The organism is Ornithinibacillus liuyingii, assembly GCF_055550225.1.
Genome location: NZ_JBPWOS010000017.1, coordinates 1 through 45,000, shown reverse-complemented (window position 1 = coordinate 45,000; position 45,000 = coordinate 1). Strand labels below are relative to the sequence as shown.

Here is a 45,000-nt window from a genome sequence, read left to right as displayed (position 1 = left end):
ATTAAAACTAATGCTATCAAAGGGGCTTAATGTACGTCCACCATATTTATCACCGCCCAAAAAAGCGGGTTACATAAAGAAACAACGCTTTTTGACTGGGTGGTTTGGTGAAAGAAGACCACTAAATGGGATGGAAATCTCGAACTTATTTTCAAATATTCTCCGTAATGCATTGGAGATTGCAACGTTAATTGGTTTTGCGCAAGTCGCTAATTCTAAGGAAGTAAGGCAGTATATGGAAAGAGGGAAGGAAATAACAGCAAAACATGCTGAAGTGTTAGGTTCTGTTATGCGTGAAAATGATCTTCCTGTTCCAATGACATTGGAAACAGAAGTTACAGATTGTACCACCTTTGTTTTCTCTGACAAATTAATTATGTATCATACAACAACATTAAATGCAGCTGTATTAGGATTTTACGGGTTTAGTTTAGCTGCGAGTCATCGACGTGATTTAGGGCACCAATATACCCGATTAAGTACAGAGATAACGGCGTATTGTGAGGATGGGGCAAATATTATGATAAATAATGGCTGGTTGGAGGAACCACCTATGGCGTCGGATCGACAACAATTAGCAGATGGGTAGTGTGTTTAAATGGCAAGGGATAAAAAAATGGAGGTTTTGTTTTGGAGTATTGCGTTACCTGGGTTTGGACATTACTTAAATGGAAAGCTTTTTAAAGGGACAGTTCTAATTATATTAGAATTCCTCGTTAACGTTCAATCCGGTTTGAATTATGCCATACTTCCAAGTTTTCATGGAGAGATTCATGAAGCTATTTCTGCTACCAATTTTCAGTGGCTGATGTTTTATCCATGTATCTATTTGTTTGCCATCTGGGATGCTTATCGAGATGCGGGGGGTGGAAATGAACCATACGCATTTATTCCATTTGTTTTTTCAGCTTATATAGGAACTATTGGGGTAGTCTATTCCCCGACATTTAATATTAATGGAGTATATTTCGGCGTGATTTGGTTGCCTATTATCTTTCTAATTCTTGGATTTCTTATAGGAAAGATTATTCGATTCATTATATTGAAACAGGTAAATAGGAAAGAGAAAGTAAGCTAATGTAATGTGGTTAAACAATTTTTGGTTGACTTCTATTGCCATTCCGTGCTATATTAATATTTGTCAGTCAAGACATTCGTCAATTATTAATATGCCGGTGTGGCGGAATTGGCAGACGCGCACGACTCAAAATCGTGTTCCTTCGGGAGTGTCGGTTCGACCCCGACCACCGGTATCTATAACAATTTGTAAAACAAAATCGAAAAGACCTTAAACACCCACGAGCATTACTATATCAATGTTCATGGGTGTTTTATTTCTAAATGTACTCTGCTTCGGCTGAAAAAAATAACTCTAGAATATTATCTCCATCATACACAAAAGTACCCTATAGATAGACTTTTTTTAAAAGGTCTACTCTATAAGGTACTTCCTAAAATAAACAAGCTCTCTCTTTACTCTAGCGATCCATCACAAATCCAGTTTTAGATGTTTGGTTTTTACTTAGCCAACCTTCCTCGCTCAATTTGTTAAACCAAACTGCTTCAATTTGGTCAGCCTCAGCTGGATCATCTGTTTTCGTTGAAATTTCCGCAATGGTTTCACCTTTATAAGACCATATTTCTACATCTGCATCAAAACCAAGAAAATGGCCTTCATAAGTATGTGCTAAAGCTGGACCATACGGTATCGTGTTAGCTAACGTTTCACGATACCAATTTTCATCATCCCATTTTCGATATTTTTTCGGTGCTTCTTCTTGGAACAAGTTAATAGCGTATGCTGGATCGATTAGATCAAAGCGTAATATGTCATCTTTTTTGAATTTTTTCTTACGGCTGATCGAAAAGGTATCTACACCTTCCTTACGATCATTTTCAAATTTGTAATTGGACATATCACCGTGGAATCCTTTTTCACTTGCTTCCTCAATTGCATCAGGTACAGCTATTCCTGGAAATACTTTCTTATAGGTAATATTTGTTTTCTTATCACTGGCATAGACACGAAGACGATGGATATAGCCTAGCTTACGAAATGTCTGATCAGGAGTATCAAAATAATAGACCTTTACATCTTCATCATGTTCCGCATCGAAAATATCGAGCATCTCATTAGTGCTTGGAAAAGAGTTCAAATCAAGATTGAATTTCACTTCGAAGCCAGGTTCAATATCACTTGCAGCATAGGCTGGTGTAGCAACTACACCTATCATCACAGTTAATAAAAAGCTAAACAAAATAATAATTTTCTTCATCGTACAAGCCCTCCAGTTACATCATTTTTTGGATGTATTACATGTAAAATCGTTTCTAAATCCTTTTGCTTGCTATGGAAAAAAATAAATCTCTTAGCATCAATAGTTCGGATTAATGTTTGCACATCTTTCTTATCAGGATGTGATTTGTAAAAAGGAGACTGCTCACTTTTATATAAAGATGTGTTGATTTCATGAAAGCCATTTGGTTTGCTTCTTAATAAGTAGATTCCAGGTTTTCTTGTTCCTGAACATATTTCAAGACGTTCGCTCTGCAGCAATGCCTTTAGTTCAGAGATTCTTTCTGTTTGTATGTTATCGATGTTTTCCAAGTAGTCATATAAATGTTGATATAGTGTACGATCAATCATAAATTGTCTGTCAGGAAGTGCTTGAAATAATAAAAATAGCAAGTCACAGGCTTTGCCAGAAATCGTAATAGGAATGAGATATTTCTCTTTTGGATTTTCCATTTCTGCCAAAATATTAGTAATACTTTTCTGGTAGGGCATTGTTTGTGCGCCGTTTCCACTATCGATGAGTGCAACATCATAATGGTGCCTATTTGGTGTGTCTGTCACTAATAATGGCGAAGCAAGCGCAATATCACCAGAATAAAAGATTGCATGCTCTCTTAGATAAATGATGTACCAGATGCTTCCGAGCATATGTCCGCTGTAGCCCCACGTAATCGCGAGATCCTTTGTTATATTGATTCGCTTTCCTCTTGTATTTTTGTCAAAGGAACGAAACTTTAACAGATCAATCGATTCAAAACCTGACTTATTTTGCCAATTTGCCATAATAGCTGGCATTTGTTTTAAACTTGCTTCTGTCATCCATACGTCACCTGTAAAGCCTTTTGCTGCCAACATAGGCAGTGCCCCGATGTGGTCATTATGAACGTGTGAAATAAATACTGCTTGAATGGATTGTGCAATCTCCTCCGTAATAGGCGGATATACCTCTGGATTTCCGTTTCGTACACCACAATCAAGCATAATGCGTGTGTTGGTTAGTTTATCTTCTAGTAAAAAGCAATTTCGCCCATATTCTCCTACCCCTCCAAGGGCCAATACATCAATCATTAGCTAGTGCGCAATGCCTTTCGTTGTAAGAGTTCAATCAAAAAGATACAAAGTATGGTTATCAGTACCGTGATGACAGCCATTGCCATTCCTTTTGATACATCACCTTGTTCAAATTGGCTAAAAATAAAGGTGGCACTAGTTTCAACTGATGGAGGGAGAATAAGTAAGGAACCAACTAGTTCACGCATTGATATAATAAAGGTCATCATCCAACCGGCTAAAATACCTTGTCCTAATAATGGTAGCCACACTTTCAAAAGAATCATCCAATTATTTTGAGCAAACACTGCATTTGATTGGTGAATCGATGGATGAAGTTGGGAAAGAGCAGATTTCGTATATTGAACAGAATAAGGTAAAAACAACACAATATATGTTAAGATTGGCATCCAATTTGTATTATAGATGGTTGTAGGAAGCCATGCTGCATTCCAAAACAGAATAAGTCCTACGACGAAGACAATTCCAGGAATGATATTTGATAACAAGCTAGTAAAATCGAGAAACTGTTGTGGTTTCCTTTTGCCATCTTTAATATATAATGCTGCACAGAATCCGATGCAAGCCGCAATAGTAGAAGCGACAAAGGCAAAATTAATACTGTTCATCAATGCTTGAAAACTAGATGAACCAACTGTAAAAAGATCTGTATAGTGACTAAATGTTACGTTACTCATGCTTAGGGCTTCCCCACGAACCTTTAATAAAGAAGTAGCGATAATTGAAAAATAGGGTATACCAATTGATAATCCTAGAATGATTAACACATATCCTGAAGAAACGATTCGGATGATGAGTGAATCCTTAACTTGGTTAGCGATTGTTGATTTGCCTGAAAGTGTACCATAAGAATGTTTACGGCTAATCACATTTTGAATATACCAAATAAGCATACAAACACTTAGTAAAATAAGTGATAGACTTGTAGCGGCAGAAATATTAATCGGCCAATGAGACAGATAACCATGAATTTCTGTTGTAAAGACATCATAGCCAATCCTCTTACCGAAAGTGGCAGGGGTTCCGAACTCTGCCAACGTCTTAATGAAAACAAGTAAAGCAGCCATCACATAACTTGAGATTAGTAGTGGCAAGATGGCACGAATCCAGTTCATAATGGGATTGCCACCATAAATTAATGTCGCATCCTGAAAAGAGCCATCAATTCGGAGTAAAGCGTTTTTTAACATTAAATAGAGAAATGGGTATAGATGCATACTCATGATAAATACCATTCCAGCTACACTGAAAAAGGTAAACGGTGCCTCTGATTGGAAAATCTGTTCATAATAACCATTATGTTGCATAAACAAAATCCAGCCCATTGAACCAATATAGGGTGGTGTCATAAATGGAATAGTGAAAACAATATCTAACCAGTCGTATTTAGCTAAAAATGTTTTTGTTCTAATAATGGCTAAAGGTAGTGCGATACAGGTCGTTAGTGCAATGACGTAAAGACCAAGCAATAATGAATTTTGCATCGTTTTGACAATACTATTGTTTTGTAAGACAGATAGCAATGAATCAAATGAGAGAGTGCCATCTTTAAAAAAAGTATAGCCGAGCACCGCAAGAAGTGGTGCTACAGCTAATATACTAAGTATAATAAACAAAGCCGTAAAAGGGGCATGTCTACGTACAATCATACGTATTCCTCCAGTGTGTTACATCATTGTCTAGAAGTTTTAATTCATTGATGAGAACTTATTTAATGTTTCTACTTGTTTTTCTTCCGCATTTTCCCAATCAACAGGTAGTGTTGGAATCTCATTTAATGCAGGACGGTCATTTAATTTAATCGCATTATTACCAGGTAGAATGTAAGCATTTGCTACCATTTCTTGTGCTTTATCAGATAATAAGAAATCCATAAATGCTTTTGCACCTTCAACATTTTGTGCATCTGTTAGTATACCGGCAGCACGTGGGCTGATAACTGTACCACTTTTAGGATAGTAAATATCAACTGGTTCACCATCATTTTTCGCTTTGTATGTCATATAATCGACAGCAGATACAACGACATCTTTATCACCTGTTATAACAGCATTCAATGATTCTTTATTTGCTCCAGCGATAAGTAAGTCATTGTCCATCCAGCTTTGAATCGTATCCCAACCATCATCATTGGCATTTGTTAAACCATAAAGAAAGTCAACAGCAGAACCAGAAGAAGTTGGGTCAGGCATTGTTACACGACCTTGCCATTCTGGTTTACTGAAATCACTCCAATCGGCATCGATAGAATCTACTTGGTTTGTGTTATAAGCAACACCAAGAGCAGCAGCGCTATAACCATAATAATAGTGTTCTGGATCACTCCAATCAGGATTGATGCTGTCACCGTTCTCTGCTTCATATGCTTGTAATTTACCCTCTGATTTTAAACCTTCCATAGATGGTACAGAAGCTAATACAACAACATCTGCCACAGGATTATTTGCTTCCGCCTCTAGACGAGATAAAATTTTTCCTGTTGTACTTTGGAACATTTCTACTTTAATTCCTGTTTCTTCTTCAAATGCTTCTTGAATATTTTCTGCTAGCCCACCTGGTCCTGCAGAGTATACGGTAATGGTGTTGTTATCTGTAGATGGATTGCTTTTTTCTGCGCCTGTAGATTCATCATCGTTAGCTCCGCAAGCACCTAATAGTATTGCCGTTGTAAAAATTCCTGCCACTAGCGCTAATTTTAATTTTTTCATTGTTATGCCTCCTGTTTTCTTAATGAATGAATGGTATTTTCCTCGATATAAAGCTTGATCTTTTCACCTTGTTCATGTGGATGATGATCATAGAACCTCCACAAATGACCGTTTGTTTCAACGAAAATGAGATAACGGTCACCTTCATACATGTTTTTTTTCACAATTCCTGATCTTAATGTGGTGTTTGGTTGTGGGTATAGATGTACATGTTCAGGACGAATCATTTTTTTCTTATCCTCAACCCAGTTAGTTTTTCCAATGAAATTAGCTACAAAAGGATTGGCCGGAGAATGATAGATCGCTTCAGGTGTACCTGTTTGAACAACTTCCCCACTGTCCATAACAATCATGCTGTCAGACATTGCCATTGCTTCTGTCTGATCGTGAGTAACAAAGATGGCTTTTGAATCAATTGATTGTACAATAGTCAAAATCTCTTCACGCATTTGCTCACGAAGAATCGCATCAAGTGCACTAAGTGCTTCATCAAACAAGATAAGCTTTGGGTTAACAGCAATTGCTCGAGCTAAGGCGACACGTTGCTGTTGCCCACCAGATAGTTCACCGGGCTTCATTTTTGCTTTTGCCTCAAGCTTTACTGTCTTTAATGCATCGTGAACGATTTCTGTACGTTGAGATTTTGATATTTTTCCTCTAAGACCAAAAGCAACATTGTCAAAAACAGTCATGTGTGGCCAAAGTCCAAAATCTTGAAACACCATCGCAATTTGTCGCTTATTTGGCTTTACATTTACTTTTTGCGACTTAGAAAAAATCGGCGTGTCATCGAAATAAATTTCACCAGCTGTTGGTTCTGTAAGTCCTGCTAACATTTTTAACAAGGTTGTTTTACCACAGCCTGATTGACCTAGAATCGTTACAAACGTATCTTCTATTGTTAGGTCAATCGGTTTTACTGCTTGGACATTACCATATTTTTTCTCGACCCCTTTTAAATGAATTTTCATCAAATCCTCTCCTCACTAATCAGTGTAGTAGAGAAATGTTTAGCTACTATTAACTAACTGTTAACACTAAATTAAAATAAATCTGATAAAATCATCATAACGTTAGAAAAAATCTAAAAAACTTTAGGGTGATAAAGTGAATATACAAAAATTAAATGTGTTTATTTCATTAGTAGAAACGAGAAAAATGACAGATACCGCTAAATCACTTGGTTTATCGACACCAACCGTATCATTTCATATTAAATCGTTAGAGAATGATTATGGGATTAAGCTTTTTCGTACTAACGCAGGTGGCTATCGACTGACAGACGCAGGGGAGATGCTTTATCACTATGCAAAGCAATTAAGCCAGACAAATCAAGCATTAGAAAAAAGTGTAGCAGATTATAAAAATGGAGAAAAAGGTTCTCTAAAGCTAGGTGCAAGTGGTGTTCCAGCACAGTTGTTTATGCCGGAATTAATCCATCAACTAGCTGAACGCTATCCAAAGGTCAAGGTTTCCTTAGATGTAAAAACAGCTCCAGATATTGAAAGAAGACTATTATTACAAGAACTAGATTGTGGCTTAATTATGGAAACAGGTAATAAGGAGCAAGATCTTTTATATGAACCTATTACTAGTGATAAGATTGTGCTAGCCTTTAGTAAGGACCATTCATTTAACGGGAAAATAAGTTTAGAAGAAAATGATTTATACAATCAGACACTACTAGTTCACAGACTATCTAGTTCAACAGGTCGCTTTTCCCAGTCGTGGCTACAAGAAAAGAAGTTAAGGATGGAAATGATTCAACTAGATTCTGTTTCAACAATTATTAAGATGTTGTCATATGGAAAGGCTGTCGCACTTATTTCTAAACGATTAATAGAAAAGGAAGCACATTTATCCTATATTGATATTGAATTTCAAAATCAAGATTTAGAAAGACAAATTCATTTTGTTTATCACCGTAATTTATGGATAAGTGGGCCATTTCAATATTTTCAAGAGCTTGTGAAAGCTTTAAAGAAAGAGTTAGCTCAAAGTGTGAATCGAATCGGCTAAATAGCAAAACATGTAATAAACTATATGTGGTCGCAAACAACTAGCTCTATTTTAGATTTGCTTTATTATTTGGTAATTTATCGAAATACAAAACAAGCCATTTAGTAATTTTAATTGTAGAGCTGATTGGAGACTAGACGGAAATAAATTTTAATATTAGGATTTTTCATAAAAGTCATTTATTTAATGTTTTTGAGTATCCCCTGTTATTCGAGGGGGCTAGCATCCGTTAGGACTTCTAGGCAATGGGCCAGTCAAAGGCAGTTTGGTATTGTCAATATACATATATGATATTTGTAAGAGAAGACCAAAATACACCCTGCTATGGAAGAACTTGGATGAATTATGATAGAAAGGTTCCAGCTAGCAATTCCACGCTTTACATGTAAAATCCTATATTTTATGTTAAACTATAATAGTTTCATATATTTTTTAACAAAAATAGCTGTTAATTCATTAGTTTAATGTATGTACATTCATATTTTTGTCCTTTGATTATTTTCCTTTTATGGATATGAATCAATTATATTCATATCCAGTAGAAGGGCAGTTTACTCCACTTTTCTAATGAACCGTATAGTATTAGGAATTTAACCCTAATTCCCCTTGATTATTTTTTCAAAAATTATTTTAGTTTAGCAGGAGAGAGTAGATTTCTCTGCAAACGGTAGTTGATGGCACAAAGAAATAGAGAGAGTATTACTTTTGTCTCAACGTACATAAAAGAAAGGAATAGTTTTATTTATGCGTAGAGTTTCAAATGTTTTTTGGATTTCACTTGCAATTGTATTGATATTAGTCGTATTTGGTGTAGTTTCACCAAGCACCTTTGAAAAAATCACTAATAATATCCAAGCTTTTATAACAACATCGTTTGGTTGGTATTACCTTATTTTAGTGACCATTATTGTATTGTTTTGTGTTTTTCTAATCTTTAGCCCTGTGGGTGCTATTAAACTAGGAAAGCCTGAGGATAAACCCGCATTTTCTAAACCTACTTGGTTTGCTATGTTATTTAGTGCAGGTATGGGAATTGGACTTGTGTTCTGGGGAGCAGCGGAGCCACTTTCTCACTTCATGGATCCCCCATTAGCTGAAGGTGGAACAAATGCAGCAAATAAAGAAGCCATAAGGTATGTTTTTTTTCACTGGGGAATTCATGCCTGGTCTATATATGCAATTGTAGCGTTGGCATTAGCTTATTTTAACTTCCGTAAAGGGGAGCCAGGCCTTATTTCTGCAACGTTAAAACCAGTACTAGGAAAAAGAGCGATGGAAGGGCCTTTCGGAACCGTTATTGATGTGCTGGCTGTTTTTGCCACAATTGTTGGGGTTGCTACCACTTTAGGGTTTGGAGCCGCACAGATTAATGGTGGATTATCATTTTTGTTTGGGATACCGAATAATTTTCTTGTACAGTTAATTATTATCGTTATCGTCACCATACTGTTCATGGTATCTGCCATGTCAGGTTTAGGTAAAGGGATTAAATATTTAAGTAATACAAACATGATTCTAGCAGTTGGATTATTTTTATTAATGTTTATTGTAGGACCTACGATTCTCACATTAGACATGTTTACAGATACAATCGGTGGATATATTCAAAATATAGTTCAAATGAGCTTTCGAATTGCACCACTCAATGAAGAACATCGTGAATGGATAAATGAATGGACGATATTTTATTGGGCATGGTGGATTGCTTGGTCACCATTTGTTGGTATCTTCATTGCGCGCGTTTCAAAGGGAAGAACAATTCGCGAATTTTTAGTTGGTGTTTTATTACTACCATCTATTGTGAGTTTTTTATGGTTTGCGATATTTGGTACTTCCGCAATTGAAGTACAAAATGCTGGAAATGTAGATTTAACGAACTTTGCTACAGAGGAAATTTTATTTGCGATATTTAATGAATTTCCATGGTCAATGATACTCTCGTTAGTAGCAATAACACTTATCTCTACTTTCTTCATTACGTCAGCAGACTCTGCAACATTTGTACTGGGAATGCAAACAACACGTGGATCACTAACACCTCCAAATTCAGTGAAATTTACTTGGGGAATTGCACAATCCGCTATAGCCATCATTCTGTTATATAGTGGTGGATTAAAAGCACTCCAAAACGCTTTAATTGGAGCAGCATTCCCATTTTCATTGATTATTGTGTTAATGTTGGTTTCGCTTTATCGTTCATTATCCAAAGAGAAGAAAGAGCTTGGACTAGTAGTCAAGCCAAAACCTCGTAGTACAAATACAGTTAGGGAAGCGGAAAAAAGGGAGTAGAACCTTTTTATCAGTGACTTAATCTATTTTAAATTATATGAAAAGAGTGTTATAATACAAATAGTTTCTTTTAGTTAAAGAAAGCTAAACTCTTGTAAGTTGATGAAAGTTATATTTTTATAGAAGGATAAAGAGAATAAAATGCTCATTGTCCATGTATTAATGTAATTTTTGTAGCTTATAAATGCTAGTCAATAAGTCTCAATTTAATAAAAGGTTATGATGGATTAGAATTTATGCTATATATCATCGAAGCCAAAATAAGAGGTAGTATGTTACTACCCTTATTTTGGCTTTTTTGTATTGGAAATAAATCCTAGAAAAAGTGGTTTGGATGTGGCTACGAATATAAGAGCCTAAGCATATGAACATGCTATCACTTGGCATAGGTTATTCATTGAAGTTGCACTCCTCACATTAAGGAATAACTTATACTATTGGAGGGGTAAAGGGATGACCAATAATAATAGGGAGTTGAATGGTCAACAAAAATCCCAACACTTGGAAGAATATATAAATGCACAAGTAAAGAATAAATTCACTATTGCCTCCACAGGAAAGGAACCTTTTATTATCATTAATTTGGATCACAAAATAAGATATGCGAGTAATTCCAACGAGTCCATATTAGGATATTCACCGGGAGAATTAATCGATATGAGTCTTTATGATATCGTCCCTAATGATGATTTGCCGATTACTCACTTTTTCAGGGAAAGTCTTCAATCAATAACAACAAAAGCTTTTACTAAAAACTATCGTGAATGGATAGATGTGAAACTCACTTTGATACCAATATATACAAATAATGAATTAGTTGGTAGATATATTTTACTTTCTGAAGCCTCAACTGACAATCAATCACTAGAAGACATAACCCGTAAAAATGGAGGTTCTTCTTATAAAAACTTAATTGACCATTCTCCTTTTGGCATCATTATTATAGATGACTATAAAGTAGAATATATAAATCTGTTGGCATTAAGAGCACTTGGAGCCAAAGGAAGAGATAGCGTAATTGGCAAAAGTATTTTCAACCTTGTTCCAGCAGAAGACATTGAGTTATTAAGAGAAAAAATAAAACAGACCAATAAAAGCATTATTGAGCGCCCCTTTAAACAGAAACTATTAAAACTAAATGGAAATCTAATAGAAGCAGAGATGCAAGCATTACCAGGTATTTATAAACAAAAGAAAATGACCCATTTCATTATTAGAGATCTTTTTGAAAGCAAAAAAAACTTTGATCTATCGATATTAATTGCTACAGGAGTTGCATATGAATTAAAAAAACCGCTAATTCGACTGAAAGGATTTATAGAATTAATAGAAAGTGGATTAGATAACAAAGCGTATTATAACGTAATTAAAAAGGATATTACGTATATGGAGAAAATACTAGACGAAATACTTGTCTTAGAAGGAGATAAATATGAAGATACTACGGGACGAGATATAAGTGACATACTAAGTCTAATTAGAAATGTAATGAAATAATAAGAAGTTAGTTTTGCAAATTTATCAGATTGATGATAGTCTAAAGAAGACTAATGTCTTAACGTCATTAGTAATTATTACCGAATTTATTTTTGTGATTGTTATTTTTTGACTATTTGTATACATGAAATGAGTCTAGAAACTTATTTCTAACCTAAATTGGTAAATGGTAGAAACTATTAAGAAATAGAAAGTCTATCCATGGCCTAACTTCTTATTAATGGAAGTTAGGCCTTTTTATATTTAAAGGCGGAGGATATAGATGGAAAGAGTACATATTGAGATGCAGGAACTGAATAGTTCAATAAGTAAACATTTAAAACATTGGTATGGGAAAGGACCACAAACCTGTTATACTACCTTGCATGAAAATAAGTTGGTCGTACATATTAACAAATTTATCACCCCTTCGGAGAAAGCACTATTAGATAATAATGATGAGTCACTAGCATATATCTTTAGGACTTCAGTAATGGACCAGATCTGTAAAAGTTTACAAGAGGAAATATATAATTCTTTAGGGATTTTGTTTAATAATTATTTTAGTGATTGGGATTTTGCCACAGATACAGGGATTATTTTGTTTCAAAATGAACATTCTGATTGGAAGAGTGAAAATATAGATGAACCATCTCAAGAGCATTTCATTAGTAGAATTAATGATGTTAGCTCTAATTTACACAGAGTACCTTCCCTTATAGAGGTGGTTAGGTTTAATAAAAAGCTATTTGCTATAAAATGTCACAAAGTGATGCTACCGGTTGAAAAGGCCTTATATCAAAAAGGTCATATCGATATTTTACACGAACGGGCGAGGGAAATTAAAAAAAGCTATTTAGATATAGGAGAAGTATTTGGAAGGCAAATTAAAGCAGTTTATATGATGTGGGATTATCAAAATGATCAAAGTTATTCTTTCTTTTACGTGTAATAATTCATAACAAAATTTGAATTGCTCTCCATTGTAGTAGTCCCATGAGGATATATTTTATAGATAATAGAGCAAAATAGAAGTAATAGATGGGAGCATTTTTATTTACCATTAGCTAAATCTAAAGAAAACCTTTTCGGTTGTCCTCCATTATTAAATTTAAACGTAAGTATGAATCATAAGGGAGGTATATGGTGGATCAAGCAGTATTAAATTCAATCAGCAGCTATACAAGTAAACTATTGAGGAAAAACTTTGGTAAAGGCCCAAAGTCATGTCAAACGACAATAAACCATCAATTTGTTGTAATGTATATACGAGGATTTATCTCCCCTATGGAAGAAGTACTCATGAGCCAGGGCCAGACTAGCCAAGTAGAAATAGCTAGGAATGTTATTATCAACCATGTTTTAGAGGAATTAACCGGAGTAATCCAAGTATCACTAGACAGAGAAGTGGAGCATTATTATCACGATTGGAATTTTCCTAATAATTCTGGTGTCATAATCTATGTATTAAATGAAGAAATAAAAAAGGAGAATATTAATCCGAAAATTGATAATTCTATGTTGGAAAGGGAGGTTGCACGCATTTCTGATTTGGTTCAGAAGGTACCTGATCATATTAGTGTTATTCCAGTAGCGCCAACCATTTACATAGTTGAACGTAGAGGGATATTGATACCGATTGAGAAGGCATTAATTGATCAAGGATTTAAAGACGAGCTATTAATTACGAAAGATACTCTAGAGAAAAGTTATTTTCATCGCTATGGAAAATTCAGGGAGATATTTAATAGTGATATAAAAGATATTTTTATCGATTGGAATACAAAGGAGGATAAGGCAGTAATGGTCTTTATATTGGGAAACTAAGAGTTAGTAAAAATACAGGGACAATCCCGGCGATTCATCATGATGTTAGAAATACCTATATAGTAAAGAGACAATTTATGATCTTATCATAGTTGGGAAATTAGTTAATGGTTGAGAAACTTATCTTTCAAACCTAAGTAACATCAGCAGTCCCGCTAGTTCAACTGTTAATTATATTTAAAGTGCTCTATCCAATATAGGCAAAAGAGTGGTACCTATCAATATATTTGATTAGTACCACTCTTTTCATTTATTAAACTGCTTTATAATTTTTTTCACTAAATAGCAAAATATCTTTAGCTAGTCTCTTAGGCTACATTCTGATTTGAAGGTACTTCCATATCAACAACCAAGTTCTCTTTTCTATTCTTATTCCCTTTCCAGAAGAATAAAGCAGTAATGAGCATGGTCATGATGATACCGCCTGTATGTGCTGCTGAATAAGATAAGCCGAAGCCTAGATTACTATCATATAAGATATAGGTTAATACCATATCAGTAATGAATAAGGCTGGGATTAGTGAAATGAAATAATTCTTCTTTTTAACAAACAAATACATCGTACCAATCCACAGAGCCAGTGCTGCAGTGCCTTGGTTGGCAAATGAGAAATAGCGCCATAATAGGTTGAAATCAATAGTGGTTAACCAGTAAGAAACCGCGAACATTGGAAGTGCAATCATTAAACGCTTCCCCATTTTTGTTTGACTCATCCTGATGTAATCGGCGATGATATTTCGTGCTGCACGGAAAGCTGTATCTCCAGATGTAATCGGTAACACAACGGCACCAAGAACAGCAATTGTACCACCAACAGCGCCAAGTAAAGTCATGGAAACTTCATTAACAACAAGGGAAGCGGTACCCTCATTAATTAATCCTTGTAGACTTTGACCATCGAATAAACTCATAGCAGCGGCTGCCCAAATCATGGCAATGACACCTTCTGCAACCATCATTCCATAGAAAATGTAGCGTCCTTGCTTCTCATTTTGTGTCGTTCTAGAAATAAGTGGTGATTGAGTCGCATGGAATCCAGATAATGCACCACAAGTAATAGTTAAGAATAATATTGGTAAAATCGGCAAATCAGCTGGATGCATATTCGTTAATGATAACTCAGGAATTGTGTAATCTGATAATAATAATGCAATACCTACTGCAATTGAACCAATTATTAATACTGCCCCGAAGAAAGGATAAACCCTTCCAATAATCTTATCAATCGGTAGAATAGTAGACAAGATGAAATAGGAAAAGATTAGTAAAATAATAGCAATCAGAGCAATTTTACCATCAATTAAATTATGCAATAAGGATGCTGGTGTCGTGACGAACACGGTACCTACCAGTAATAATAACAATAGTGCAAAAACATTAACTAAATGACGAGAAAGCTTCCCTAAGAATTTCCCAGCAAGTTCTGGTATATGAGCACCTCGATTTCGGATAGAGATCATCCCTGTTAAGTAATCATGAACTGCCCCTGCGAATATGGAGCCTAACACAATCCATAAGAATGCCACAGGTCCATATAGAGCACCCATGATTGGCCCGAAGATAGGGCCAGTTCCGGCAATATTCAATAATTGAATCAATGCGTTTTTTTGTTTGTTCATTGGTACATAGTCAACACCGTCTTGATTGGCGTATGCAGGTGTTGGCCTATTTGCATTTGGTCCAAATACCTTTTCCACATATTTTCCATAAGTGAAATAAGCGGTAATCAATAAAGCTATGGCAACAATAAAAGTAATCATGTGAAACCCTCTCCCTACGTTTGATAGCAAGCGCTTACAGTAATGTCACTAATCATTATAATACAAAATATTCAATTTGAACAAACTACTTTAATTTATGGAATGCCATCTAAAACATGGGGAAATCTTTTCGTTGGGATTATTTCATATATGTACAATCGTAACTTACACTTCGTTCTAGAATTCTCTAGTGATGACTAATGGTGAGTATATCATCTTAAACAAAGACATGGGTCTCTTGCTAAGGTTGAGCCTATGCTTGTCAAGACTAAATAGGTATCTACTTTTCTATGATAATGATTTACAAGATGTAAAATTACTATTGACGTATATACTGAGTAAGTATATACTCGGTATATAAATACTCAGTATGTAAAAAGGGTGGAGAAAGACATGGATTTTATATTGAGATACCAGTGGGAGATATTTATTTTAGCCGAAGTGTTATCACTAATTTTCATTCTGTTGTTTGGTGTTACTCGCTATGTAGCAAACAAACGAAAGTTAAGCTTGGGCTTCCTACTTCTGTTTATCGTGTTGTTGTTTCTGGAAGCTGCATTAGCACTGTTCGTCTATAAAGAAACTGGAGAAATTTCTACATTCCAAATTGTCATTACCATATTTGTTATATATGCTTGTACGTTTGGGATTAGTGATTTTAAGAAGCTTGATCGTTGGATGCGTTTAAAAATTGGCAGCTGGCGTGGCACAGAACTACTAACGGAAAAAGACAAATACGTGATGCAGAAACAAAAGGATCCAAAATATATTGCAAAGAAATATCGAATCAGTTCCATTATCCATTTACTTGTTTTTATCATCGTTCAATTGATTTTCTTGAATTACAGTCTAGACAATTGGAATCAAGTTTTGCCTTATTTACAAGATCTATCTTGGATAGGTACTGAAATTATAGGAGAAACACCATATGCCAATGAGACATTATATGGGATATCAATGGTTTGGGGATTAGTGTTTATTATTGATTTTATTTATTCATGGTCATATACCATATTTCCATCAAAACAGAGGGGTGAATAGTATGATTAACGTTACTGAGTTGAAGAAGGAATATAAAACAGGTAAAGAAACCGTACAAGTTCTAAAAGGAGTTGATTTTTCGGTAGAGGAAGGGGAGTTTGTGTGTATTATTGGTCCGAGTGGTTCAGGTAAAACAACGTTACTCCATTTACTCGGGGGTCTGGATACACCTACATCTGGTTCTATTAAACTTGACGGGGTGGATATTGCGCTTAAATCAGAAAAAGAACGTACATTAATACGGCGTAAGGACATTGGACTAATCTTTCAAAACTACCAATTATTACCGACATTAACTATCTATGAAAATATCGTATTTCCATTGCATGCTGACGGAAAAAAAGTACCACCTGGAAAAGTGGAGGAATTATTAGCGGCCGTTGATTTAGTAGGCTATGAGAAACGATTTCCTAATGAACTTAGTGGAGGGCAACAGCAACGTGTGGCTATTGCAAGAGCATTAATTCACGAGCCTTCAATCTTATTGGCGGATGAGCCAACTGGGAATCTAGATAGACAGCGTTCTAGTGATACACTTGATTTACTAGCGAAATTTCATCTGGAGAGAAAACAAACGATTGTTATGGTAACACATGATATGTTTGCCGCGGGTTATGCAGATCGGATTGTGTTATTTAAAGATGGTTTGATTGAAGCTGAAGTGACGAGGGAGGATGAGGATTATGCTAAATTCCTTTCGCGTTTCCTGGCGTAATATTACACGGCATAAAAAGCGCTTTTTATTTACACTGATTGCAATAGCCCTAGGTGTTTCCGTCATGACGAGTATGCTCATTGCAAAGGCAACCTTCTCCAATATTATGGATGAGCAAGAAAGATTAACCGCTGGCAATGCGGATTTTAAGATATATGGAACGGAGCGGTTTTTCTCTGCAAATGATTTAGGGGATTTGCCTGATCGGGATGAGGTGACAGAAGGGATAGCACTATTAACAAAGCAAGGCTTTGTTGATATGGAAACGGACTCTCCGGTGCAAGCAACGGTAAACTTCACAGGGCTATCGGACTTTCAAAATGACATTATGCCATTACCTGTAAAAAAGGGAGATGTGACGAAGGAAGGATTAATCCTAACAGAAAATACAGCTAAACTTTGGGGGAAAGACATTGGCGATACAGTATCTTTTCAGAATATGGGTAGCTTGGAAGTTACGGCTATTGTATATGAAGGTGGAGTCTTAAATAGCCCGAAAACAATGGAAGCAGCAAATTTCCGAGACTTTGAGGTAATCGTTCCACTAGCTATTCTACAAGAGTGGGTGGGAATGAGTAAGCAGATTACGGAGTATCGCTTTCAAGTTGATGGGATTCTGGACCCACAAGAACTGCAAGCGGAATACGAAAGGGATTTAGCAGGCTCTGATTTGTTTGTTCAACCAGTTGTCGTAGATACCCAGCAATATAATAATGTGGATGGGATGTATTTTGTATTTGACCTAATAGCAATATTATCGATCTTTATAAGTGCTTTTATTGCGTTCAATATGATTCGTACGAGTATTATAGAACGCAATAATGAGATTGCTATTATGAAGAGCTTAGGCTATACAAGTAGAAATGTGATTCAACTTATTTTTAAGGAAATTGGTTTTCTAGCAGGAATAGGTACTGTGCTTGGTTTAAGTTTTGGGGTTTGGCTAGGAATGGTTGTTCAAGAGATTTTAATTTCTTCCATTGTGACACAAAATATCACGTATGAAGTAGAAATCGTGTCACCTATGATTATATCAGCTATCATAGGGATCGTATTTCCTTTTATAGCAGCAGCAATCCCAATATACAAGGCTGGTAAAATCCCGATATTAGATGCAATGGCAGGTCAAAAAAGCGATAATGTAAATAAAATTAACATACCAAGAGTGATAATAGGTGTTCTTTGTACCGTTCTTGGATTGATTGATAATGTATGGGCGTTTTTACTTCTATTCATCGGGCTTGTTCTCCTGTTCCCGCTATGGATGAAGCTTACTCAATATGTCCTTAGACCAATCATTGTGATGTTGTTCGGTTTCTTAGGAAAACAGGCAGATCGTTCATTGAAGCAATTTGAGAAACGAAACGCAAATACTGCTGCGATGCTGGCTATTGGAGTTAGTTTAGCATTATTTATGAGTGCGGCATTAGAATCGTTGCCTGTAGGATTGGAGAAGGATATTCGTGCAACCTTTGGTGGGGATATTATAGTAGAGAAAGAAACCGCCTGGACGGAAAATGAGATAGAAGCCTTAGCAACTATAGAAGGTATTGAAAAGGTAGAGGATTATGCGGAAATACCGAATGTGACATGGTATTCTCCAGATGATGAACTTAGAGAATTTTCCATCTTTTCTTTTTCAGATAATAACGGTGCGAGTATGTTCGACTTAATAGAAACGATAGATGAAACAAGTGATATGCCATCTGTTTATATAGGCGATCGTGCATTAGCTGAAATGGGGGCAGTAGTCGGGGATATATTTACCTTTCACACGCCAGCTGGTGAGACAGAGCTTTTTATCAAAGGAACGGTTCATTCCGCTCATTATTCAGGCTATGTTGGGTTTGTAGAGGAACCATTAGTACAGGACTTCTTGAACTGGCCATGGAACTATCATATAGCGATTGATGTAGCGGATGAAGAGACTATTCCAATCGTATTAGCTAGTCTTTGGGCTAGTTATGGAGATTCAATTGCAAATGTGGATATGATGCAATTAAATATTGAGCAAGCAAAAAGTGGGCTAGAAGGTATGAATGATTTGATTGTTGCCTTACTTATATTAGTCATTGCGATTTCAGCAATTGGAATTAGTAATACGCTATTTATGAATACGTTAGAGCGTACGAAAGAACTTGGGACGATGAGAGCATTAGGTTTTACAAAGTCTCAAGTGAGAATTATGATTATAGCAGAAGGGTTGTTAATCGGTATTACTGGTGTCGTCGTCGGAATATTGTATGGAATATTAGTCATTTATTTAAATGCTACTTCGAATCAAGCGCCAGCGTTTCTTGAATTTTCGGTTCCATGGTCTAGTTTAGTTATATCTGTTGCAGGAGGAATTGTATTTACCCTTCTTGCTTCCTGGATACCAAGTAATTCAGCATCAAAAATATCGATAAGAGAAGCAATAAATTATGGATAAGCGAGGAATATCAACATGTCAGTAAAACATTCACTACTCGCCCTATTGTATGAAAAACCTAGACATGGTTATGAATTAAAGACCGGATTCGAGGAAATGGTGCAAGGAATGTGGCCATTAAATGCAGGACAGGTATATACGACACTTGACCGACTAGAAAGGGATTCACTAGTAGAAACCCCAGGTCATGATAAGAAGGACCGCAAGCTCTATACGATTACAACTGCCGGTAAAGAGGAGCTCTGGCGTTGGTTGGAGGAGCCTGTTGGTAGATCCTTGTTCAAGGACGAATTTTACTTTAAGTTTCTATGTGCCAATCAAGTGACTTATGAGAATAGGCAAAGCATGATAAGAAATCAAAAGGAAACGATGATAAAGGATGTTCTTCATCTTACCCATCTCAAGAAGCAAATGGTAGGCTCAGGAAATGAAACGATGAAACTGCTTATTGAAGGAGCGTTGCTTCATTTAGAAGCTGATATAAAATGGTTAGACATGATTGCAGAATCGTAAAAGGTCATTCCATAATGGTTAAGGAATGGAAGGAGCTTATAATTGTTTACAAGTATGGATTTTGCTCCAGCTATTCTTGATTTTATTATAAAGTAGGAAAAGATGAGACAGGGGCTCCTGTCTTTTTTTCTATAAAAGAGCTGAGGAGGCTCACCAGCTGCCCGGCGGTGAAATAGAAGACACTGCGATGGTCTTTTCTTACAGATGTCGCCCCTGTACTGGAAGCAACCGTAAGTAAATTTCCGCAGCGTGGTCTTTGCTCATGATTTGGTTTTTACTTTAATATAAATTCTTTTGTCCCACCCTCTAATAGTAAATGGTAAAGTTTATAATGTCTGGAATTAACTATAGCTTGATAAAAAGCGCTTATGCATGCTATAAGTATATAGGTAACATTGACAATATAGCGTTTTATTTTTGGGATTTGATACTGACCTGATATCCCATAGTGAAAGGATTTGAATTTAATATGGTAGATAATTTTTGGCGTGATTTACCACGGCCATTTTTTATACTTGCTCCAATGGAAGATGTGACAGATGTTGTTTTTCGTCATGTCGTGAGCGAAGCAGCTAGACCGGATGTGTTCTTTACTGAGTTTACAAACACGGAGAGTTACTGTCATCCAGAGGGAACCCAAAGTGTACGTGGACGTTTAACATTTACAGACGATGAACAGCCAATTGTTGCCCATATTTGGGGTGATAAACCCGATTACTTCCGACAAATGAGTATTGGTATGGCGGAGTTGGGATTTAGAGGTGTGGATATTAATATGGGCTGTCCTGTTCCTAATGTGGCAGCAAAAGGAAAGGGAAGCGGCCTGATCCTTCGTCCAGAAGTCGCTGCAGAAATAATACAAGCTGCAAAGGCAGGAGAATTGCCTGTAAGTGTGAAAACAAGACTTGGTTATACGGATGTAGATGAGTGGAGGGACTGGCTAACACATGTATTGAAGCAGGACATTGCTAATCTTTCAATTCATTTGCGTACAAGAAAGGAAATGAGCCAAGTTGACGCTCATTGGGAGCTAATTAAAGAAATCAAAGATCTTCGTGATGCGATAGCACCAGAAACACTGTTGACGATTAATGGGGATATTCCTGACCGTCAGACTGGTTTACAGCTTGTGGAGCAATATGGTGTTGACGGAGTGATGATTGGCCGTGGTATTTTTAAAAATCCATTTGCCTTTGAAAAAGAGCCGAGAGAACATAGCAGCAAGGAATTACTTGATCTGTTAAGATTGCATCTTGATCTTTATGATAAATATTCACAAGAATTAGAGACACGTTCCTTCAAGGCTCTTCATCGCTTCTTTAAGATTTATGTTAAAGGATTTCGAGGGGCTAGTGAATTAAGAAATCAGTTGATGAGCACAGAGTCAACGGATGAAGTACGTGCAATGCTTGATAACTTTGAATTAGACTATTAAAGGAAGACTTTGATGTCATTATTAATTCATACCTTAGATAAAAATACTCCCCATAAGGCGAAACAGATTTTTCTTTAGAATCTGCGTACCATATGGGGAGTATTCTTTTGGAACAATCAGTATCGGCAACGCTAACTTAATTAGAAGCTTAAATTTCCTACTAAAAATCCCACCAATAATCAGGTTCTAATGGCAAGTCTCTATTTAAAGGGACCGTTTCCCCTATTTGTGGAGCCATTATATTCACTTCTAATCGTTCAGCTTCTTTTAATGCGCGTTCAATTGGATCTGTCCAGCTGTGATAGCTGAGGGTAAATGCAGCCCAATGAATTAACATCATATTCTTTCCATTTACATCTAAGTGGGCTTGAAGGGATTCTTCTGGTTTCATATGAGCCCAGTCCCAGAGCTCATCATATTGACCACCTTCTATTAGTGTAATATCAAACGGACCGTATTTTTCTCCTATTTCCTTAAAATGTTTATCATATCCGCCATCCCCACTTGTATAAAAACGTGTATTCTCCCCAAGAATAACCCAACCTCCCCATAAAGTGGAGTTGCGATTGAGTAGCCCTCTTCCTGAGAAATGTTTGGAAGGAGTCAATGCAATCGTTAAACCATTAAAATCTGTTTCATCCCACCAATTAAGTTCTGTGATTCTTTCTTTGTCAACTCCCCATCGAATAAGATGAGTACTTACTCCTAGAGGAACAAAAAAATGAGATACCTTATCCTTTAGCTTCATTATGGATGTATAATCTAAGTGATCATAATGATCATGCGTAATGAAAACTGCATCTATAGGTGGTAATTCTTCAATGATATGTAAAAGATCCTGACTATAGCGTTTGCTTCCCCCTACAAATGAAACTGGAGAGGGTCTAGGTCCAATCATTGGATCCACCAATATTTTCTTATTATCAATACTTAATAAAAAAGTAGAATGACCAAACCAAGTTAAACTATCTTCTTCACTTTTCACCATTTCCCAATCAAATTTAGAAATAGGTAAGTCCCCAGTTGGAGAGCGATCGTTATCTCCTGGGAATATAGATTCTTTAACCATCTTGAACATCCCAGAGATTCCCATGTTCATCTCCGTTGCTACTTGATTGGTAAACTTTCCGTTTTGATAGTTAGGTAATTTCTCAAATTTCTCTTGTTGTTGTTTACTTGGATTTCCACCGAACACGGGGTTAATAGTTAAAAATAAAATAATGGATACCAATAGTAGAATTAAAAAAATTACGAAATATAGCATTGCTCTTCTCATTGCTCCTCCTGTAATGTAATAAAAATGAACCTTTTCTTAAATATTCTCTTATACAAAGTTGCATTTGAACGACATCAATACTTTTGTATGTATAGTCATTATCCTCCATTAAGAATGGTATGTGAAATGTGAAGCGCTTTTGCTTTAAGAAATTGTTAATTAACATACTATAACAGGTTTTAGGAGATTCGACGAAACCTTGTAGTGATAATAAAAAAAGAGTCCATTATCGAAGGATTGACAAAATGGCCTCTTATTAAACAGCAATATTTATTTTAAAATGATATGGGTTGAACTAGGGATTTCTTCGTATAATAGATTACTTTTTGAATACTTATAATCCATAATCGTGATAATTAATGACCAATTAAAATAGTTAAAATAACAAAAGAACCGTTCGAAAATTTGTTTTCAATGTAGATATAAAATAATTTTCTAAAGTAGAATAACATTCAGTTACGGTTCTTATAGGAATATTGCCTTCTTGTATTTCACCAATATTAATTAAGGTGAGCTTAATCGTAAAGGCGTTGAACTATTTCAATTGAAAAGTAGTTAAAAGGATTGCATCCCACCATAATTTAATCACGAGTAATTTTATTGCATGTTTTCATAATGGCATCAAAACCCGAATTAATTTATCTAGCAATAAAAGTGTGGGCTATATAATAAAGATGTAAATGTTCAAGAAAATATCAATAAATAGTATTATCAAATACTTTCTTGATAATTTTTACAATTTTATTAGCTTCTTCATATGTTAATATAAATGGCGGGAATAAATGTATTCCTGTTGTACGTGGCTGATTAAAGAATGGATAAACAATTAGTCCTTTTTGCGTAAATTTATTAACAAGCTCACTAATCTGTTGGTAGCTGAGGCATTGATAAGTTTTTTTATTTTTAACCAATTCAATACCTAGCATAAGACCTTTACCTCGTGTTTCGGAAAAATTCTTATGACTCTGGAGTGTATTAAAAATTTCGTTTCGAAGATATTCGCCAATGTTTGTCACGTGTTTTAGTAATTTATCATTATTGATTATTTCCAAGGAGGTAATTCCTGCAGCACAAGCTAATGGATTACCATTCTGTGTGGATAAATGTTCAATTTGGGTATTATGACTTATAAAGGTTTCATAAATTTTACTGCTAATTAAAGTAGCTCCTAATGGCAAATAACCATTATTAATTCCTTTAGACAAACAAAGGACATCTGGTTCAATGTTATAATGCTCAAACCCAAACAATTTTCCAGTCCTACCAAAGCCTGTAGCTACTTCATCGATGACTAACAAGATATCATGTTGCCGACAGAATTTTTTTATCAATTGAACATATTCTACCGTGAGAGGTATGGATCCCCCGGAACCTAGCACAGGCTCTATAATTACTGCAGCAATATTTCCCCCATCTTGATTGAAAATATTGTGTAACTCTTCCTTAATCTCGTCAATGCTATCACTATTTGCTTGATTAGGGTATCTCTTAACAGGAGTAGGTAAAAAAATCATCCCTGACAGATTAGGACCATATTCTGAAGAAACTTCACGATCAACTCCACTGATACTCATCGATCCGTAATACGTACCATGGTAGGATAAATCTAATGTGGCAATTTTGTTTTTATGGGGTCTACTTTTTAGTTGATTATATTTACGAGCGATCTTAATTGCTAGTTCTGTAGATTCAGAACCAGTGCATGTATAGATAACATTTACTATATTATCTGGAACAACGTTTAATAGTTGTTCTGCAAACTTTACTGTAGTAGGGTTACTATGTTGTATTGGATTGACATAAGCAATTTTATCTAGCTGATTTATTATGGCCTCATTAATTTTAGGATTTCCATAACCTAAAGAAACGTTCCATAAACCACTTATTGCATCAAGATAAACTTTTCCTTGTGTGTCTTGGATGTATATCCCTTCACCCCGAACTATAATAGGGAAATCAGGTCCATAGGATACTGGCTTTAAAGGGTGAACATGTGGATAAAGCATATTCTTCGTATTCAATTATAACACCTCTTTTATTTATAATAATTTAGAAGAGATTATCAATGGTAGTCACAATAAAATTGTTGATTCCGATTAATGGTTATTATAATAGAGTGATAGACTAATTTCAATAATGTTAAAATTTTATAAATAATTAAGAAAAATTATTTACTTCATGTAATTGTAATGCTAAAATGATAATCGAATTATTAATAAAGTCTATAGAGGTGTTGTTTGTAAATTGCTAGTTATCGGATATGTATATGAGGATAAGTATGGAATGTTCCACATGACAAACCAATTAATCGGAGCAGATTTAAATAAGCTAGATTCGATTGAATTACTAGATTTCTATACTAACACACCAGATGATTTTTACTCCTTTCTTGAATATTACAACGTAACGGATTATATATTTGTATGCGATGGTAAAAGAATGCATAGGTTTGTAGGATTCTTAAATAACAATTATCCAATCCGTTTCCAATTAGTCGATACTAACCAAATATTGAAAATTGGCCACTCTACTTTATCTAGTTACAACCTTAGAAAAAAGTTTCCTAACAACACTGCTTTACATGCAAAGTTTGAACAGGAAACGTCCCCTATAAAAGATGCCTTACATCTATTGTTAACGGGCCACTATCCTCTAAACACCAAAGGAAATCAAATCAAACATTTTTATGTTGAAAATAAGGATTTATTAAACAAAATAAATAGTAGTGTCTTAAAGAATTGTGTTATAAATTCAATCATTTTTTATGATAGATGTACTACTGATATCCTACCTGAATTGTTTCCAATCCTAGTAAACTTTCATCGAGAAAAAGAAACAATAGAATCTATGAATCTAATTCATATGAACGAAAAAGAAATAATAGAGGGTATGAAATCTTTTCAAAGTAATGGTGAAGTGTTGAATAATCAAATTACCAATGGCATTATTGATTATTCCGCAGTGATGAACATCGATAGAAATCAGCGGTTATTCTATTTTAAAGATGGCATCTATAGGGATTACAGTAAAAACTATCTTATTACGAATAATTTTGATGAAGATTTTTATGTGCTAGTAAACTACTTAAGTTACAAAAATACCCGTATGACTACACCAATCATGAGAATATTCCCAATGGTATTAAACATTTCTGCTTTACTAGGAAAAAAGAAGATGTATATGGTTACCCCTTACAATGCATTTTTTACTAAAGAATATCTACAAAAACATAAAGATTTTAAGCTTATCGGGTTCGTAATAGATGATCAATATTATTTATATAATATTTCCCTAAACAAGAATTACAAAGTAAATAAAGCAACCTTACTTTTACTAGAGTATTATTTAAAGAACAAAATCGATTCTATAGAATTACAAAAATATATTCCTAATAAACTGGAATCTTTTAAAGAACAGTTTTATAAGATTATCGAGAGCATATCATAGAATCTTAATACTGAGTTGAGGTGTGGTTATTGAAAAACATAATCATTATTGGATCTGAAGGAATTATAGGACAAGCTGTTAGAGATACCTTTAAAGATTATTTTCAAGTATGTATAGATAAATCTTTAGGCGAAGAAATGGTGGAAAATTCTAATTCCATTCAGTTATCTTATGATATTACATCAGAACAAGATCTTAATAAAATATATGAAGTAATTAAGGGAAAGAATTTGAATATTGATGGCGTAATATATTTAGCTGGTGTTAATTATATGAGAAACTTTTTTACTTCGACAACCGATTCCTGGCAAGAAACATTTGATATAAATTTATTTGGAATTGTTAAATTCCTAAAACGGATATATAACCTGTTTTCTGAAAAAATTTCCATCGTGTGTGTTGCATCGCAAAATGGAATCGTTGGGCATGAAGATCGAGTAGATTATGGGCCGTCTAAGGCAGCGATTATTCAACTAGTAAAAAATCTAACTGTTGACTTCGCTAAGTATTCGAATAAAGATATTAAGATAAATTGTGTTTCACCAACCTATGTATTAACAGAGGAAAACAAGGAATATTTTGATAGCTTCCCTGGTAAGAGACTTATAAATAGAATTCCTTATAAAAAGCTAGTAACACCAACTGAAGTTTCTAATGTAATCGAATTTTTAACATCTGATAAAAGCGATGCAATTAGAGGTCAAAATATTGTTATAGACTATGGATATACTGTAGTTTAATTCTATTAAAGGAGGTGATAATTATGTCAAAAGAACTTACAAAGATCAATGAAAATGAAAAAATTGATCAATTATTTGCAGACATTGAAGAGTTAGAGTTTGTTGATATCAATGAAGCTACGGCTCTACCAGAGACAGCTGCTACTAGTGGTTCTGCGTTTGGTAGCAACTGCTCTACATGTGGTTCAAGCTCAACTTGCTCTTCTACAACATGATTTCACTTCTAAGGTAAAACATGTTTTAGAAGGGTTGTCTAATTGACTATGGGTTAAGCCAACCCTTCTAATCCCAAAATATTATATTAAACAATTTAATTTTGTAATATCCGTAAAAGGTTGTGAATTGGATGGTCCAAATACATTCTTGTGCAACATTAGTTTATTTTAAAAAAGATAATGATAATTTAATAACCGCAGATAATCATTTTGATTTATCTTATATACGTAACTATTTAGCTGAAGAAGGTATAAGCACAACCCAATATATTGAGAAAAACCTTAAATTAATTTACGATCTAGAAGATGATATAGCAGCTATAGGTAATAAAATCATAATTTTTTATATTGATGAAAAGAACTTCGATATTACCCATATAGTTTCTGAAAGGTTAAAACAGATTGATTATACAATAATTTGGACTGGTTTTGTCTCTAATGATTATAATAATTTCATTTCTAAACAAGTTTCTTATGACCTGCTAATCTCGGATAACTTAGCTGAAAAGGTATTACAAATACTAATTGAGTTAGTTAACGATTTGCCTATAAAAGCATCCACTTTCGTAGAAAATCGGAGTCATTATGCATCTTTCAATCTATCTACTCAAAATACACTATCTCCATATCAGAACGGAAATATACAAGTAAGACAAGTGAATAACTATGGCATGAGATTAAATTTATTTAACCTCACTGACTCTTTAAGATTAGAGCATAAATATATAGTAAACCAAATTATTTATGACCTTCGATTATTTGAATCAAAAGGAGTTAGTGGCACGATTAACTTCTTGGATCACGATATTCTCAATAATTTAGAATTATTCAATTCTCTAATGAATGTTATGAATCCCGAAGAGTATTCGTTTACATTCTCAGCGAGAGTTAGCCTTAACAAATTGTCAGACGATATTCTCAAGAAATTGGCACATTCAAAATTTAATAGGTTAGAGATTCTTATACAAGAAATTGATTATGAAGATATTATTTCTAAATTTGATAGAATTTATAAAACAATGAGTAGTTATAAAGGGAATATTTCGTATAGTCCTATTTTACTAGAAAATAACAAAAATGTAAACTCCAATCAACTATTAAAGTTTATCAATAGTTCGGTATACTCAAAGCTATTTGAGGGTGACATTAGAATTTTACTTCATAATGATATGGATAAAGTTAGGGATCGAGGGAATTTTAGTCGTGAAATTCCGCAATATTTAGGTGGGATTTTGCAAAATCAGCAACAGAATTCATTATCAATGAGAGTTGAAGGTGCTCTTGTAAATGGTTATATTTCTTTCTTAACAGGCTACTATCCTTATAACTTTGCTGGTGGTAATAGTAAACATGTTGCTGTTAAGGATAAACAATTAGGTAAGAATACTTATCGTAATTTAAGTAATTTTTTAGGTATTAATAGTGCTGTCATTTATGATTCAGGACAAGAAAGATTGTCTTCTGTAGAAGGTTTGTTATATAGCATTAATGAAGGTGGTGCAATACGGGAGACAAATGAAGTATTTGACTTTAACAAAGATGAAGCTAGAAAACAAGATGTTTTCTTACCACACTACCATCAAGTGTACAAAACAGGAAGGAAATATATTGAGACACTTCAAATAGATGACCATCACCATTCCTTAGAAATCGAAGTTCTTAAAACACCTTATTCTGAAGTTAATGATGAGCAGCTATTAGATGAATACAATTTTTTGTCTATTAATACAGAGCAAGATCTCGAGCATTTTATAAATGATGTTGAATATTTTGTGCAAACAGGACAGTTCCGTAACTTTTATGAAATATCAAGTTTTCTATTGGACGCTTGTAGGTGGGGTAGGGCTGAACACTGTGCATTAGCAAAACTACATCGCTTTAATTTAGATGAGAGTCAAAATATTCTACCTTGTGGAGGATGTAGCAAAGCAATTGGCAAACTTTCAGATTCTTATATAAATCTGGTTGGTAACGCTTTACAAATCTCTGAAGAAGAGCAAGAGCTTCGTGGATGTAATATTTGCCCAGTGAAAGATAGTTGTTCTAAATGTGCGATGCTCCCTAATTACATGAATAGAGAACAGTATTGTGAGATTAGAAGGAAAAACCAATATATTGGTGAATATATAAATATTTCCAATATCATCAAACACTTGTTGAAGAATGTCCCGTTATTTATCAATGCTAAATATCAAGATGTTAAAGTTTCCACACCATTTAATACACATATGTTCTCAAACGACATCATTTCTAATAGTAATTCTTTAATAAAAGAGCATATTTACCTATTATACATACAAGACGAGCCAATTATCGTGGAAAATAGAAGTTTAAAATTATTGAAAATCCCTACAGCTGTTGCGTTGGTATTTGAAGGTTTGTTAAAGGGTGCTTCTAGTGAATTGATTAGAGAGGAGGTAATTAATAAATTTAAAATTAATGTTGACGTAGCAGACAGTTTGTATAAGAAAACGATAGATAGACTATTAGATTTAAACTACCTAGATAACCATAGAATGTCAGTATTAAACTAGATGATAATGCAAGTTAAACTAAATTAGCTAAAAGAGGTGCTATTTGTATGCCTATTAGTATTTATAACTATGCGGAAAGTAAGATACCACTAATCCTAGAAATGACTAGTAATACTACGCTTAGGAATTTACAGGGTAGTTATTACCTTGATAACGATTGGCAACATGGACCAAACACACTGGTAGTATTCCGCAATGGTTCTGAAGAGAGGTTTCTAGTGGATGAAATAAAAGAATTTGTACGTGATTATATCAATAGAAATCCAATTAATCACGAATATCTTAGGCAAAAACAACAATTATATCGGGAAAAACAAAGAACATTAGTTGAACTTGAATATCGAGATAATGTTGATATCAATTTATTACATGAGCATGGTCATGTTCTTTCAAGGCCTAGGAAAAGTGGAATCTATAATTCGAAACAACACCGAAAGACTTTCGATAAGTATCGATGTGATCTAAATGATATTTACCTAAAGATTTTGGAGAAATACCATGAATTATCGATAGTAGAAAGAGCACATCTATTTTTACACCAGTTTCGCTTTATTGCCTCATTATATGAGGATGGCCCCAAAAATGGACATTTAACATTTTTATCTCATGCACAAGGGTTCTTATCAAATATTGAAGCAAGAGGTTTGAATAGTAATATTAAGATTAATTTTGAAAAGAAAAGAACGCAACTATTTCATAACAATGAAATCATTTTGAGAGATGATATTATTGAATTGATGCAAGAATGGGAAGCTAGATGGACTAATATAGCAATGGAGATGAATGATAGCTTTAGTATAGACAATTATGATGATCCAGAAGAAGGAGTAGGATTAAAGCAACAACTAGAGTTGTTGAAAAGGGAACTTGCTCCTTTAAATAATGAATTTCATACGGATTTATTAAGTTTAGATGAAACTGGAGAACTAGAACAATTTCTTCACTCTAAAAAAATGCTTGTATTTAGGGACATTGTTAATTTATTTTACCTAAGTCTGCCATTATTTGAACAAAGCATGGCAGAGAAACAATTCTATGCCTATTCTGTTGTAAAATATTATGATGATTATTTTAATGGTGAAGTTCTGTATAAAATCTAATAAAGGATTTGGGTGTTAACTAATGACTTTAAATCCATTTGTATTAAAAAGAGAAAATATATTAGAAAAAAGTGCAATAAAACATGATTTTGATACCGACGTATTTCTTGAAATTGATCACGTAGAATTATTATTAAATAGTTACCGTGATAAAATAATTGACTCTCTTAACAAAATGCTTAAAAACACAAATAATCCTTACCTATTGAATTCTATTAGATATTTAAGAAAGAATAAGTATCAAAGATTTGTAAATAGTTCAGATAATATACAAGCATTTATTCCAATTACTCTAAATGAAGAAATAAGTAGATTTATCGGATTATATCGACATTATATTCAGTTATCAGAAAGCGCAAAACTAATGTATGAAAGAAATTTAACAGAAGTAAGGCAACGGTTTAAAGATATCCTTAAAGAAAATTTGTTTATATCAAACGGATTACATTTGATTAATCCACAGATTTATTCTAAATTAACATCTTATTTGAACACACCTTTAGAAGAACATAAAAGTAAACATCGTAAGTTAGAAGGTACCTTATATAATTTTATTAGTCGATCAGCTCTAAAAACGAGTCCATTTAGTAATATTACTAATGTCGGGAGAGCGGAATTATCTAATCGTAATACGTTAGCTAATGAATATCAAAAATCAGTTTCTTTAAATTATACATTTGTTTATAAATTGACTTATTATTATTTATTTAACTCTAATTTGTTTATTGAGAAGACGAAATATACGATCCCACCATTTTCAATTACCTTGGAAAATGGGGTACATTACATTGAGTTTCTTTCAAAAAAAGAAAATTCTAACCGAACAAAAGTCTTTCTTTCAGAGGAACGATTAGGAAAGTTGAAAATACCGCAGTCATTAGTTGCCCTTTTTAATGAAAAAGAAATGGATAACTATATATCCTTCGCTGAACTGCATACTGCTATAGGAAAAGAAATACAAAAGGAGAAGATACTTGCAATCATTCGTAACTACCTAAAAATAGGGCTATTAATTCCAGTAATAGGATTTGATGAAACAAAGTATGAAGTCTTTTTCGAAGATATCAAAAGCAAGCTAATTCCTTTATTGGAAGAAGGACCCTACTCAGAATTAATAACGTATCTTAATAAAATCTATGAATTGTCTAAACAAGTATCTTTTGCAGAAGATATCAATGAAAAACATTACTATTATAAAAAACTAAATATTATTTTGAAAGAAATAAGTGAGAAAACAGGTATTAAATTTGCTCCTAATCAAGTATTCTATGAAGACGGTTATTATACTGAGGTAGAATATATCGACAGTGAAATAATGAATAGATTCATTAGTCCGCTTAAACAAATACAAACATTTTCACTCATTTTTGATACTAGTATCAGATTACGGTATGAATTTGCTGCTAGATTAAAAAGTATTCGTAAACAGGATTTCCTAGAGATGGATAGTGATTTCTTCTCTATTTTGTTTGATTTATCCAAGGATATGACGAACTATTGGGAAAATCCCGCATTTATTGCATCGGATCAATTTTATTCAGACGAACTAAAAGAACTAGATAATATAAAATTTAGCTTTATAGCAGAATTAAATAGTTTATGTAAGAACTACTCATCTGACTCTATCGATATCACAAGATTGATTGACACCTATATCCAAAAAATCCCTAAAAAGATTAGAAAAGAGAAGGGGATAAGTACTGGTGTCTTTGCCCAAATTAATCAGGATAAATTAATAATAAATTCTTTATATGAAGGTCAGGAAAGATACCTGGCACGATTCATGAATTATTTTATAGAATATTTATTTGATAGTGAAGATTATCAGGTTTATACAAAGGATTTCTATGATGATAATAATTACTATGAATTATCAGATACGTACGGTTTTAATGGTAATGTGAAGGAACATCGACTTAGTAGAGAGTGCTATACAGTAGGCGTTGGAAACCGGAGATTCTCTATTAAGGATAATGAATTGCTTCATAAGGTCGAAGATTTTAAAGTAAACGTCAGTGATAATTTATTTAGATTTATTGATAGAGATGGTAAGGAAGCAAAAATCTGTTTTAGAGGATCTCTTACTCCTACATACATGCCTGGATATATAGCAATACTATTACAAATGTTTACATCAGGAGCGATGTATTACAAATTAGGAGAGATGATAAAGGAAGAAATTATACCAAGAATCTCTTATGGCAATATAGTGCTTAATAGAAAGAGGATTCGTTTAACCTACATACAAGAGGAATTAACAAGAAAAGATGAAGAAAGTGATTTTGAGTATTACAGACGTTTAAATTTAGTTTTCTCAAAATTGGAACTAGATAAAGAATTCTTTGTCGTCATTGATCGAAGTTCACAGCTAAATGATGAGGAACTTTTTAAATTTAAACCTCTCTACATTAACATAGAAAATCCTTTATCTGTAAAAGTATTTGAAAAAGAAGTGGTGGATAAGTTTGAGAAGTCAATTTATGATCTTTTTTTTATGGAAGAATATTTGAGCAACTCAGGTCCCAATGCTAAAGAGTTTAATTTTGAAATTTATCAGAAGGGTGAAACTTAAATGGATGGATTACTGATATTAAATCGACAAAATACAATGGTTTACTTGGATGAAAATAAAAGTATTATTAAAACGTATTTTCTAGAGGTATCCATAGAGACGTCTCAAGAACAATATGAGTTATTAATAGATCTTCTTAATGCTTCTAAACGTGAGCTAGTAATTAGTGATTACTTGAAAAGTCATGAAGATCAAAAATATATTATACGTTTATTGAAAGTGCTATATGAAATCGGAGCCATTTTCATCTATTCTAATTCTTATGGTTTATCTAGCTATTTCAATAATAGTTGGTTTAGAGTTTTGTCTCAGTATTTACCCACAGATAAGGATATTCTTCATAGTTGCCGTTTATTAGACGAAGCGGTAATACATATCACGCCAGAAGTCGAACAGCAATTTCCGATATTAAGAGATCTATTGATTGAAAATGATATGACTGTTTCACAAGAAATAGGAGGAGAACTTAAGGATAGTGATTGGATAATTACGATGGAGAATGAATTTATTCATCATAATATTATCGAGCTATCTTTATCAGCGGATAAAATAATCGGGAGTACGAATAAGCTAGCTCAAAATTACAAACCTATAGAGAATAAGGAACATTTGATTTCTAAAGAATCTTTATTATACAAAGTGGGTCCATACTATGCCATGTTATATGTTATTAAATCTATAGTGGGTATATCTAAATCTACTTTTTCCTTAAATAAAGAAGGGAAATTTTATGAATATGATTTAGAGGAAGAAGATTTCATGCAGACAGTTGAAGAATTTTCTTTTCCAAAACCTAAGCGTTCTAAGGAAAAGCTAGATTACATTGGAAATTTTGAGTCGTTCATCAATAACAATCCAACTATACCAATTTCTATTTCAGGTTGGAAGGATGAACAATATGCTGACTTATTTCAAATGGGATACACTACTTATTCTCTATCCGATAGATCAACGAACGACACTTTTGTTTATGCAGGTGTCGATTATATTGAAATAGCTATGGAAACTATAAAAAAAGGTCTAGAATACTATTTTAATAGGGATCTAAAACAAAGCAAATGGATGATTTCTACTAACGAGTCTTATTATCTAGATAAGGTGCTATTTCTACTACAATATGTGGATGAACCTTTTACGGTTCAGAAGGTAGAGCGAGTGAATTATCCTAATAATGATTTAAACAACTATCTTACTATACTAAATATGGATCTAGATTTTTATGTTAAAAAGTATATCAATTCTAGTTCATATATTGTTTACTTATTAGATCATGGAAAAGATAAAATGTACTCAGATGAAAAAAGGACATTAAACATTGAAGAAAAAATGGTTGAGTTAGCATTAAATTATATATTAATTAAGTTTAATTCCAATAAAAGAATCACGAATATTTTAACAGCTATCAATTCGATTGATAAAGAAGCATTACTTCAAACGGATAATCATGAATATATTAGCTTGGATATACCTAATGAAAAAGAATTTATAGAAAATGGATTACAGGTATTTAAGCACTCTAACTTATATCTATTGGAAAGTGCATGGAAGTATGAAGAACAATTACATGAATCTAATTTAATTGTTCGAAAGATTGAGGTGGAGAAAAATCAAAATTCTAGAGTCTAGGAGAACGGTTGTAGCTTCTCTTGAAATTAATCAATATGTTGTTGTAGCTTATAAGTCGCATAAATTAGGATGTATAGAATGTGTTCGGAAGAGAGTAGAAGATAAAGGTTTGAATCAACATTTCAGTAGACCTGATTTAAATCAAGTTGATTTAAAGATTATCGAAGAACTAAAACAGAAGGTTATGGAGGAGGAAGGGCATTACTATTTTGCCTATAACCTACTAACGAAAGATATTATTAAACTCTTTATGATTAAATATCCTCAATGTTCTGTTTGTGGTGAAAAAGAGTCCATTAACCTATTAAAGGAAACTGCGATAATTTCTGTAAACGATCGATTAAATGATGGATTTAGAGAAAGAGAATTTGATGAGGTAATAAAGGTCCTTCAAAATAATATAGAGAGCTTTTTACATCCACTGTTCGGTCTTTTTGATACACATAGCCGTAATATATCTGATAGTATGCCCCTTATCAGTTTGTATGTAACGTTAGGGAGAAGAAAATTTGATGCACATGGGAGGCGGAGTACATATAAAGGTTCATTTTTTACTTCTATATTAGAAGGGTTAGAAAGGTTTCACGGAATTGCCCCTCCAACAACTAGTAGTTACTACACCAGTGAACAATCTCTTATGGAGGAAAAACAGCAATTTATCTCGCTTCATCAATTTCTTCGTCTATCAGAATCATTGTTCACGGAAGATTTTGTACAAGTTGAAAAATATTCAACGGAGACTGATATATTTTGGAGATATGTATATTCATTCAATGATAAGAGATATATATTAGTTCCAGAAGAAGTTATTTACTTCTCGACACATGATTTTTATGAAAAACCACACGACAAACGTTACATTCTCGATAGTTCAAACGGTATTGCGCTAGGATCGAACGAGATTGAAGCATCAATTGGTGGTTTATTTGAGGTAATTGAACGGGATTCTTTTTTAGTACATTGGTATTCTAAATCAAGTCCATTAAGAGTAGAAGGTATAGAAAATATTGGAAATAAAAACATCAACTTGATGATTGCCTATTTACAGTCAATTGGATATAAGGTACATATCTTTGACGTAACTCTTGAAAGTGAAGTCCCCTCGTTTTGGGTCTTGCTTGAACTAGAAGATAAAGAGACAGATGAAGATAGAATTGCCCTATATACAACAGCTGGAACAAATATTAATCCAGAGGAGGCGATTGAATCTGCACTTGTGGAAGCATCCACATCAATTAGGTCTTTTATTGGATATCAAAAATTAATTTATAAAGGTGTTAAACCAACTGATTTCATGGAGGATTATAGAAAGATTAAAAAGCTAGAAGATCATTTATATTTATATTCATCACCAAAGATGAGATTTGCTTTCGATTTTGCTATTCACACTAAGCGTATTATAGATGCAAATGAACTTATGAAAAAACGCTCCACATACCTAAACAAATTCTCATCACAACGAGAGCTTTTTGACAATATTATAAATAAGCTCACTCCCCATCATGAAGTCTATCAAGCAAATTTATCGAGTCGTACCTTAAAAATTCTTGGCTTTAATTGTGTGAAAATACTAATACCAACAATGCAAAATATAGGTTTCGGGTATTTGTATCAAAATATTAATCAAGAAAGAATTCAACAAGCTGTCCAGTTAAATAATCTAGATGGTGAAACAGAGGTGATGAATCGTGAACCACATCCTTTCCCATAATCCATCTATTCATCAATTAGAATTGGATTATTATCAGAGTTATTCTGCTGATCGCTATACCAATTCAGATAATAACAATTTTACCATTTTGATTCCTTTTCAGAAGGAATTCGTTAATAGAGATTATCTATATAACGGGCATATTGAAAGATACCCACAATTAATTGATGATGTCATTGAACATACTTTAAAGATAAAAAGATACGATATTCTGAGTTATTATCATGACCATAATAACTCTCCTTCCGTGAGGAGTTTGCACACAGCGAAATTACTATTTCTAATTAATGGAAAGTTCTACTATTACAATATTTACGAAGAGCAGTTGTTGCTTGTTTCACATAGTAATATTGATGAAAAATATTTTAAGAGAGATAAATTATATATTTTTGGTGTAAGCGATGTACTGAATTTAGCTAGATTTTATAGTGAATTCGCTTTATATGCCTCACTACTTGATGCAGGGCATCTATTATATAATGTGAAAAATGTATTACTTAATAAAAATATAGACTTCCTCCAATATAAAGAGATTAATAGTAAATATATATATAAGCATATCAATATCGATCAGCGCTATAGCTATATTTCTTTTGGTTTAGAAATAAGTCTGCAAAATAAAGTAAATCTTTGGACAGGTTGTAAAAGCTATTCAACTGGCCGTGATATGAGAATATCTATTTCCCATAATGAACTAAGAAAATCGAAATATTTAGATGACCTTCTAAATCATTATAATAGTTCTGTTTATCAGGATAAATTCTCCATTAAAACAGATAACATTCCATTCTTTCCGTTATCTTCAAAGTTAATTAGAAATTCTGCTCATACAACGATAGGAAATCATAACTATGGAGAGAAATTTGAGTCTTTTATACCTGAAGATGTACTTCATTATTTGATGAAGTCAAAGAAGTTATTTAGTAGTAATGGGATGGAATATTGTTTTCTACTGAAAGATGATAATGGGGAATGTATATATTGGGCAGATTCAACTACAAGTAATGTAAAGATTGATTTTCGTAAAGTAATGCATGATGACCATAAATTTTTTGATTTTAAATCTTATAGAATTGTATTTGTATGTTTTTCACATAGAGAGTGTGTGCTAGAAAATGGTTTAAAAAATCACCTTATCACATCTTCAGAATTGATGCAGCTAGTTTCTTTATATGCTGCTTCCATTGGGTATGCTTTTAGACCAATGAAAAATCATAATGATCATTATTTGAAAAATTTACTAAACCTTAATAGCAATTATGAAATAAATTTCATAGGAGTTGTCTGTAACTCTCCAATTCAGCAATTAAGTTATTTTATTAGATAAATAGGAAAAACAAAGCAAACCGGTTTTCCTTCTCCTTTAATTTGTGAGAATAAAATAATAAAAGGAGTGGCAGAATGTGGTATTCCTTACATGGATTTATCCATGATTTTAAAGCGATTGATAATTACTTAAAGTCAGATTTTCAACATGTCATACAAGACGATATGGAGACATACTTTTTTATTAGGTATTGGTTAGGTGGCCCTCATGTAAGATTACGATTTAAATGTAAGGAAGAGGATTATCAAAAAATTAGAGTGCGCTTCGAAGAATCTATCACCACTTTTCTAAAGAAAAACATAGTGGATTTAATTGATTATGAACATTTCTACCAGAATACTATGTTAGAAAATGAAAATATTACTCATACCTACTGGTGCGAGCATGGTTCTGTAGTAGAGTTTGAATATGAGCCAGAATATGCACGGTACGGTGGCCAAGAAGCAATAAGGTATTCTGAAAATGTATTCTACGAAAGTAGTGTTTTGGCTAACCAACTAAACAAAATAGCATTTGGTAAAAGGATTATTATAGGTTTGGATTTAATATACTTAACTTTTCAGCTTGCTATAGAAAAAGATAATATTTATAGAACATATTCAGATATTTGGAGGGACTATAATGCTGATGGAGAAATAATTCATAAGTATGAACAGATATTGAAGCAAAGAATAGGTCACCTCCAGCAATCTACTATAGAACATTATGCAATATATAATAATTACTTAAATAGTATTAAACATAATGGTATTCATCACGATATTTCAGTGCTTATCTCACATGTTCATATGACAAATAATCGACTTGGGATTTTTCCAGCCATCGAATATAATTTAGCGGCATTGATTGCTAATAATATAGGGGGAGAGGGTGAGATGCTTGAAAAGCAATGATCTGCTTTGGGATTTGACTGGTAGTAGAAGTACATTAAGGAAGCTATATCATAATAATGCCATGATGTCGGAACACTATCACTCTAACAGAATAAAACCGGTAACGGATCCACGAGAGTGGGAAATACTTGATGCAATTCCTATGGAAGAACCTGAGGCAGAGACGAACTTTGAAAAACTGTTAATGTCACGGCGAACTATAAGAGAAGTCAGTGGAAAGAAGGTTGACAATAACTTTATCTCTAGACTTCTAAAGTTTAGTGTTGGGATTACTGGTAGTACCGAAAAAGGCTATCAATTATTTAGCTATCCTTCTCCAGGAGCTACTTATGCTACAACTGTATTTTTATCAATCAACCTAGAAAAGTACAATTATGTATATCGTTATAACGCCTACGACCATTCTTTAGAGAAATATTTAGAAGATCCTGACCATCATATTGCAGAAATAATTTATGATAAGAAATTGGCTGTATTTCCGATAAAATTATTTTTTGCTAGCGACTATCAATTAATAGAGAAAATGTACGGAGAAATTGCTTACCGGTTACTGTGTTTAGAAATGGGGCATATGGCTCAAAATATTTCACTTTATAGCCAGGAGCGGGGATATCACTCTGCGTGTATTGGAGGTTATAATGAGTTGCGGTTTAAAGAGATGATTGGGGAACAATACGATTTACATTATGTTGTCGTTGTGGGGTGAATTAGTTGTATTTAGTCTTAAAAGCAGAATACACCGTTATCAATGAAGAAGAATTTATTATTTCTCACTTATTTGAGGAGCTACATCGTTCCATAAAAGTTAGTAGTAATATAGATAAAGAGCTATTAGTTCAGAAATTATTGTATGGATTCAGTATGCCTAAGGATAAGAAGGCGTTATCCCAAGAAGAAAAACTAATGATAATGCTAAGTAAACAATTAGAGGAATTAATATTCTTAACAGAGGATGAATTTGATTATAGAAGAGAGATAAATATTCGAGGTGTTTTACTAGCTGCTAACAAGAGTGGGGTTGAACATTCTATTATTAAAGATTATTATGATACGTTTCATGATCAAAAAATCTATACCTTAGACGATAATCAGGAACTTATCAACTATTTTAAACGAGAGGGATTATCTCAAATTATCCCAATCTCTAGAGAAAACATTGCCTCTCTTCATCGAGGGAGCATTCTCTTAATTAATGAAAAGAATTTGCCATATGTTCAAAGTGTAAAAGACAATAAATATTTAGTTTACTCACTTGATAAATTAAGGTTAGGTCCTCTTTTAGTTCCAGGTACTACGATATGTTTAAAGTGCTATTACAACAATTATACTTTAATAAATAATGTGGAAAATGGCTATCCTATATATTATCGAAACTTTATATTAAATTTTCTTGTGAACACGGTATATTTTTGTTTAAATGACTTACATAAATCTTTAGGAACAGATGTAGGTCTCCCTATAAGGAAATGTTATCAACTAGCAAATCCCCAACTATCAGTTTCTGTAATGAATATCTATAAAACTAGTGATTGTAGTCTATGTTTCCAATTATAGGATATTCAGATTCTTTGAAGATAAATGTAAAAATTCGAAGATAAACTGTTGCATTAGTTGTGACAAATAATCTAACAGAAGGAGTTTTTTATATGATAAATATACAGAATCTATCAAAAAGCTATGGTAGGAAACAGGTCCTAAAAGATACTAGTTTCACTGTTAATAATGGAGAAATTTTCGCAATCCTTGGCCATAATGGTGCAGGGAAAACGACCCTTATTAAATGTATCATGAAGCTGATCCCTTATAGTGGAGAAATTGATTATGAGTTCCCTGAGAAAGATATTTACAAGAATATTAGCTTGCAAATGCAATCGTCAGTTTATGAGGAAGGGGCAAAAGTTTACGAAATATGTAATCTATATAAGCAACTTCAAAAAAGTGACATTGACATAGATGAATTACTGGATGAATTTGATTTGTTATCCTTTAAAAAGAGTAATATAAATAACCTTTCTGGCGGTGAAAAGCAAAAGTTATCAATATTACTCACTCTTATTAACAAGCCCAAAGTAATAATTTTTGATGAAATTACAACTGGTTTAGATATAGTAGCGAGAAGAAAAGTTTGGGGTTTAATTAAAAAGGTTAATCAAGAGTATAACACAACTATTATCTTAACAAGTCATTTCTTAGATGAAGTAGAGTACTTAGCAAATCGGATTGTTATCTTGGAAAAGGGTGAAGTGACTTTAAAAGGTAGTGTTGGGGAAATAGTACAACAAACATTTGGAAATAAGAAAAAAATTAGTTTTGTAGTACCTAATTTAGTTCCAAATCTAAAGGATGGTCCTTTAGAACAAGAATTAGGAAATGTAACAAGAGATGGTAATCGATTTATTATTGAATACGATGCAGAACAGGAAGCGGAAATCCTAGAAAAGATTAAGGAAAGTAATGGAACAGATATCTATATTAAGAACTATTCATTTGAAGATGCATTCTTGAAAAATTTAGGATATGTCATTAACGAGAAAGGTGAAATTACACATGAATAAGATGATAGTATTTTCAAAATATCAGACGAAATTATTGTTGAGAAATTATAAGACGACGGCGATCGGTTTTTTAATGCCAGTGTTAATGTTTGTTATTTTTAGTAATGTATTTTCAGATATAGATATTACAGGGTCACAATTTACAATAGTAGATTACTTATTGCCTGCGTTCATTCCTATCATTATTATCAATGCAGTTATTGTCATTTACGGACAATATTTAGCTTTATATGAAGAACAAGGAAACCTATTAAAATATAGGCTTTTAGGCTTAAACCATGTTACGATTTCATTTGGAATATTTCTAGCAACTCTCATCTTTCAAATCATAGCCATACTGCTACTAGTCATCACTGCTATGATTATATCCGATGTTCCTATACCTTTTGATAATGTTTTATCGGTTATTATAGTGCTAACTGTGATTAACTTATTTCAGTATGCAATTGTTTATCTTGTTTCAGCAGTAACAACTAAAAGTGCAACATATCAATCGATTGCTTTAATATTATTTAACTTTCAAATGTTTTTAGGGGGATTAACATTTCCACCTGAAATGTTTCCAAAATTTTTACATACACTAGTCGAATTTATTAATCCTATCTATTATGGCTTAATTGCCATGAGGGGAGTTTGGACGGAAAAGGCAAGTGTATTTTCTTATTACCAAGAATTAGGATTATTATTAATTTTAACTACTGTATTCATTGTTTTTGCCACTATTATCAAGAGAAAAAAGGCTTTAATTTGATTCCTATTACTATTGGTGGGTAATAAATAATAAGGGGGGTACGTATTATGAATTACGGAAAGAGTTTTGCAGATGTATATAGTAAACATTTGATTCATTTTTCTGTTCAAATAGCTCCACGAATATATAAATATATTTCTACTAAAAGCAATAAGAAGGAAGTTTTGGATTTATGTTGTGGAACTGGACAATTAGCATATTATTTTTTAACAAAAGATTTTCAGGTTACAGGTATTGATATTTCTAACGATATGCTTTACCATGCCAAAGAACTGAGCAAACAATTTATTGAAAAAGGTAAAGCAGAATTTTATAATGATGATGCAAGGTACTTTTCGTTAAATAAAAAATTTCCTAATATTGTATCAACCTATGATGCGTTAAACCATTTAGAAGATGAACAGAGCCTTATACAGTGCTTTCAACAAGTATATGAACATTTAGAAGATGATGGAATATTCATTTTTGATCTCAATACGAAACTTGGTCTATCTAAAGGGGGAACATTTATTAGGGAAGAAGAGACACTATTTAGTGTCGCCCAAAGTATGTTCGAACCTTTAAGGAATAAAGCATTTACAAGGTATTATGGATTCGTCAAGAATGACGATTCACCTGACTATTATAAATATGATGAAGTGATATATAATACAATCTTCAAAATGGAAGATGTTAGGGAATATCTTTATAATGCCGGTTTTGGTTCAGTTGAATTTGCGCATTTAAATAATTTATTTAAGATTGTTGAAGAACCAGAGAGCGAAGAAAGAGTATTTATTATAGCTACCAAATAATAGATTAACTGTCAGTTATACAATACCTTAAAAATCCTTTACTTGAGGTGAATGTCTAGCATGAAAAAATATATAAGGAATGCTATAGTTGCTTCTGTAATAGTAGTCATAATAACGAGCTTGTTTAGTTATTGGTATCGTGGGTATATTTATTGGCTAGATTTAATAAATTCTGCCATAGGGACATTCATAATCTGGGCATTTTTGTTTCCACTTGTTTATAAATTAACTGACAGTTGTCGGAAAGAATAAATGCAAAGAAAGTTTTAATTACTTCTTATGAGTAAAAAAAGGAAGAAAGTATCCGACTTGATTAATACATTTACATAGCAGGCTAACTCAGGGACTTGCATTATGAGGGGGAGTCGGATAGTGGGGTTGGAAGATGTTGATGAGGTTGGCTAGGATTTTATGGTATTAACCGTGGTTGCTATATGTATAAGCTCTATATGGTATAACATTACAGTAGAACAGCTCCATCAAATTTACCTTATATTTGCTTGAATGAGAGGTGGCTGAACATAATCTCAACGGGTAAGAGGATGACATTGAGATGATAAAGATACAACTTCAATAAACGAGGTTCTATATTGCTTAAAGAGGCTACCCAGTGTGGGTAGCTTTTTTAAGTATTGAATGAACATTTTGTTTAATTTTATTGATGAAGTATGCAGGGTATTCCTCGTAATCTATTGATCTAGAGCGAATTTGGTAGAGTTCATCATCAGTGAAATATAAGGTTACATCTAGAATAATACCGAATAAACTGTAACCGCCAAATAAATCCCAATTTATTGGTAATAATAGGCAGTTTAGTAAAGTATAGCTTGTATAGCCCTATCTTACAATACGCTCCGGTTTTTATATATATAATAAATAATCTCACCTGTGAAAGGTATACAGTATCCAGAAAAATATGTTTTTACATTAAGTAAATCACGCTATAAAGTTCACAAAATGCCCTCTCCTCCATAAGATTATTGTCTTAATAATCATGGGGAGGAGTAGGCATTTATTTATGTGAACAATTAAGGTCATTCCATGCTGCATGAAAAGGACAGCTTTTTAGCGTCGTATTATCATCTCGTAAAAAGTACTGTCTCCATTCGTAATTGTCTTCGGCACCGTAGCTCTTCAAATCTGGATGTACACCGATAGAATCATACTTCACCAATCTTTCTCTAATTCGCTTTTTAATTTTTTTAGCGTTTACTTCTGATTGGTAAAAAGTCTGCAAGACCCACCTGGGTGTAATGGCAAGCATCATCGTATCAAAATGTCTGCTTTGTCTCTTTTCATGTGCTGGCGTTGCACAATACACAAAATACCTTTCATCATGGAAACAAAATTCCCAGATTGGGTTATGTGGATCAGTAGGAATATCCTCTGGCCAACCACTACCATCAACCGAGGTCAACGTACTTAATTGTTGCCAAAATAATTGCTCATAATCGTTGACGGTATAGGAATTTATCATACCATCTGTAAGTCGAAAAAATAGTATAAGCGAAGTGTAAGCTCCAAACCGCTTTGATTTATTTGTAAATTCCTTTAATAGGTCAGCTAGCTGCCCAACTGTTTCGAGTTTTCTTGGGTCACCCAAAAATCCATAGCGTAGTTGATTTAAAGTAAAACCAATTGTCGCAGGAATGCATGGGAACAGCTTTTCTTTATCATTCATTTTTATTACAAAATGTTCAAGAGTAGCTCTTTCCCAACTACTTAAATTGTTCCTATTTGTAGGGCTATCTTGATATAGTACGCTAATTCGAATCACCTCCAACCTCCCTCAATAAAGTTAATTTTTCTTCCAAATACTCGCGTATTCTCAATATTTTATAAACACTAGTTAGTTGACACACCTTATAGATAGTTAAA

36 protein-coding genes and 1 tRNA gene (1 of these 37 only partly in view) are annotated in these 45,000 nt (G+C 33.4%); 28 read left to right on the top strand and 9 right to left on the bottom strand.

Annotated features, from left to right (window positions below; translation table 11 throughout):
- From ACSKT4_RS18270 to ACSKT4_RS18260, 3 genes are all read left to right on the top strand, one after another.
- A protein-coding gene (locus ACSKT4_RS18270) for a DUF3231 family protein (RefSeq protein WP_255488166.1) crosses the window boundary here: on the top strand, positions 1–589 show its 3' portion. The gene continues 53 nt to the left of window position 1, outside the view; 589 of the gene's 642 nt are visible here — the last part of the coding sequence; its start codon lies off the left edge, out of view; its stop codon occupies positions 587–589.
- 9 nt (positions 590–598) lie between these two features.
- Positions 599–1,078 (top strand): hypothetical protein, encoded by a 480-nt coding sequence (locus ACSKT4_RS18265; RefSeq protein ID WP_186870981.1) that lies wholly within the window; start codon positions 599–601, stop codon positions 1,076–1,078.
- Between the two features lie 93 nt (positions 1,079–1,171).
- A tRNA-Leu gene (locus ACSKT4_RS18260) sits at positions 1,172–1,253 on the top strand.
- Between the two features lie 225 nt (positions 1,254–1,478).
- On the opposite strand, the gene ACSKT4_RS18255 is transcribed toward ACSKT4_RS18260, so the two are convergent.
- Genes ACSKT4_RS18255 through ACSKT4_RS18235 form a run of 5 tightly spaced genes read right to left on the bottom strand, consistent with a single transcriptional unit; the run spans position 1,479 to position 7,046 of the window.
- On the bottom strand, positions 1,479–2,276 hold the full coding sequence (locus ACSKT4_RS18255; protein ID WP_465823716.1) for a hypothetical protein: 798 nt from the start codon (positions 2,274–2,276) through the stop codon (positions 1,479–1,481).
- Entirely contained in the window at positions 2,273–3,364 is a 1,092-nt protein-coding gene (locus ACSKT4_RS18250; protein WP_465823715.1) for an MBL fold metallo-hydrolase, read from the bottom strand. Before ACSKT4_RS18250 ends, ACSKT4_RS18255 begins: the two co-directional genes overlap by 4 nt.
- Positions 3,364–5,016, bottom strand: coding sequence for an ABC transporter permease (locus ACSKT4_RS18245; RefSeq protein ID WP_186870984.1), 1,653 nt, complete (start codon positions 5,014–5,016; stop codon positions 3,364–3,366). The genes ACSKT4_RS18250 and ACSKT4_RS18245 overlap by 1 nt, the downstream gene beginning before the upstream one ends.
- Positions 5,017–5,055: 39 nt before the next feature.
- Entirely contained in the window at positions 5,056–6,075 is a 1,020-nt protein-coding gene (locus ACSKT4_RS18240; protein ID WP_186870985.1) for an ABC transporter substrate-binding protein, read from the bottom strand.
- A 2-nt stretch (positions 6,076–6,077) separates the two neighbouring features.
- Positions 6,078–7,046 carry an ABC transporter ATP-binding protein gene (locus ACSKT4_RS18235; RefSeq protein WP_186870986.1) on the bottom strand — a complete coding sequence of 323 codons (969 nt, stop codon included), beginning with the start codon at positions 7,044–7,046 and terminating at the stop codon, positions 6,078–6,080.
- A 136-nt stretch (positions 7,047–7,182) separates the two neighbouring features.
- Between ACSKT4_RS18235 and ACSKT4_RS18230 the strand changes: the two genes are divergently transcribed.
- The 5 genes from ACSKT4_RS18230 (at position 7,183) to ACSKT4_RS18210 (ending at position 13,686) form a co-directional block, all read left to right on the top strand.
- Complete coding sequence (locus ACSKT4_RS18230; protein WP_465823714.1) at positions 7,183–8,094, top strand: LysR family transcriptional regulator; 912 nt, start codon at positions 7,183–7,185, stop codon at positions 8,092–8,094.
- Positions 8,095–8,838: 744 nt separating this feature from the next.
- Positions 8,839–10,383: a glycine betaine uptake BCCT transporter gene (locus ACSKT4_RS18225; protein ID WP_186870988.1), complete on the top strand. Its 1,545-nt coding sequence runs from the start codon at positions 8,839–8,841 to the stop codon at positions 10,381–10,383.
- A gap of 453 nt (positions 10,384–10,836) precedes the next feature.
- The gene (locus ACSKT4_RS18220; protein ID WP_186870989.1) at positions 10,837–11,880 is read left to right on the top strand and encodes a PAS domain-containing protein; all 1,044 of its coding nucleotides are present in this window, start codon (positions 10,837–10,839) and stop codon (positions 11,878–11,880) included.
- A 262-nt stretch (positions 11,881–12,142) separates the two neighbouring features.
- A complete protein-coding gene (locus ACSKT4_RS18215; RefSeq protein WP_186870990.1) occupies positions 12,143–12,811 on the top strand; it encodes a Na-translocating system protein MpsC family protein in 669 nt (222 codons plus the stop codon).
- Positions 12,812–13,005: 194 nt separating this feature from the next.
- Positions 13,006–13,686 (top strand): Na-translocating system protein MpsC family protein, encoded by a 681-nt coding sequence (locus tag ACSKT4_RS18210; RefSeq protein ID WP_343221453.1) that lies wholly within the window; start codon positions 13,006–13,008, stop codon positions 13,684–13,686.
- Between the two features lie 308 nt (positions 13,687–13,994).
- Here the strand turns inward: ACSKT4_RS18210 and ACSKT4_RS18205 are convergent, their stop codons facing one another.
- Entirely contained in the window at positions 13,995–15,446 is a 1,452-nt protein-coding gene (locus ACSKT4_RS18205; RefSeq protein ID WP_186870992.1) for a carbon starvation CstA family protein, read from the bottom strand.
- 393 nt (positions 15,447–15,839) lie between these two features.
- Here ACSKT4_RS18205 and ACSKT4_RS18200 point away from each other — a divergent pair, with 393 nt between their 5' ends.
- The 5 genes from ACSKT4_RS18200 to ACSKT4_RS18180 all read left to right on the top strand — a co-directional run bounded on the left by ACSKT4_RS18200 (position 15,840) and on the right by ACSKT4_RS18180 (position 21,581).
- The gene (locus ACSKT4_RS18200) at positions 15,840–16,487 is read left to right on the top strand and encodes a hypothetical protein (protein ID WP_186870993.1); all 648 of its coding nucleotides are present in this window, start codon (positions 15,840–15,842) and stop codon (positions 16,485–16,487) included.
- A gap of 1 nt (position 16,488) precedes the next feature.
- Positions 16,489–17,202 carry an ABC transporter ATP-binding protein gene (locus tag ACSKT4_RS18195; protein ID WP_186870994.1) on the top strand — a complete coding sequence of 238 codons (714 nt, stop codon included), beginning with the start codon at positions 16,489–16,491 and terminating at the stop codon, positions 17,200–17,202.
- Positions 17,171–19,633 (top strand): ABC transporter permease, encoded by a 2,463-nt coding sequence (locus tag ACSKT4_RS18190; protein WP_186870995.1) that lies wholly within the window; start codon positions 17,171–17,173, stop codon positions 19,631–19,633. Before ACSKT4_RS18195 ends, ACSKT4_RS18190 begins: the two co-directional genes overlap by 32 nt.
- Positions 19,634–19,648: 15 nt before the next feature.
- Positions 19,649–20,146, top strand: coding sequence for a PadR family transcriptional regulator (locus ACSKT4_RS18185; RefSeq protein ID WP_186870996.1), 498 nt, complete (start codon positions 19,649–19,651; stop codon positions 20,144–20,146).
- A gap of 469 nt (positions 20,147–20,615) precedes the next feature.
- Positions 20,616–21,581: a tRNA dihydrouridine synthase gene (locus ACSKT4_RS18180; RefSeq protein ID WP_186870997.1), complete on the top strand. Its 966-nt coding sequence runs from the start codon at positions 20,616–20,618 to the stop codon at positions 21,579–21,581.
- A gap of 160 nt (positions 21,582–21,741) precedes the next feature.
- Here the strand turns inward: ACSKT4_RS18180 and ACSKT4_RS18175 are convergent, their stop codons facing one another.
- A complete protein-coding gene (locus ACSKT4_RS18175; protein ID WP_186871054.1) occupies positions 21,742–22,845 on the bottom strand; it encodes an MBL fold metallo-hydrolase in 1,104 nt (367 codons plus the stop codon).
- A 707-nt stretch (positions 22,846–23,552) separates the two neighbouring features.
- Positions 23,553–24,878, bottom strand: a complete 1,326-nt coding sequence (mpaD, locus tag ACSKT4_RS18170) for a daptide-type RiPP biosynthesis aminotransferase (RefSeq protein WP_186870998.1) — start codon at positions 24,876–24,878, stop codon at positions 23,553–23,555.
- A gap of 223 nt (positions 24,879–25,101) precedes the next feature.
- Between mpaD and ACSKT4_RS18165 the strand changes: the two genes are divergently transcribed.
- The 15 genes from ACSKT4_RS18165 (at position 25,102) to ACSKT4_RS18095 (ending at position 43,122) form a co-directional block, all read left to right on the top strand.
- Positions 25,102–26,304 (top strand): hypothetical protein, encoded by a 1,203-nt coding sequence (locus ACSKT4_RS18165; protein WP_186870999.1) that lies wholly within the window; start codon positions 25,102–25,104, stop codon positions 26,302–26,304.
- A 29-nt stretch (positions 26,305–26,333) separates the two neighbouring features.
- On the top strand, positions 26,334–27,044 hold the full coding sequence (locus ACSKT4_RS18160) for an SDR family oxidoreductase (protein WP_186871000.1): 711 nt from the start codon (positions 26,334–26,336) through the stop codon (positions 27,042–27,044).
- Positions 27,045–27,067: 23 nt separating this feature from the next.
- A complete protein-coding gene (locus tag ACSKT4_RS18155) occupies positions 27,068–27,259 on the top strand; it encodes a thiopeptide-type bacteriocin (protein ID WP_186871001.1) in 192 nt (63 codons plus the stop codon).
- Positions 27,260–27,390: 131 nt separating this feature from the next.
- Complete coding sequence (locus ACSKT4_RS18150; protein ID WP_465823713.1) at positions 27,391–29,793, top strand: hypothetical protein; 2,403 nt, start codon at positions 27,391–27,393, stop codon at positions 29,791–29,793.
- Between the two features lie 47 nt (positions 29,794–29,840).
- On the top strand, positions 29,841–30,893 hold the full coding sequence (locus ACSKT4_RS18145; RefSeq protein ID WP_186871003.1) for a hypothetical protein: 1,053 nt from the start codon (positions 29,841–29,843) through the stop codon (positions 30,891–30,893).
- A gap of 22 nt (positions 30,894–30,915) precedes the next feature.
- A complete protein-coding gene (locus ACSKT4_RS18140; RefSeq protein ID WP_186871004.1) occupies positions 30,916–33,465 on the top strand; it encodes a hypothetical protein in 2,550 nt (849 codons plus the stop codon).
- On the top strand, positions 33,466–35,091 hold the full coding sequence (locus tag ACSKT4_RS18135) for a hypothetical protein (protein ID WP_465823712.1): 1,626 nt from the start codon (positions 33,466–33,468) through the stop codon (positions 35,089–35,091).
- Positions 35,092–35,200: 109 nt separating this feature from the next.
- Positions 35,201–36,802 carry a YcaO-like family protein gene (locus ACSKT4_RS18130; RefSeq protein ID WP_186871006.1) on the top strand — a complete coding sequence of 534 codons (1,602 nt, stop codon included), beginning with the start codon at positions 35,201–35,203 and terminating at the stop codon, positions 36,800–36,802.
- Complete coding sequence (locus tag ACSKT4_RS18125; protein WP_186871007.1) at positions 36,780–38,129, top strand: hypothetical protein; 1,350 nt, start codon at positions 36,780–36,782, stop codon at positions 38,127–38,129. Before ACSKT4_RS18130 ends, ACSKT4_RS18125 begins: the two co-directional genes overlap by 23 nt.
- 74 nt (positions 38,130–38,203) lie before the next feature.
- Positions 38,204–39,022: a lantibiotic dehydratase C-terminal domain-containing protein gene (locus ACSKT4_RS18120; RefSeq protein WP_186871008.1), complete on the top strand. Its 819-nt coding sequence runs from the start codon at positions 38,204–38,206 to the stop codon at positions 39,020–39,022.
- The gene (locus ACSKT4_RS18115; RefSeq protein ID WP_465823711.1) at positions 39,000–39,728 is read left to right on the top strand and encodes a nitroreductase family protein; all 729 of its coding nucleotides are present in this window, start codon (positions 39,000–39,002) and stop codon (positions 39,726–39,728) included. The genes ACSKT4_RS18120 and ACSKT4_RS18115 overlap by 23 nt, the downstream gene beginning before the upstream one ends.
- 5 nt (positions 39,729–39,733) lie before the next feature.
- Positions 39,734–40,576, top strand: coding sequence for a hypothetical protein (locus ACSKT4_RS18110; RefSeq protein ID WP_186871010.1), 843 nt, complete (start codon positions 39,734–39,736; stop codon positions 40,574–40,576).
- Positions 40,577–40,668: 92 nt separating this feature from the next.
- On the top strand, positions 40,669–41,577 hold the full coding sequence (locus ACSKT4_RS18105; RefSeq protein WP_186871011.1) for an ABC transporter ATP-binding protein: 909 nt from the start codon (positions 40,669–40,671) through the stop codon (positions 41,575–41,577).
- Entirely contained in the window at positions 41,570–42,328 is a 759-nt protein-coding gene (locus ACSKT4_RS18100) for an ABC transporter permease (protein WP_186871012.1), read from the top strand. The genes ACSKT4_RS18105 and ACSKT4_RS18100 overlap by 8 nt, the downstream gene beginning before the upstream one ends.
- A gap of 47 nt (positions 42,329–42,375) precedes the next feature.
- The gene (locus ACSKT4_RS18095; protein WP_186871013.1) at positions 42,376–43,122 is read left to right on the top strand and encodes a class I SAM-dependent DNA methyltransferase; all 747 of its coding nucleotides are present in this window, start codon (positions 42,376–42,378) and stop codon (positions 43,120–43,122) included.
- 1,012 nt (positions 43,123–44,134) lie between these two features.
- Here the strand turns inward: ACSKT4_RS18095 and ACSKT4_RS18090 are convergent.
- Positions 44,135–44,890, bottom strand: coding sequence for a YqcI/YcgG family protein (locus ACSKT4_RS18090; RefSeq protein ID WP_436262604.1), 756 nt, complete (start codon positions 44,888–44,890; stop codon positions 44,135–44,137).
- Positions 44,891–45,000: the final 110 nt, after the last annotated feature.

What these genes read in the sequence shown, in the direction of transcription:
- ACSKT4_RS18265 (WP_186870981.1), top strand. Translation starts at nt 599, where the DNA reads ATGGCAAGGGATAAAAAAATGGAGGTTTTGTTTTGGAGTATTGCGTTA.
- ACSKT4_RS18255 (WP_465823716.1), bottom strand. Translation starts at nt 2,276, where the DNA reads ATGAAGAAAATTATTATTTTGTTTAGCTTTTTATTAACTGTGATGATA.
- ACSKT4_RS18250 (WP_465823715.1), bottom strand. Translation starts at nt 3,364, where the DNA reads ATGATTGATGTATTGGCCCTTGGAGGGGTAGGAGAATATGGGCGAAAT.
- ACSKT4_RS18245 (WP_186870984.1), bottom strand. Translation starts at nt 5,016, where the DNA reads ATGATTGTACGTAGACATGCCCCTTTTACGGCTTTGTTTATTATACTT.
- ACSKT4_RS18240 (WP_186870985.1), bottom strand. Translation starts at nt 6,075, where the DNA reads ATGAAAAAATTAAAATTAGCGCTAGTGGCAGGAATTTTTACAACGGCA.
- ACSKT4_RS18235 (WP_186870986.1), bottom strand. Translation starts at nt 7,046, where the DNA reads ATGAAAATTCATTTAAAAGGGGTCGAGAAAAAATATGGTAATGTCCAA.
- ACSKT4_RS18225 (WP_186870988.1), top strand. Translation starts at nt 8,839, where the DNA reads ATGCGTAGAGTTTCAAATGTTTTTTGGATTTCACTTGCAATTGTATTG.
- ACSKT4_RS18220 (WP_186870989.1), top strand. Translation starts at nt 10,837, where the DNA reads ATGACCAATAATAATAGGGAGTTGAATGGTCAACAAAAATCCCAACAC.
- ACSKT4_RS18215 (WP_186870990.1), top strand. Translation starts at nt 12,143, where the DNA reads ATGGAAAGAGTACATATTGAGATGCAGGAACTGAATAGTTCAATAAGT.
- ACSKT4_RS18205 (WP_186870992.1), bottom strand. Translation starts at nt 15,446, where the DNA reads ATGATTACTTTTATTGTTGCCATAGCTTTATTGATTACCGCTTATTTC.
- ACSKT4_RS18200 (WP_186870993.1), top strand. Translation starts at nt 15,840, where the DNA reads ATGGATTTTATATTGAGATACCAGTGGGAGATATTTATTTTAGCCGAA.
- ACSKT4_RS18195 (WP_186870994.1), top strand. Translation starts at nt 16,489, where the DNA reads ATGATTAACGTTACTGAGTTGAAGAAGGAATATAAAACAGGTAAAGAA.
- ACSKT4_RS18190 (WP_186870995.1), top strand. Translation starts at nt 17,171, where the DNA reads ATGCTAAATTCCTTTCGCGTTTCCTGGCGTAATATTACACGGCATAAA.
- ACSKT4_RS18185 (WP_186870996.1), top strand. Translation starts at nt 19,649, where the DNA reads ATGTCAGTAAAACATTCACTACTCGCCCTATTGTATGAAAAACCTAGA.
- ACSKT4_RS18180 (WP_186870997.1), top strand. Translation starts at nt 20,616, where the DNA reads ATGGTAGATAATTTTTGGCGTGATTTACCACGGCCATTTTTTATACTT.
- ACSKT4_RS18175 (WP_186871054.1), bottom strand. Translation starts at nt 22,845, where the DNA reads ATGCTATATTTCGTAATTTTTTTAATTCTACTATTGGTATCCATTATT.
- ACSKT4_RS18155 (WP_186871001.1), top strand. Translation starts at nt 27,068, where the DNA reads ATGTCAAAAGAACTTACAAAGATCAATGAAAATGAAAAAATTGATCAA.
- ACSKT4_RS18150 (WP_465823713.1), top strand. Translation starts at nt 27,391, where the DNA reads ATGGTCCAAATACATTCTTGTGCAACATTAGTTTATTTTAAAAAAGAT.
- ACSKT4_RS18145 (WP_186871003.1), top strand. Translation starts at nt 29,841, where the DNA reads ATGCCTATTAGTATTTATAACTATGCGGAAAGTAAGATACCACTAATC.
- ACSKT4_RS18140 (WP_186871004.1), top strand. Translation starts at nt 30,916, where the DNA reads ATGACTTTAAATCCATTTGTATTAAAAAGAGAAAATATATTAGAAAAA.
- ACSKT4_RS18135 (WP_465823712.1), top strand. Translation starts at nt 33,466, where the DNA reads ATGGATGGATTACTGATATTAAATCGACAAAATACAATGGTTTACTTG.
- ACSKT4_RS18120 (WP_186871008.1), top strand. Translation starts at nt 38,204, where the DNA reads ATGTGGTATTCCTTACATGGATTTATCCATGATTTTAAAGCGATTGAT.
- ACSKT4_RS18105 (WP_186871011.1), top strand. Translation starts at nt 40,669, where the DNA reads ATGATAAATATACAGAATCTATCAAAAAGCTATGGTAGGAAACAGGTC.
- ACSKT4_RS18100 (WP_186871012.1), top strand. Translation starts at nt 41,570, where the DNA reads ATGAATAAGATGATAGTATTTTCAAAATATCAGACGAAATTATTGTTG.
- ACSKT4_RS18095 (WP_186871013.1), top strand. Translation starts at nt 42,376, where the DNA reads ATGAATTACGGAAAGAGTTTTGCAGATGTATATAGTAAACATTTGATT.